This window comes from Aeromonas sp. QDB30 (assembly GCF_027707645.1).
Classification (GTDB): domain Bacteria; phylum Pseudomonadota; class Gammaproteobacteria; order Enterobacterales; family Aeromonadaceae; genus Aeromonas; species Aeromonas caviae.
In genome coordinates this window covers 1-52,938 of the sequence record NZ_JAPCIY010000024.1, presented here as the reverse complement: position 1 = coordinate 52,938, position 52,938 = coordinate 1, and the positions used below count along the sequence as shown (strand labels likewise).

The window sequence follows — 52,938 nt, the reverse complement described above, 5'->3', positions numbered from 1 at the left end:
GGATAACGTTCCCGCCCCCACACATCGGCGCACTGTTTGAACAGCCACTCGAGCGGCTGTTTGCCGAGTCGCTGACGGGCCTGAGACAGGGCACTGTCCGCGAGCAAGGCATCATTGGCCAACCCTTCTGCACAGATGTTGAGGCGCCGAGCGACCTCGGAGATGGGCTCATTGCGGAAAAAGGCCATCCCCACGACGAGCCACAAGACCATATCAGAAGGTAAGCGGCGTCGGCGGATAGTGGCCTTTTCAGACAAGGCGGCAGCGGCAGTAATCCATTCGTCGGGAATATGGTCGGCAAAAATGGCCAGCCGAGCCAGCATGTCGCCAGATGCCTCAACAACATCGTTCAGATCGTTTGCAATAGACATAAAAAAATCCGGAACCAGTGATTGGTTCCGGATTGTCCTACAGCAGAAGGATCGGTCAATGGATCCTTAACTGATCAGCATTGCCGCATGGCGGGGCTTTTTGTTGCTATGTCAGGCTGACAAAACCCGGGACTACTCGTCCAGGAAGCTGCGCAGCACTTCCGAGCGGCTCGGATGGCGCAGTTTGCGCAAGGCCTTGGCTTCGATCTGACGGATACGCTCACGGGTGACGTCGAACTGCTTGCCCACTTCCTCGAGGGTGTGGTCGGTGTTCATGTCGATACCGAAGCGCATGCGCAGTACCTTGGCTTCCCGTGCGGTCAGCCCGGCCAGCACTTCGCGGGTCGCGTTGCGCAGGCTCTCGCTGGTGGCCGCATCCGCTGGCAGAGCCAGGGTGGTATCTTCGATGAAGTCGCCCAAGTGGGAGTCTTCGTCATCACCGATGGGCGTCTCCATGGAGATGGGCTCCTTGGCGATTTTCAGTACCTTGCGGATCTTGTCTTCCGGCATGCCCATGCGCATGGCCAGCTCTTCCGGGTTCGGTTCACGACCCATCTCCTGCAGCATCTGGCGGGAGATACGGTTGAGCTTGTTGATGGTCTCGATCATGTGCACCGGGATACGGATGGTACGGGCCTGATCCGCGATGGAGCGGGTAATGGCCTGACGGATCCACCAGGTGGCATAGGTCGAGAACTTGTAGCCGCGACGATATTCGAACTTGTCGACCGCCTTCATCAGACCGATGTTGCCCTCCTGGATCAGATCCAGGAACTGCAGACCGCGGTTGGTGTACTTCTTGGCGATGGAGATAACCAGACGCAAGTTGGCCTCGACCATCTCTTTCTTCGCACGGCGGGCTTTGGCCTCACCAATGCTCATGCGGCGGTTGATGTCCTTGATCTGGGCGATGGACAGACCGGTCTCTTCTTCGATCTGCTGCAGCTTGCCGATGGAACGCAGTACTTCTTCGTCCATCTCGAGCAGACGGGGAGACCACGCCTTGCCGGCCTGCTTCTGGTATTCGAACCAGGCAGTTTCGCACTCGTTGTTGGTGAAGGCCGCGACGAAGGTCTTCTTCGGCATCTTGGCCTGCTCAACGCAGAGCTTCATGATGATGCGTTCCTGCACGCGGACACGCTCCATCATCTCCCGCATGTTGTTGACCAGGCGATCGAACTGCTTGGGCATCAGGCGGAATTGACGGAAGACATCGGCCAGCTGGGCGATGGCATTCTGGGTGTCGTCGTGGGCGCGGCCATTCTGCTGAATGGAGAGACGAGTCACCTCGTACTGGGCACGCAGTTCGCCGAATTTCTCGCGAGCGACTTCCGGATCCGGGCCACCGTCGCCATCATCGTCGGAGTTGTCACCGTCTTCGTCTTCGTCCTCATCTTCGTCTTCGTCTTCGTCGGCGAGGTCGTCCTCGCTGAGCTCGGAGCCGATATGAGTGGCGGTCGGCGCCACGTCATCCACTTCGTTCGGATCGATGAAGCCGGAGATGATGTCGGACAGGCGAAGCTGCTCGGCTTCGTACTTGTCGTACTGTTCGAGCAGATAGGTGATGGCTTCAGGGTACTCGGCGACGGAGCTTTGTACCTGGTTGATACCGTCTTCGATCCGCTTGGCGATGTCGATCTCGCCTTCGCGGGTCAGCAGTTCGACGGTACCCATTTCCCGCATGTACATGCGGACGGGATCGGTCGTGCGACCAATCTCAGATTCAACAGATGCCAGAGCCTGGGCCGCTGCTTCGGCAGCGTCCTCATCGGCGGTACCACCTTCAGCCATGATAAGGTCATCGGCATCCGGAGCGTTTTCAACCACTTGAATGCCCATATCGTTGATCATCTGGATGATGTCTTCGATCTGGTCTGAATCGACAATGTCTTGCGGGAGGTGATCGTTCACCTCGGCATAGGTCAGGTAGCCCTGTTCTTTACCTTTGGCAACGAGGAGTTTAAGCTGAGACTGCGGGGTTTGCTCCATAGAACTCATCCGGTTGGTGTTGCTAGGTTGCGCGTACAGTGCGCTGCTGCGCAAATAGCCAATTCTAATAGAAAACCGCCAGACATGCTATGTCTGGTTGCGGCGTCGGTCATGAGAAACCCCTGCCCGCAGTGTTGTCGGGGCCAGGTGGTTATAAAGTGTTTGCTTTCAATCCCGTCGATTCGGGCAACGCTATTCATATTGGGACTGCTCACTCAAATATCAAGCCCCACTCTCATTTCTTTTCTCAATCTGCACCTCTCTGATCAGCATCATCAGCTCCTGAGTTTCCTCAGAGCTTAGCCCTTCCTGCGCCACCTTGGCCTGCAATTCTTCGATCCGTTGCTTCAGGAAAAGGTTGATGAAACCGACAAAGGTATCCTGTAATTCTCCCAGAATATCGGGCTCCTGGTCGAGCTTTACCTCTTCAAACAAATCGTGCATCGCCAGCTGGGCCAGGATTTCTCCCTCTTTGGTACCGCGCCAATGCTCCAGCAGGATACCCGTTGTCACTCCCGGCTGGATCAGGATCTGCTGGTGCAGTTGCAGCAGGAAAGGGATCCCCTGCAGGCGCAGCCCGGCCAACTCGGGCATGGCCGGCAGCTCGGCGGTGATCGCCGGATACTGCACCATCAGGGCCAGAGCCCTGCGGATCGGCGTCAGCTTGGTCGCCTTGGGTTTGTTGACTTCCACCTTGGGCTGGCTGTTGCGGGCAAACAGCTCGGTAATCCGCTGCTTGTTTTCTCCCCAGCGCATCATGCTGGAGAGTCGGGTAATCAACCCCTCACGCGTGAAACCTTCCGGTACCCGACGAATCAGCTCAGCGGCCTTGTTTGCCACTTCAAACTTGCCTGCCTCACCGGAAAGAGCCGCATCGCGCCCGAGGCGTTCGAACATGAAATCCGCAAACGACTGGGCCTTGTCGAGCAGCGCTTCGAACCCCTCCTTGCCGATCTGGCGTACCAGCGAGTCGGGATCCTCGCCATCCGGCAAAAAGACGAACTTGAGTTCACGGCCGTCCTGCAGGTGGGAGAGCGCGTTATCCAGCGCCCGCCAGGCCGCTTCCCGACCGGCGTTGTCGCCGTCGTAGCAACAGACCACCTCTGCCGTGGTACGGAACAGGGTGTGGATGTGATCGCTGGTGGTCGCAGTCCCCAGTGCCGCCACCGCATAGTCGATGTCGTACTGGCCGAGCGCCACCACATCCATGTAGCCTTCCACCACCAGGATCCGGCGCGGATCCTTGTGTGCCTGCTTGACCTCATAAAGGCCGAACAGCTCTCGCCCCTTGTGGAAGATGGGGGTTTCGGGGGAGTTCAGGTACTTGGGCGTGCCATCCCCCAACACTCGGCCACCGAAGCCGATGACCCGGCCGCGTTTGTCCCGGATCGGAAACATGATGCGATCGCGGAAACGATCGTAGCTGCCCGGGCCGCTGTCACGGGGGATCAGCATACCGCCCGAAATCAGCAGTTGTTCGTGATCCCTACTGGCGCCAAAGCGGCGACGCACCTGATCCCAGTCCCCAGGGGCATAACCGATGTTGAAGCGCTTGACCACCTCGCCAGTCAGGCCCCGGCCTTTCAGATACTCCACCGCCTGAGGCGCGTTCTTGAGATTGCTCTCGTAGAAGCGCGCAATCTGGTTCATCAGCTCGAACAGATCCTTGCTGACGGCTGGTTGGCTATGGCTTGATCCACCCGCCGTTTGCTCACGGGGAACCTGCATACCGTGCAGGCTTGCCAGCTCTTCGATGGCATCGGGGAATTCCAGGCCGTCGTACTCCATGACAAAGCCGATGGCATTGCCGTGGGCACCACAACCGAAACAGTGATAGAACTGCTTCTCCTGGCTGACGGTAAAGGAGGGGCTTTTTTCGTTATGAAAAGGGCAGCAAGCCTGGTAGTTCTTACCGGCTTTCTTCAACCGCACACGGGAGTCGATCAACTCGACTATGTCCGTGCGTACGAGCAGATCATCGATAAAGGATTGCGGGATCCTGCCAGCCATAACCGTCCTGTTTCATTGCATAGGAAATAAAAAAGCCGCGCATTCCAATGGGAAGCACGGCTTCTTCGACCAAACAAGAGAGTTGCCTGTTACGCCAAGCGGGTTTTCACCTGGGCACTGACGGCGCCGACATCGGCACGCCCCTGAATTTTTGGCTTCAAGACAGCCATGACTTTACCCATGTCAGCCATGACGGCAGCACCACTTTCAGTGATGGCTTGCTCGATCAGGGCGGCAATTTCGTCTGCGGTCAGCTGTTGTGGCAGGAACTCCTGCAGCACAACGATCTCGGCGGACTCTTTGTCGGCGAGATCCTGGCGACCGGCAGCTTCAAACTGGCTGATGGAATCGCGACGCTGTTTGACCATTTTGGTCACGACGGCGAGGATCTCTTCATCATTGAGCTCGACACGGGTATCGACTTCACGCTGCTTGATTTCTGCCATCAACAAGCGGATAGCACCCAACCGAGGCTTGTCTTTGGCAAGCATGGCGAGCTTTTGCTGATCCTTGAGTTGATCCTTCAGAGACACGGCATGATCCCTTGATTAGTACAGGCGGATACGACGTGCGTTTTCGCGGGACAGCTTCTTGGCGTGACGCTTGACAGCGGACGCTTTGGCGCGCTTGCGAATGGTAGTCGGCTTCTCGTAGAACTCACGGCTACGAACTTCGGACAGGATACCGGCCTTTTCGCAAGAACGCTTGAAGCGACGCAGAGCAACGTCAAACGGCTCATTTTCACGGACTTTGATTACTGGCATGTGCCTTTCACCTCAGTGATAAATTGTTAGCTGACCTTCAATCGATCAGCATGTCTTAAAATGGTGCGAAATTATACTCTGGACAGGGAATGAAAGTAAACCCGCAGAGATCGCTCTGGTTTAAAAAACCCGCGAAGGTTACCATAGCCGTCTCATTTTAGCAGTGAAATTTTTTAGCAATGCGTGTATTGGGCATAGAGACATCCTGTGACGAAACCGGGATCGCGATCTTCGATGATCAAAAAGGGATCCTTTCCCACCAGTTGTACAGCCAGGTCAAGCTGCATGCGGACTACGGCGGCGTCGTTCCCGAGCTCGCCAGCCGGGACCATGTACGCAAGACGATCCCCTTGATCCAGGCCGCCTTGAAAGAGGCCGGACTTGGCAAGGATGACATCGATGGCATCGCCTATACCGCGGGGCCAGGTCTGGTTGGCGCCATCCTGGTCGGGGCGACCATAGGCCGCTCGCTGGCCATGGCCTGGGACAAGCCGGCCATCGCCGTACACCACATGGAAGGTCACCTGCTGGCCCCCATGCTGGAAGAGAAGGCCCCCGAGTTCCCCTTCGTGGCGCTCTTGGTTTCCGGCGGGCACTCCATGCTGGTTCGGGTCGATGGCATCGGCAGCTACCAGTTGCTGGGCGAATCGATCGACGATGCCGCCGGTGAGGCGTTCGACAAGACCGCCAAGCTGATGGGTCTGGACTACCCCGGTGGTCCGCTGCTCTCCCGGCTGGCAGAAAAGGGCACCACTGGACGCTTTACCTTCCCGCGTCCCATGACCGACCGTCCCGGGCTCGACATGAGCTTCTCCGGTCTCAAGACCTTCGCCGCCAACACCATCACCGCCAACGGCGATGATGAGCAGACCCGTGCCGACATCGCCCGGGCGTTTGAGGATGCGGTGGTCGACACCCTGGCCATCAAGTGCCGTCGCGCCCTGAAAGAGACCGGTCTCAATCGTCTGGTCGTGGCAGGCGGCGTCAGCGCCAACCGTCATCTGCGCGCCCAGCTGGCCGAGCTGATGGAGAGCCTCAAAGGTGAAGTCTTCTACCCGCGCACCGAATACTGCACCGACAACGGCGCCATGATCGCCTATGCCGGCATGCAACGCCTGAAGGCGGGAGTCTTCGAACCCCTCGTCGTCAAGGCCGTGCCGCGCTGGCCGCTGGACACTCTGGATCCGGTGTGATCCGGAAGATCCACGACAAAAAGAAAGGGGCCTTCGGCCCCTTTTTCATCTTGATGACGGTATTCATACCCGTTTAATTGGTGCGGAACAGCGCCTCAATGGAGAGCCCCTGCCCCAGCAGGATTTCCCGCAGACGGCGCAACCCTTCCACCTGGATCTGGCGCACCCGCTCGCGGGTCAAACCAATCTCGGCGCCCACGTCTTCCAGGGTGGCCGGTTCATAGCCGAGCAGACCGAAACGGCGGGCCAGCACTTCGCGCTGCTTGGGATTCAGCTCCTCCAGCCAATGCACTATGCTGCTGCGCATGTCATCTTCCTGGGATTCCAGCTCGGGCCCCATGCCGCGCTCGTCGGAAAGTACATCCAGCAGCGCCTTGTCGCGATCGCCACCAATGGGAGTATCCACCGAGGTGATCTTCTCGTTGAGCTTGAGCATGCGATTCACATCGTCCACAGAGCGATCCAGTGCAGAGGCGATATCCTCGGCGGTCGGCTCATGGTCGAGACGATGAGAAAGCTCGCGCGCAGTGCGCAGATAGACGTTCAGCTCCTTGACCACATGGATGGGCAGACGAATGGTGCGGGTCTGGTTCATGATGGCCCGCTCTATGGTCTGGCGGATCCACCAGGTGGCATAGGTAGAGAAACGGAAGCCTCGCTCGGGGTCGAACTTCTCGACGGCGCGGATAAGGCCGAGGTTGCCCTCTTCGATGAGATCCAGCAGCACCAGGCCGCGGTTGTTGTAGCGCCGGGCAATCTTGACCACCAGGCGCAGGTTGGATTCGATCATGCGCTTGCGCGCCGCTTTGTCGCCACGCAGGGCACGGCGGGCGTAATAGACTTCCTCTTCAGCCGTGAGCAAGGGGGAGAAGCCTATCTCCCCCAGATAGAGCTGGGTGGCGTCCATTACCTTGTTCAGCTCGGGCGCCATCAGTTCATCGGAAATGGTTTCTTCGGCTTCGGCCGCCACTTCCTGAACCTCTTCTTCCTCCTGAACCTCCAGCTCCTCGTCGAACTCTAACTCTGCATCCTGCATTACCAGTTGTTCTTGGCTCATGATATCTCTCCCTGACCTACACCAGAGTAAGACTCAGCTCTCTGAGTTAACGCTTTGGCAAATAGCCCATCGGGTTGATCGACTTGCCTTTGTACCGGATTTCAAAGTGCAAGCGCACATCCGGCGCATCCGTGCTACCCATATTGGCGATAACCGCTCCGCCCTTCACGGTGTCTCCCTCCTTGACCCTCAACTCATCGTTGTGAGCGTAGGCGGAGAGGTAGTCATCGTTGTGCTTGAGAATTATCAGCTTGCCATAACCTCGCAGTGCACTGCCCGCATAGACCACTTTGCCGCTGCTCGCAGCGTAAATGGGTTGGCCCTTCTGGCCGGAAATGTCGATGCCCTTGTTGCCTTGTTCCGCAACGGAGAAGCCTTCAACGATCCGCCCTTTGGTCGGCCAATGCCAGGAGAGTGTTGACGAGGAACTGACGGTTTTTTGTTCTTTCGCCTGAGCGTATGCTGTTGACGAGGCAGGAGCAATCGTTTTCTGAGCAATAAATGGTGTGGTCGTACCTGCCGGAGCCGTGGCCAGGGGTTTGGGCCCCGTGCTGGTCACAACCGGTGTGGTTGCTGCCACCATCTGACCACCCGAGGAACCCGCGCCCCCCACATTGAGCACCTGACCCACGTGCAATGCATAAGGAGCCTGGAGGTTGTTGCGCTGGGCCAAGGCCTGGTTGGAAAGACCGAACTGGCGACCGATGCTGCTCAATGTATCGCCACGGCGCACTTCGTAACTGCCAGACCCCGTCACGCTGCCACGACTGACAGGGCTGCCGACGGTTGCCACCGCCATGGGGGCGGAAGCGCCATCGAGCCTGAGCTGCTGGCCGGGATAAATGTTATAGGGGGGAGTGATGCCATTGATGCTGATAAGCGAAGCCACATCCATGCCAGAACGAAATGCAATGGAGTAGAGAGTGTCTCCTTTGACCACGGTGTACCCGTTGCCTGCAATGCCGGGCTTGGTCATACCTTGACGCACGGGGATGGTCGAAGCGACCTGATCATTGCCCAGGCTGTGCACCGGAGCCGCAGTCTTGCTGGAGGAACAGGCAAGCAGCAGCCATGACAACACGACGACACCGCTACCTTGCCAAACACGCGAACACATAGTGGATCCTTAACGACTAAACCAGAAATAGGCCGCAACGGCCAAACCAATACAGAGCCAGCCCAGCACATCCACATAGTGCATCAGCTTGCGCTCCATCTTCTCGCCGCCCCAGCGCATCAGACCTGCAACCAGGAAGAAGCGCATGCCACGACCGATCAGAGAGGTCAGGATGAAAGGCAACAGTGCCATGTGGAGCAAGCCAGCCGTGACGGTAAACACCTTGTAGGGGATCGGCGTGAAGCTGGCAATAAAAATAACCCAGATGCCCCACTGCGCGAACCACTGCTCGGCCAGGGCAATCTTGTCCTCATAGCCAACCGAGGTCACCAGCGGCTGCACCACTGGCTCCCACAGGGCATAGCCGAGCAGATAACCAAACAGGGCGCCCAGCACCGAAAAGAGAGTGGCCAGCGCGGCATAGTGCCAGGCGCGATGAGGTTTGCCGAGCGCCATGGGCGCCAGCATCACATCCACCGGGATGGGCCAGAAGATGGATTCAATAAAGGCGGTGATGGCCAGATACCAGGGGGCATACTTGTGGCGTGCCCACTGCATCACCAGAACATAAAGGCGGGAAAACAACTTCACTCGACATCTCCGTCAATCAGGGGAACGAAACGTACCGGCTCCAGGATCCGGCTGGTGAGCTGGGAACCCGATCGCTCGATGAGCTGCAGGGTCTGCTGACCATCACCCACCGGCAACACCAGACGACCACCGTCAGCCAGCTGATCGGTCAGGGCCTTGGGGACCTCACTGGCCGCCGCCGTCACCAGAATGGCGTCGAAAGGGCCCTTGTTGGGCCAACCTAGCCACCCATTGCCGTGCTTGGCCGACACATTGTGCAGATCGAGCTGGCGCAATCTGCGCCGGGCCTGAAACTGCAGCGACTTGATCCGCTCCATGGTGTAGACATGCTCCACCAGGTGGGCCAGTACCGCCGTCTGGTAGCCCGATCCCGTCCCGATCTCCAGCACATGGGCCGGATCGTTCTGGATCAGCAGCTCGGTCATGCGCGCCACGATGTAAGGCTGGGAGATGGTCTGCCCATGGCCGATGGGCAGGGCCGTATTGTCCCAGGCCTTGTGGGCCATGGCCTCATCCACGAACAGCTGGCGCGGCACCTTCGCAATCGCCGCCAATACGCGGAAATCGCGGACATCCTGGGCAATCAGTTGATTCAACAGGCGCTGTACTATCACAACGTCATCCCTGCAGATCCAGCCACGCGCCCAGGGTCGACAGACTGCCGTAGGCCGTCATGTCGATGGTCAGGGGAGTGATGGAGACATAACCCTGCTCGATGGCGGCAAAGTCCGTTCCCTCTCCCGCATCCTGCTGGTTGCCGGGGGGCCCAATCCAGTAAACGGGCTGACCACGGGGATCCTCGGTGCGGATCACCGACTCCGCCCGGTGGCGATTGCCAAGACGCGTCACCCTGATCCCCTTGATCTGCTCGAGCGGCAGATCCGGCACATTCACGTTGAGGATCTGATCCGCAGGCAACGGATGCACCATCAGCCCCCGCACCAGCTGGGCGGCGTAGTGGGCCGCACTGGCGAAATGAGTCTTGCCCACCAGCGATACGGCGATGGAGGGGAAACCCAGATGACGCCCTTCCGTCGCGGCAGCCACCGTCCCCGAGTAGATGACGTCATCCCCCAGGTTGGCCCCGTGATTGATACCGGCCACCACCATGTCGGGCTCAGGGCGCAGCAGTTCGTTGACCGCCAGATGAACGCAGTCGGTCGGCGTCCCCTTGACCGCATAACTCTTGATGCCGTGAAAACTGGACGCATCGAGGCGGGTGACCCGCAGCGGTACTTCCAGCGTCAGGGAGTGGCTGGCACCGCTGCGGTTGCGATCCGGTGCCACCACCACGACCTCGCCACAGGCACGCAACGCCTCGCTGAGGGCGCGAATGCCCTCGGCGTGTACCCCATCGTCATTACTGACCAGAATTCGCATCGGTTGAGTTCCTGAAACCGTGATCGGCCTCTTCGGCCTGCATTAACTCTCGTACCACGCTGGTGGCAAAGGCGCCGGCAGGCAGGAAGAACGACAGGGTCAGCACCTCGTCCTCCCGTTGCCAGCTCATCTGCTCCGGCTTGAGCAGCAGCGGGCGCCTGTCCTGATCCAGCCCGGCTTTCTCCAGTCCTTCGCACCAGTCACCATAAGGAGCCAGCACTTCTTGCTCGAACTCGGCAGCAGCGCCCTGGCTCGCCAGACGGCCACGGCCCCACTGGGGAGCGGTCAGCTGCACGTCTCCGGAGGCAAGGCGTGCCTCCAGCTCGGGAGTCACGCTCTCTTCGCTGAAGATGGAGTGGCTGCCCTTGAGCATCACGCAGTCCCCGGCCAGCAGCTGATGGGCCAGTCCCTGCTCGATGCGGGCGCTGACGATGGTATTGAACAGCATGCTGCGGGCGGCGGACAGATAGAGGGAGCGCTTGTTGCGATCCTTGATCCGTTTGCCGGCGAACATCGCCTTGGCGGCCTCCAGGTTGTTGCCACCTCGGCCGAAACGCTGCTCGCCGTAGTAGTTGGGCACCCCCTGGGTTGCTATCGCCTGCAAACGGGATTCCAGCCCGTCGGCCTGCTCCAGCCCGGTGAGACGCAGGGTGAAGTGGTTGCCCTTGAGATAGCCGACCCGCAGCTTCTTGTTGTGGCGCTTCACCTCAAGGATCCGGATGTTGTCGTTCTCGATGACCGAGAGATCCGGCTCGCCCTTGCCCGGCAGATGGATGCCGAACCACTGTTCGGTCACCGCATGGCGATCTTTCAGACCAGCCCAGGTCACTGCATTGCGGGCAACCCCGGCCGCATCGGCCAGCAGGCCAGCCACCCAGGCAGTATTCTCGCCGGTTTTGCGTACCCGGACGAAGATGTGTTCACCCTCGCCGCAAGGTTCGAACCCGAGATCTTCATTGACCACGAAGTCGGCGGCCTCGGCCTTGAGGATGCCGCGAGCAGTGGGCGTCCCGTGCAGATAGGCAAGTTGTTCAAGCATCATTGTTCACCAGCAAGACGACGGCTTCGGTGGCGATCCCTTCCTTGCGCCCCGTGAATCCGAGTTGTTCGGTAGTGGTCGCCTTGACGTTCACCCGGTTCAAATCACATTGCAGATCCGCGGCCAGCACGGCGCACATGGCGTCGATATGGGGGGCCATCTTGGGGGCCTGGGCGATGATGGTCACATCCAGGTTGCCGATGGCATAACCTGCGAGCTGCACGCGGGCAAAGACATCCCGCAGCAGGATGCGGCTGTCGATGCCCTTGAATTCGGCGGCGGTATCGGGGAAGTGGCGGCCGATGTCGCCAGCGCCGATGGCCCCCAGCAGGGCATCGCTCACCGCATGCAGCACCACGTCACCATCGGAGTGGGCCAGCAGGCCCTGTTCATAGGGCACCGCCACCCCGCCCAGCATGCAGGGACCGACCCCGCCAAACTTGTGAACATCAAAACCATGTCCGATCCGCATCATGCCTGCGCCCTCCTCAATACACGGAAATCTGTCTCATCAAAACCATGTCCGGTGCGGATCATGCCTGCTCCTCTGGGGATGAATCGGGTCGTGCCGACCGGCACGCACGTTGTTGCTGTAAATAGAGCCCGGCCAGGGAGAGATCTTCCGGCCGGGTCACCTTGATGTTGTCGGCCCGCCCTTCCACCATGCGCACGGGGAAACCGGCGCGTTCCATGGCGGAGGCTTCATCGGTGATGGCAGCGCCGAGCGCCAGCCCCTCCTCCAGCGCCCGCTTGAGGGGGCGGACCAAAAACATCTGGGGCGTCAGGGCATGCCAGAGCTGCTCGCGATCCACGGTGGCGAGGATATTGCCGGCCGCATCGGTGCGCTTCATGGTATCGCGCACCCGGCTGCCGAGGATGGCACCGCCAGAGGCCATGGCGGCAGCAATGAGCGCATCGAGATCCTCGTGGGTCAGACAGGGCCGGGCGGCGTCATGCACCAGTGCCCACTCCCCTTCTGCCACGTGCAACGCATTGAGCACGGAGAAGGCGCGCTCGCTTCCCCCTTCCACTCGCAGCACCCGCGGATCGGTGGCCACGGTCAAGGTCTCAAACCAGCGGTCGTGGGGCGCCAGCGCCACGATCACACGGGCGATGGCGGGATGGGAGAGCAGACGCTCCAGGGTGTGCTCCAGAATGCATTTCCCTGCCAGGGACAGGTACTGCTTGGGGCAACTGGCCCCCATGCGACTGCCAATACCGGCAGCCGGGACGATGGCGGTCAGGCCGCTCAGGCTATCAGTCATCGTAGGGGGCACCATCAGGCTCCGTCACCTGATCCTTTTCTTTGGGAATGATTCGGTAGAAGGTCTCGCCCTGCTTGATGTAGCCAAGATCGTTGCGCGACAACTCCTCGATGGCCTCAAGGCCAGAGGTAAGATCGTCGATTTCCCGGTAAATCAGGCTGTTGCGGTCCTTGAGTACCAGGTTGTCCTGTTGCTGCCGCTCGATGGCGGTGGAGAGTTCCCGATAGTCGGAGAGGCCGTTTTTCCCCAGCCAGAGGTCATATTGCAGCCCTCCCAACAGGAGGAGCAGGATAAGAGTGAGTAGCCGCATGCACTGAGTCTCCTTCAAGCGGCCTAGTTTCCCATATTCGCAGGCAAGACAAAAGAAAGCCTGTGTGCCGGATGGGTTGGTCGGAATAAAAAATGCAGTTCGCACACGCCCATAAGCGCAGAACGAAAAAGCCCCGCCAGATGGCGGGGCTTTGTGAAGCATGAACGCAGGCGAAAATTAAGCCTGGTTCTTCACTTCTTTCAGACCACGGAACGGAGCCTTGGCACCCAGGGCTTCTTCGATACGGATCAGCTGGTTGTACTTGGCAACACGGTCAGAACGGCTCATGGAGCCGGTCTTGATCTGGCCAGCAGCGGTACCCACAGCTAGGTCGGCGATGGTCGCATCTTCGGTCTCACCGGAGCGGTGGGAGATGACGGCAGTGTAGCCAGCGTCTTTGGCCATCTTGATGGCAGCCAGAGTTTCGGTCAGGGAACCGATCTGGTTGAACTTGATCAGGATGGAGTTGGCGATGCCGTTGTCGATACCGCGCTTCAGGATCTTGGTGTTGGTTACGAACAGGTCGTCACCCACGATCTGGATTTTCTTGCCCAGTTCGGCGGTCTGGTAGGCGAAGCCTTCCCAGTCGGATTCGTCCAGGCCATCTTCGATGGAGACGATCGGGAACTTGGTGGTCAGGTCAGCCAGGAAGTCGGAGAAACCGTTGGAGGTGAAGATACGACCTTCGCCCTTCAGGTTGTACTCTTTCTTCTCTGCGTCGTAGAACTCGGACGCAGCGCAGTCCATGGCCAGGGTGATGTCGGTGCCCAGTTTGTAACCGGCAGCGGCAACGGCTTCAGCGATCACTTCCAGCGCTTCGGCGTTGGATTTCAGGTTCGGAGCGAAACCACCTTCGTCACCGACGGCAGTGTTGTAGCCCTTGGACTTCAGCACTTTGGCCAGGTTGTGGAACACTTCTGCGCCCATGCGAACGGCTTCTTTCAGGGTCTTGGCGCCAACCGGCTGGATCATGAACTCCTGGATGTCGACGTTGTTGTCGGCGTGCTCACCACCGTTGATGATGTTCATCATGGGCAGCGGCATGGAGTAGACACCCGGGGTGCCATTCAGCTCGGCGATGTGGGCGTACAGCGGCATGCCTTTGGCAGCAGCGGCAGCTTTGGCGTTGGCCAGGGAAACAGCCAGGATGGCGTTGGCGCCGAACTTGGATTTGTTCTCGGTACCGTCGAGGTCGATCATGATCTGGTCGACAGTGGCCTGGTCCTTGGCATCTTTACCCAGCAGAGCCTGAGCGATCGGGCCGTTGACAGCTTCGATGGCTTTCAGCACGCCTTTACCCAGGAAACGGCTCTTGTCGCCGTCACGCAGTTCCAGCGCTTCGCGGGAACCGGTGGACGCGCCAGACGGAGCGGCTGCCATACCAACAAAACCACCTTCCAGGTGAACTTCGGCCTCAACGGTCGGGTTACCACGGGAGTCGATGATTTCACGACCGATCACTTTAACGATCTTGGACATGTGTATTTCCTCAGGTTTCGTAAAAAAACAACAAAAATATGCCAAAAAAAGCGGCTGTGGCACAGAGCCCCAACCGCATTTATTTTCAATTACTTCAAATTACGCTTCTGATACTCGCCCGCCGCCTTCACAAAACCGGCGAACAGGGCGTGGCCATCACGGGGAGTCGAGGTGAACTCCGGGTGGAACTGCGCGGCCACGAACCAGGGGTGATCCGGGATCTCGATGATTTCCACCAGCTTCTTGTCGGCGGAGAGACCGGTCACCTTCAGACCTGCCGCTTCAATCTGCGGCAGCAGCTTGTTGTTCACTTCATAACGGTGACGGTGGCGCTCGTAAATGGTCGGGCTGCCGTACATCTGACGCACCTTGGAGTCTTCCACCAGGTGGCAGAGCTGGGAGCCCAGACGCATGGTACCGCCCAGATCGGACTTCTCGGTCCGGGTCTCGACGTTGCCTTCGTCATCCACCCACTCGGTGATGAGACCGACCACGGGGTAAGGGCTGTCTTTCTTGAACTCGGAGGAGTGAGCCCCTTCCATGCCCGCCACGTTGCGGGCGTATTCGATCAAGGCAACCTGCATGCCCAGGCAGATACCGAGGTACGGGATCTTGTTCTCGCGGGCATATTTGGCGGCCAGGATCTTGCCTTCCACACCGCGCTCGCCGAAGCCACCCGGTACCAGGATCGCATCCAGACCTTCCAGCAGCTCGGCGCCACGGGTCTCGATGTCCTGGGAGTCGATGTACTTGATGTTGACGGAGAGACGGGTCTTCAGGCCACCGTGCTTGAGCGCTTCGTTGACGGACTTGTAGGCATCCGGCAGGGAGACATACTTGCCCACCATGCCGATGGTGACTTCGGCAGTCGGGTTGGCCTCTTCATAGATGACCTGTTCCCACTCGGCCAGGTCGGCTTCTTTGCACTCGATGCCGAAGCGCTCGGTGATGTAGCCGTCCAGACCCTGGGATTTCAGCAGCGCCGGGATCTTGTAGATGGAGTCGACATCCTTCATGGAGATGACGGCGCGCTCGGGCACGTTGCAGAACAGGGCGATCTTGGCACGCTCGTTGGCCGGAATGGCGCGGTCGGAGCGGCAGATCAGCACATCAGGCTGGATACCGATGGAGAGCAGCTCCTTCACGGAGTGCTGGGTCGGCTTGGTCTTCACCTCGCCGGCGGCGGCCAGGTAAGGAACCAGGGTCAGGTGCATGAACATGGCATTGTTGCGACCCACGATGGCCGCCAGCTGACGAATGGCTTCAAGGAACGGCAGGGACTCGATGTCGCCCACGGTACCGCCCACTTCGACGATGGCAACCTGATGACCTTCGGCACCGGCAATCACCCGCTCCTTGATGGCGTTGGTGATGTGCGGGATCACCTGGATGGTGGCGCCCAGATAGTCACCACGACGCTCCTTGCGCAGCACGTCTGCATAGATGCGGCCGGTGGTGAAGTTGTTGCGGCGGGTCATCTTGGTGCGGATGAAACGCTCGTAGTGACCCAAATCCAGATCGGTTTCGGCCCCGTCCTCGGTTACGAACACTTCACCATGCTGGGTCGGGCTCATGGTGCCCGGATCCACGTTGATGTACGGGTCCAGTTTCATGATGGTCACATCCAGACCACGGGCTTCCAGAATGGCTGCCAGAGAAGCTGCGGCAATACCTTTGCCGAGGGATGAAACAACGCCACCAGTCACAAAAATATATTTGGTCGTCATGCTGAACCTGAAAGAAGTTTAGGGAATTTTAAGGGGTGCTTCGGGGATGAAGCAGGACGGGGAAACAGTATACCAAAACCCCCACTCCCAAACAATGAACAAAAATCTATCAGGCTCCCCGCCGCCCCGTCTTGCGCCAAATCAACTTTGCTCGGTTTCCTTGGCCTTGTTCCAGGCCTCGTCCAGCTTCTCCAGGGAGCAATCCGTCATTTTCAGACCTTCTGCGGCAATAAAGTGTTCAACCTGACGAAAACGACGCTCAAACTTGGTGTTGGCAGCCCGCAGCACCTGCTCGGGATCCTTGCCCAGATGGCGCACCAGGTTGACGGTGGCAAACAACAGATCGCCGAGCTCGTCGCTCACCCGAGCCTCGTCCACGTCGACCATCAGCGCCTCTTCCATCACCTCGTCGATCTCCTCGTGGATCTTGTCCACCACGGGCCCCAGGGTCTTCCAGTCGAAACCGACGGTGGCGCAGCGCTTCTGGATCTTGGCGGCACGGGTCAGGGCAGGCAGGGAGAGGGGGATATCGTCCAGCACGCTCTCCTTGTCGAGCGCGGCCCGCTCTTTGGCCTTTTCCGCCTCCCAGTTCGCTTTTACCGCCTGCTCGTCACCGAGGTCGGCATCGGAGAAGACATGGGGGTGGCGGCGAATGAGCTTCTCGCTCACGGTATCGACGATGTCGGCAAAATCGAACAATCCCTGCTCCTTGCCGAGCTGGGCATAGAACACGACCTGGAACAGCAGATCACCGAGTTCCCCCTTCAGCCCTTGCCAATCTTCGCTCTCGATGGCATCCGCCACCTCGTAGGCCTCCTCCAGGGTGTGCGGCACTATGGTCTGGAAGCTCTGCTTGAGATCCCAGGGGCAGCCCCCGTTCGGGTCACGCAATCTGGCCATGATGTCGAGCAGTTGGGGAAGGTCGTAGCGTTGGGACATGGGCAACTCACTTTCGATTCGGTAAATGGGGTTCATGAATATCCACTCACGCCATGGCTCCACATGATGTGGAGCCATGGCGGCCGGAGATGGGGCGCATGATATCCGTCTTCAATGCTCTACAAGGAGGGAGAAAATGCAGACCGGCCACTGGGGCCGGTCGGTTGAGCATTACAGCCGCTTGGCGCTGATCACGTCGTTGAGCTGACTGAGCTTGGCCAACGCCCGGTTGAAGGCGTTGATGTTGTAAATCTCCAGCTCCATGTCTATTTCGGCGGTCTGCTCGCGCACGTTGGAGCGCGAACGCACTCCCATCACGTTGATCTTCTCGTTGGCGAGCACGGTGGTGATGTCGCGCAGCAGGCCGGATCTGTCGTTGGAGAGAATGCGGATGGTGAGACCGTAACCGCCGGAGTAGTTCTCCCCCCAGACCGCATCGATCAGGCGCTCCGGGTTGCGACGCGACAGCTCCTTGAGCTGCTCGCAATCCTCCCGGTGGATGGAAACCCCCCGTCCCATGGTGATGAAGCCCTGGATGGCGTCCCCCGGGATGGGCTGGCAGCAGCGGGCGATGTGAGTCATCAGGTTGCCCACCCCTTCCACCACGATGTGATCCTTGGGTTTGGGGCGGAAGGGCACATTGGCCTTCTGCTCCAGCTTCTCCAGCAGACGGCGATCTTCTTCTTCCGCCGTCGGCTTGTTGTAGCGGGTGTCCAGATAATTGAGCAGCTGGTTGATGCGGATGTCGCCGCTGCCAATACCGGCCAGCAAATCTTCCAGCTCCTCCGCATGGAAGCGCTCCAGCACCACCTTGTCCACCTTGGAGAGGGTGAGGTTGTGTCTGTCCAGCTCTTTCTCCAGCAGCTCCTTGCCGGCGGCGATGTTCTTGTCCCGGTCCAGCTTTCTGAACCAGGTGGCCACCTTCGCCCGCGCCCGGCTGGAGCGCAGGAAGCCGGCGTTCGGGTTCATCCAGTCGCGGCTCGGGTTCGGCTCCTTCTGGGTGATCACCTCCACCTGGTCGCCGGTCTGCAGCGTATAGGTGAAGGGCACGATACGACCGTCGATCTTGGTGCCGATGCAGCGGTGACCGATCATGCTGTGCACGTGATAGGCGAAGTCGAGCGGCGTCGCCCCTGCCGGCAGGTCGATGACATCGCCCTTGGGAGTGAAGACATAAACCCTGTCCTCGAACACCTGACTGCGCAGATCGTCCAGCAAGGAGCCGCTCTCCGAGAGATCCTCCTGCCAGGCGAGGAGTTTGCGCAGCCATTCGATCTTGTCTTCGAAGGTGCTGGTCTTCGCAGCGGCCTGGGCCCCTTCCTTGTAGCGCCAGTGCGCGGCCACACCGAGCTCCGCATCCTGATGCATCTGCTCGGTACGGATCTGGATCTCCACCGTCTTGCCCTCCTCCCCCACCACCACGGTGTGGATGGACTGGTAGCCATTGGGCTTGGGGTTGGCGACATAGTCGTCAAATTCGCGGGGAATATGGTGGAAATGGGTGTGAACGATACCGAGCGCCGCGTAGCAATCCTGCAGCCGCTTGGTGATCACCCGCACCGCGCGCACATCGAACAGCTCGTTGAATTCGAGGTGCTTCTTCTGCATCTTGCGCCAGATGCTGTAGATGTGTTTCGGTCGGCCATAGACCTCGGCCTCGACGCCGGCCTCGGCCAGGGCATCGCGCAGAGACTGCACGAATTCACGGATGTAGCGCTCGCGGTCGAGCCGTTTCTCGTCCAGTTGCTTGGCGATCTGCTTGTAGGTGTCCGGGTGCAGGTAGCGGAAGGCGAGATCCTCGAGCTCCCACTTGAGCTGACCGATACCGAGGCGGTTCGCAAGGGGGGCATAGATGTTGGTGATCTCCTGGGCCATCAGCACCCGGGTCTCCTCATCCGCCTTCTTCGCCTCACGCAGGCAGGCGATGCGCTCCGCCAGCTTGATGACCACGGCGCGCACGTCCTCGACCATGGCGAGCAGCATGCGGCGCACGTTGTCCACCTGCTCCGGCGAGGTTTCGCTGCGGTGAAGGGTTTGCAGGGAGCGGATGGCCTCCATCTCCAGCACCCCTTCCACCAGCTTGGCGATCTTGGGGCCGAAGTCCTCGTTCACCTTTTCCTGGCTGATGAGACCGGCTTCGACGAAGGGATAGAGAATGGCGGCCTTGAGGGTGGCGAGATCCATGCTGAGCATCAGCAGGATGCCCACCATCTCGACCCCGCGCACCAGCAGGCGGTTGGTGAGCGCTTCGTCACCCAGGGTCAGGCAATACTGGTAGACGGTTCGCAGCTGATTCTTGTCACTTTCACTCAGGGTAAGGGAACTGACCCACTCATCCAGAGTGAAATTGTCTTTCAAATGAATATCGCGCACCGCAACCATGGTATCAATCCTTAAAAGTGTGGGGTCGAAAGCCGATGCTCTCCTCATCCCCTCATCAACTGATGACTGCCTCAAATGGGGATGCATGAAAGAGTTTTCAAGGCATGTCACCGCGCAAGGTGACAGGGCTCTTCCCCGCATCCGATCCACTATCGACGACCTAGATTACCCTAATCACTCCCGCTCAAACAGCGCTGCCGCCGCTGGAAAACCAAGATAACCGCATGCTGCCCTGCCCGTTGAAGGCAGCGAGAAACACCTGTTTTACCTCACTCTGGCAGCATCATGCACATCGAAAAATCATCACGACCGCATCTTGATTCATCCAGAATAATGCGGTCGCCTCGACTCAGCCCCGTTCGAACAGCGCCATGGACTCCAGATGACCAGTGTGGGGGAACATGTCCAGCATCCCCAGACGGGTCAGCTTGTAGCCCCCCTGCACCAGCACCTGACTGTCACGGGCCAGGGTGACCGGGTTACAGGAAACATAGACCACCCGTTTGGGGGAAAGTGCCACCACGTGGCTCATCACCTCCAGCGCCCCGGGTCTGGCCGGATCCAGCAGCACCAGATCGAACCCTTCCCGGGCCCAGGACATGCCCACGATGTCGCCGCTCAAGTCCGCCTTGTAGAAGCGGGCGTTGTCGATGCCGTTGCGGCGAGCATTCTCCTGTGCACGCGTCACCATGGCGAGCTCCCCTTCCACCCCCACCACTTCGCGGGCCTGACGGGCCAGCGGCAGGGTGAAGTTGCCGATGCCGCAGAAGAGGTCCAGCACCTTGTCATCCTTACCTGCGTCGAGCCAGCTCAATGCCTGCTCCACCATGCGCTGGTTGACGGGCCCGTTGACCTGGATGAAGTCGCCGGGAGCGAATGCAAGAGACAGGCCATCCAGCGTGTAACTTGGCTGAGACTGTTGACGCAGAGGTTCGATCTGCTCGTCCGCCGCCTGCAGATAGAGGTCTATCCCCTGGGCGGTGGCAAACTCGGTCAAGTGCGCCCGATCCGCCTCGGTGGGGCGACCGGTGTGGCGCAGCAGCATCAGAATGCCCTGCTCCCCCTGAATGAGTTCCGCATGGCCCAGTTCGCGCTGGCTCTTCAGCCGGTTGAGGCATTCGCGCAGAGGGGCGATAAGGGCGGAGAGGGGCTCGGCCAGCACAGGGCAGCCGGCAATCTCTACCAGATCGTTCGACTGGCGACGACGAAAGCCAACCCGGGTGCAGCGACCGTTCTTGTCAAACTTGATGGCCAGACGGCAGACCCGGCGGTAGGCGCGGGACTCTCCCGTCAGCGCAGGTGCCAGCGTAGGCGCCTGGATGTTGCCAAGGCGCTCGAACAGGCTGACCAGTCCCGCCTCCTTGGCCGCCAGTTGATCTCCCTCTCCCAGGTGCTGGGCACTGCAACCGCCACACTCGCGATAGTGGTCGCAGAAGGGGGCGACCCGGTTGGCCGCCGGGGTCACCACCTGTTGCAGGGCGGCGTGGGCATAGTGCTTCTTGTCGTCGATGATGCGGGCCTTGATGGCCTCGCCGGGCAGCGCCCCTTCGACGAAGATGGCCTTGCCCTGATGACGGCCGACGCCGACACAGTGGTGATCCAGACTGTCTACCGTAAATTCAATACGTTGGGGCTGGGTGGATTTCTTTTGGGGCTTGAAAAACTGGGCCATAAAACTTGGTGCCTATAGGTGGCTATGTCATGATTGTGGAATCTGCGGCAGACCATTGTCCCACAAGAATAATCGTATGACCAAATACGGCCTGAGGGCCCCAGCCGCGGCATCCGCCCCATCGTCCATTCTGACCAAAAGTGGCCCATTGATATGACCGGATACGGCCTGAGACCCCGTACAGCGACAGTGACTGTATTGCCTGCCCGACCCCGGTGCCTGCATGCGCCCCGGGTCATGGCTTCTCTTGCGAAAGGCGGGTCGGCGGCATGACCAAGTACGGTCTCAGGGCCCGGGTGCTGGCCTTCACCATCTTGCCGACCCTCATCATCGGCGGCCTCATCGCCGGCTATTTCACTTTCCACCGCTATCAGCAGCTGGAAAACAACCTCATCGATCAGGGCATCAACATCATCGAGCCCCTGGCCATCGCCAGCGAATACGGCATGACACAGCACAGCCGCGAATCCCTCAAGCGGCTGATCGGGCTCACCCATCGCAAGAACTCGCCCTTCATCAAGTCCATCGCCGTCTTCACCCAGGAGAACCAGCTGTTCGTGACGTCCAACTACCACAGGGACTTCAGCCAGCTTCGTCTGCCGGACGGCAGCGTCATCCCGGCCCTGACCAGCGTCTCCGTCAACGGCGATGACATCATACTGCGCACCCCCATCCAGGCAGAGACCAGCCTGGACGGCTTCCCGCTGCCAAGCGATCTGGAGCCGCCGGTCATTGGCTACATCTCCATGCAACTCGCCACGGACAGGGCCATCGTCCTGCAGTACCGCGACGCCTTCTTCGCGGTCATCATCGTGCTCATCGGGCTGGCCATCAGCGCCCTGTTCGGCTTCCGTCTGGTCAAGAGCGTGACCCAGCCCATCACCGACATGGTGCAGGCGGTGCACCGGATCAGGGAGGGGCGACTCGATACCCGGGTCAGCGGCCAGCTCACTGGCGAGCTGGACATGCTCAAGAACGGCATCAACGCCATGGCCAAGGCGCTCTCCGAATATCACGAGGAGATGCAGCAGAACATCGATCAGGCGACGTCGGATCTGCGGGAGACCCTCGAGCAGATCGAGATCCAGAACGTCGAGCTCGACATGGCGAAGAAGCGCGCCCAGGAGGCGGCCAGGGTCAAGTCCGAGTTCCTCGCCAACATGTCCCACGAGCTGCGCACCCCTCTCAACGGGGTCATCGGCTTCACCCGCCAACTGCTCAAGACCAGCCTGACCCCGAGCCAGACCGACTACATGCAGACCATCGAGAAGTCGGCGCGCAACCTCCTTGGGATCATCAACGACATCCTCGACTTCTCCAAGCTGGAGGCGGGCAAGCTGCAGCTCGAGCACATCCCCTTCAGCCTGCGGGACACCCTCAACGAGACCATGCACCTGCTGGGGCCGAGCGCCCACGACAAGCAGCTCGAACTCTCCCTCCAGGTGGATGCCGCCGTGCCGGACTACCTCACCGGCGACCCCATGCGTCTGCAGCAGGTGCTCACCAACCTCACCGGCAACGCCATCAAGTTCACCGAGCGCGGCAACGTGGACGTGCGTGTCGAGCAGACCGGGGAATCGAACGGCAACAAGGTGCGCCTGCGGGTGCTGATTCGCGATACCGGCATCGGCATCTCGGAAGAGCAGCAACGCCAGTTGTTCCAGGCCTTCAACCAGGCAGACTCCTCCATCTCCCGCCGCTATGGGGGCACCGGGCTCGGGCTCGTCATCACCCAGAAGCTGGTGCAGCAGATGGGGGGCCAGATCCGCTTCGAATCCGAACTCGGCAAGGGGTCGGTCTTCTCGTTCCACCTCGATCTGGATGTCTCGCCCCTGCCCCAGAGCGAGCGGCTTCCGCTGGATCGCATCCAGGGCAAGCGGGTCTGGCTGCTGGAGCCGGATCCCTTCACTCACGCCTCCCTGCTTGCCCTGCTGGGAGAGTGGCACCTGGATGTGCACTCCCTGACGGTGGACGAGGAGTGGCCCCCGATGAGCAGCCAGGACATGGTGCTCATCGGCAGCAGCACCCTGCACAGCCCGCAGCAGGTGATTGCCCGTCTCGACGGACTGGACGGCCAGCAGAACACCATAGTGCTGCTCAGCAGCCACGAGCCGGCCCTCTACGACGCCATGCTGGCCCACGGCGCCGTCCACTGCCTCTCCAAGCCCATCAACCATCGCAAGTTGCTGCACGCTCTGCTCTCCCCCGAGGCGGTACGCCGTGCCCCCCTGCCCGCGCCGACGCCGCGCAGCGTGCAGGCGGTCAAGGTGCTGGCGGTGGATGACAACGCCGCCAACCTCAAGCTCATCGCCGCCATGCTCAAGGAGATGGTGACCGAGGTGGTGGTGTGCAAGAACGGCAAGGAGGCGGTCAACCTGGCCCAGAGCCAGCCGTTCGACATCATCTTCATGGATATCCAGATGCCCGTCATGGACGGCATCAGCGCCACCCAGGCGATCCGCCACCACTCCCTCAACACCGAGACCCCCATCGTCGCGGTCACCGCCCATGCCATTCCCGGTGAGCGGGAGCGCCTCATTCGCCAGGGCATGGACGACTACCTGGCCAAACCCATCGACGAGGGGATGCTGGCGCAGCTCATCACCGACTTCGCCCACCGGCGGCACCAGAATCACGGGGATCAGCAGATAGACTGGCCCCTCGCCGTGCGTCAGGCCGCCGGCAAGCCAGCCCTCGCCCGGGAGATGCTGACCATGCTGCTGGCCAGCTTCGACGAGGTGGAGCCCATCCTGGCGGCGGCGCTGGAAGGGAGTGCCGACGATGCAGACGTGCTGGCCCAGCTCCACCGCCTCAACGGTGGCTGCGCCTACTCCGGGGTGCCGGGTCTGCAACGCCTGCTCTCCCAGCTCGAGCAGCAGCTGCGCGACGGGGTCGCCGTGAGCGATCTGGAACCCGAATTGCTGGAGCTGCAGGATGCCCTGGAGCAGGTGAGGCAGGAGGCCCCCCGCTACCTGGCCCTGACCGACTGAGGCGCTTTTTCTGACTGGACAGGCGGCAGGTGGTAACATCTGCGCCGTTTCCACAGGAGTCAACATGACCAACAACGATATTCTGCGCCGCCTGCGCTATGCCCTCAGCATCAGCAACGACCAGATGGTCGAGATCTTTGCCAAGGGCAACCTGACCATCACCCATGCCCAGTTGCACGGCTGGCTGATGAAAGAGGCCGAAGAGGGCGAGGCACAGGAAGCGGGCTTCGCCGCCTGCCCGGACTCGGCACTGAGCCAGTTCCTCGACGGCTTCATCGCCCTGCGCCGCGGTGTGCGGGAAGATGCCCCGCCCCAGGTGATCCCGAACCGGATCAACAACAACCTGATCCTGCGCAAGCTGCGCATCGGCCTCAACTACAAGGAAGAGGAGATGCTGGGCACCCTCAAGCTCGCGAACTTCAACCTCTCCAAGTCCGAGCTGAGCGCCCTGTTCCGCGCCAGGGATCACAAGCACTATCAGGATTGCGGGGATCAGATCCTGCGCAACTTCCTGATTGGCCTCACCACCAAATACAGGCCCGGGCCCTGATGACCGCCTCCGGCCAGGTGCGAGGCTAGACCATGGGCTGGCGCCGCCTGCTGGATCCACGCCCGTCGGCGAGCGGCGGCGCGTGCCGGTTCGCGGTGCGCTGGCGCTGGTCACTGCCCCTCATCCTGCTGCTCGGCGCCTGCCAGCCTGCGCCCTATCGTCTCAATCAGGATCATCAGAGCGCCAGCCAGAACGAGCGCATCGCCTTTCTCATCCTGCACTACACGGATGAAGAGGATGCCCGCTCCCTGCGCCTGCTGACCGAGCCGGAGCACAAGGTGAGCGCCCACTACCTGATCCCCCGCGACACCGACGAGCAACCGTTCCCGGTCTACCAGCTGGTGCCCGACAGCCAGCGGGCCTGGCACGCCGGACGCAGTCGCTGGCATCACTACGCCGGGCTCAACGCCAGTTCGCTCGGCATCGAGATAGTGAATCTCGGGTATGACGAGAAAGACGCGGCCCTGCCAGCCCATCTGAGACACTGGCAACCCTATCCTCCTGCCCAGATCGCCGCCCTCGGCGCCCTCGCCCGGGATCTGGTCAAACGCTACCAGATCCCCCCCACCCAGGTGCTGGCCCACAGCGATGTCGCCCCCGAGCGCAAGCAGGATCCCGGCCCCCGGTTTCCCTGGCGCGAGCTCGCCCTGCGCTACGGTGTCGGCGCCTGGCCCGACGAGGCCCGGGTGGCCGAGCTGCGCCAGACGCAGCTCATCCCCTGGGATGCGCTGCAATGGCAGCAGCAGCTTGCCCGTTACGGCTACGGCCTACCCCAGCACGACGCCTGGGATGAGCAGAGCCGCGCCGCCCTGCGCGCCTTCCAGCTTCACTTTCGCCCTGCCCTGGTCACCGGCGAGCCGGATGCCGAGTGCCAGGCCATCCTCACCGCCCTGCTGGAGCGCTACTTCCCGGAACCAGGCTGAGACGCCCCTTCCCTTTCGCCCTCTGCACACGGATGCCCGGCCCCATGCCAGATGAGCACGGGGTTCACCCCGCCTTCCACTCCTGAAAACCACAAGGGACGCCGAAGCGTCCCTTGTGGTTTTCATACCTGCGAAGCGGCATCAGATCCCCTGACGGGCTTCCTGCATCAGCGCACGCATGTCGCTGACCGCCTTGGCCAGACCGTCGAAGGCGGCGCGACCGATGATGGCGTGACCGATGTTGAGCTCATAGAGCTCGGGGATGGCGGCGATAGCCTTAACGTTGTGGTAGTGCAGACCGTGGCCCGCATTGACCTTCAAGCCCTTGCCAGCGGCGTAGGAAGCACCTGCGGCGATGCGCTTGAACTCGGCGTTGCGCTCGGCATCCGTGGTGGCATCGGCGTAGCGGCCGGTGTGGATCTCGATGAAGGGAGCACCGCTCGCGGCGGCCGCATCGATCTGCAACGGATCCGCATCGATGAAGAGGGATACCTGAGCACCGACGGCCGCAAGACGGGTCACCGCATCGGTCACCTTGTCCAGCTGGCCCGCCACGTCCAGACCACCCTCGGTGGTCACCTCGGTGCGCTTCTCCGGCACCAGGCAGACGAAGTGGGGCTTGATGCGGCAGGCGATGCCGATCATCTCCTCGGTCACCGCCATCTCCAGGTTCATCCTGGTCTGGATCGTCTGGCGCAGGATCTCCACGTCCCGGTCGGTGATGTGGCGGCGATCTTCCCGCAGGTGGACCGTGATGCCATCGGCACCGGCCTGCTCGGCCACGAAGGCGGCCTGTACCGGATCCGGATACTGGGTGCCGCGGGCGTTGCGCAGGGTGGCGATATGGTCGATGTTCACACCCAGGTAGATCTCGCTCATTGCTTACTCCTTGATACAGGTCATCTGTGAATGCCGGAGCGGGTGGAGCCCGCTCCTCTGTCCATGTGCCGCCGCAGGCCGGTTCTGGTCGCGGCGACAGCATTATTGTTCATGAAAGGCGATGTCATAAACACAAAACATCACCAGATAATAAAAATCAGCTTGAAACACTGCCTTTTCGCTTCAAAAAGAGCTCCCTGCTCTTCAGTTGACGCTTGCCGAGATAGGGCTGCAGCGCCAGTCGGCTGAAACGCTTGGCCGCCTGCAGCAAGGGAGGCGTGTCGAAACGCCCCTCGGCGAAGGCCAGCAGGTGGGCGCCGAGGAACAGGGTACGGGGATCCGGCGCCCGCTCGCAAGCGACAAAGCCGAGCTCCCGCTCGAAGCCGTAGAGCAGGGTGGGGTCGATGGGGGAGTCGTCGTCCGCGGCATATTCGAAGTCCACCGCGTAGCCCAGGGCCTGCAGCAGCAGGAACTCGAAGCGGCGCAGGGGCAGCTCCGGGGTCTCGCCGTCCGCCAGGGCCATGATGGCACGGGCATAGGCGTCGAACACCTCGGGGAAGGGGGTGTGCGCTTCCAGCAGGTAGTAGACCAGCTCGTTGAGATAGAGGCCGTAGAAGAGACGATCCCCGCCGAGGCGCAACGAGTGATCCGGGCACTCCACCTGGGTGAGGTTCTTGAGATCCCCCTTGCCGCGCCAGGCAATGGTGAGCAGGGTGAAGGGCTGAAGCAGCCCCTTCAGAGAGGAGCGTGGCCCGCGGGAACCGCGAGCCACCAGGGTGAATCGACCGCTATCCTGGGTGAAGACCTCGACCAGCTGGCTGGTCTCCCGATAGGGCCGACTGTGGATGACGAAAGCCGGGGTCAGCAATCAGTCGTCGCCATACCCGAGGCTGCGCAGGGCCCGCTCGTCGTCGGCCCAGCCGGACTTGACCTTGACCCACAGCTCGAGATGCACCTTGTTCTGGAACAGCCGTTCCATGTCGATGCGCGCCTCTGTGCCGATGGTCTTGATCTTCTCGCCCTTGTTGCCGATGACCATCTTTTTCTGGCCTTCGCGCTCCACCAGGATGAGCCCGTGGATGTGGTAGAGACCGGTCTCCTCCACCTTGAAGCGCTCGATCTCCACCGTCACCGAATAGGGCAGCTCCTCGCCGGTGAAGCGCATCAGCTTCTCGCGGATGATCTCGGAGGCCATGAAGCGGGAAGAGCGGTCGGTCACGTAATCTTCCGGGAAGAAGTGGACGTTCTCCGGCAGCAGATCCTTGGCCCACTCGCGGATCTTCTCCACGTTGGTGCCCTTCTCGGCGCTGATGGGCAGGATGTGGGCAAAGTTCATCTGCTGACCCAGCCACTCGAGGTGCGGCAGCAGATCCTCTTTCTCCTTGACGTTGTCGATCTTGTTGACCGCCAGCACCACGGGGCACTTGAGGTGGCGCAGCTTGCCCAGCACCATCTCGTCATCCTTGGTCCAGTGGGTGCCGTCCACCACGAACACCACCATGGCCACGTCCCCCAGGGAACTGGTGGCGGCGCGGTTCATCAGGCGGTTGATGGCCCGCTTCTCCTCGATGTGCAGACCCGGGGTATCCACATAGATGGTCTGATGGTTCTCCTCGGTGTCGATCCCCAGGATCCGGTGACGGGTAGTCTGGGGCTTCTTCGAGGTGATGCTGACCTTCTGGCCGAGCAACTTGTTGAGCAGGGTGGACTTGCCCACGTTGGGGCGGCCCACGATGGCGACAAAGCCGCAATAAGTGGTATCTGTCATGACCGCGTTCCCAATGCTGATGGAGTGAAAAGAGCGCACAGTGCCGGATCCGTCATGGTGCTCATGACAGCCGTTCCAGTGCTTGCTGCGCCGCGGCCTGTTCGGCCTTGCGGCGGCTGGAGCCGATCCCGACCAGGGGGCCATCCAGCCCATCCACTTCGCACTGGACGGTGAACTCCTGGTTGTGGGCCTCGCCCTTGACGTTGGTCACCGTGTAGGTCGGCAGGGATTTGCGGCTTCCCTGCAGGATCTCTTGCAGACGGGTCTTGGGATCCTTCTGTTCGATCCCGGGCTTGATCTCGCCAAGGCGGCTGGCATACCAGCCGAGCAGGAGGCTGCGCACCCGCTCCAGATCCGTGTCCAGATAGATGGCGCCGATCACCGCCTCGACGGTGTCGGCCAGGATGGACTCGCGGCGAAAACCGCCGCTTTTCAGCTCCCCCGGCCCCAGGATCAGGTGATCCCCGAGGTCGAATTCCCGGCCCAGCTCGGCCAGCGTCTTCTCGCGCACCAGGGTGGCGCGCATCCGGCTGAGATCCCCTTCCGCCGCCTGCGGGAAGCGGTGGAAGAGGTCATCGGCAATCACCAGACTCAGGATGGAGTCCCCCAGAAATTCCAGGCGCTCGTTGTGACGGGACCCTGCGCTGCGATGGGTCAGTGCTCGGGTCAGCAGCTCAGGATCCTGAAAGACATGCCCGAGACGGGACTGCAGTCTGTTCATCTTGATATTCATTTACTTGATTCCGCCAATGCGGTTGAAGCGCACACCGGTCGGCACCCAGCTCGGCAAGCTGGACCCTTCCTCGCGCTCGAATTCGAAACTGATCCAGATGGCGACCGCCTTGCCCACCAGGTTCTGCTCGGGCACGAAACCCCAGAAACGGCTGTCGGTGCTGTTGTCGCGGTTGTCACCCATCACGAAATAGTGGCCTTCCGGCACCACCCACTCGTCGGGGTAGGTGCCGGGCTGGCGATAGTAGCGGTCCACCAGGTCCGGCATCAGCGGGTTGCGCAAGGTCTCGTGGGAGACATCGCCCAGCTGTTCGGTGTAGCGATCCAGCGGGATCCCCATCTGGCTGAACTCGCCGCGCTGCTCGAACTTGACGTCCAGCTTCTGGAAGCCAGGGCACGTTTTCCCTTCCTGCTCATCGCACTTGGGCCGGATCATCAGCTCCTTGTTGCGATAGATGACCCGATCGCCGGGCATGCCGACCACCCGCTTGATGTAGTCCACCCGGGTATCCAGCGGATACTTGAAGACCACCACATCACCGCGCTTCGGCTCACCGGTCTCGAGGAACTTGGTGTTGGTCACCGGGTCCTTGAGGCCGTAGGCAAACTTCTCCACCAGGATGAAGTCGCCCACCAGCAGGGTCGGCATCATGGAGCCGGACGGGATCTGGAACGGCTCGAAGATGAAGGAGCGCAGGATCAGCACCAGCGCGATCACCGGGAAAACCCCGCCGGTCTGTTCGATCCAGACCGGCATGGGGGCCACCTTGGCCAGTGTCTTCTCGTCCACATCCGGACCGGCATTGGCACGGGCGGCGGCAATCTTGGCCGCCCGCTGCTTGGCCCAGACCAGCTTGTCGAGCGTCCAGATGATGCCGGTCAGCAGGGTGACGACGACGAGGATCAGGGAAAAGGTGCTTGCCATCGATTAATCCTTTCCGACGTGGAGAATGGCGAGGAAGGCCTCTTGCGGCACGTCCACACGGCCCAGGGACTTCATCCGCTTTTTGCCTTCTTTCTGCTTGTTCAGCAGTTTCTTCTTCCGGCTCACGTCACCACCGTAGCACTTGGCGGTGACGTCTTTACGCAATGCCTTGACAGTGCTGCGGGCGATGATCTGGTTGCCGATGGCGGCCTGAATGGCGATGTCGAACATCTGGCGCGGGATCAGCTCGCGCATCTTCTCCACCACCTGGCGACCACGATACTGGGCGTTCTCCTTGTGGGTGATGATGGCCAGGGCGTCGACCCGCTCGCCGTTGATCATGATGTCCAGACGGACCATGTCGGAGGTTTCGAAGCGCTTGAAGCCGTAGTCCAGGGAGGCGTAGCCGCGACTGGTGGACTTCAGACGGTCGAAGAAGTCGAGCACCACTTCCGCCATCGGGATCTCGTAGGTCAGCGCCACCTGCTTACCGTGGTAGACCATGTTGGTCTGTACGCCGCGCTTCTCGATGCAGAGGGTGATGACGTTGCCCATGTACTCCTGCGGCAGCAGGATGTGACACTCGGCGATGGGCTCGCGCATCTCCTTGATGTTGTTGATGGCGGGCATCTGGGCCGGGCTGTCGATGTGGATGGTGGAGCCATCGTTCAGCTCGATCTCGTAGACCACGGTCGGCGCTGTGGTGATGAGATCCAGATCGTATTCACGCTCCAGACGCTCCTGGATGATCTCCATGTGCAGCATCCCGAGGAAGCCGCAGCGGAAGCCGAAGCCCAGCGCCGTGGAGCTCTCCGGTTCGTAGAACAGGGAGGCATCGTTGAGGGAGAGCTTCTCCAGCGCATCACGGAAGGACTCGTAGTCATCGCTGGAGATGGGGAACAGGCCCGCATAGACCTGGGGCTTCACCTTCTTGAAGCCGGCCAGCGCCTTCTCGGCACCGTGCTTGGCCAGGGTCAGGGTATCCCCCACCGGCGCACCGTGGATGTCCTTGATGCCGCAGACGACCCAACCTACCTCGCCACAACCCAGGCCGTCGGTGTCCACCTGCTTCGGCGTGAAGATACCGATGCGATCCACACCCCATACCTGACCGGTGCTCATCACCTTGATCTTGTCGTTCTTTTTCAGGGAACCGTTCTTGATCCGCACGAGCGACACGACCCCGAGGTAGGAGTCGAACCAGGAGTCGATGATCAGCGCCTGCAGCGGCGCCTCCGGATCCCCTTCCGGGGACGGGATCTTGGCGACGATCTCTTCCAGCACCAGATCGACACCGAGGCCGGTCTTGGCGGAGCAGCGCACCGCGTCCACCGCATCGATGCCGACGATGTCCTCGATCTCCTCGGCAACCCGCTCGGGCTCTGCGGCCGGCAGGTCAATCTTGTTCAGCACCGGCACCACTTCCAGATCCATTTCCATGGCGGTGTAGCAGTTGGCCAGAGTCTGTGCCTCAACCCCCTGACCGGCATCCACCACCAGCAGTGCCCCTTCACAGGCAGCCAGGGAGCGAGAAACCTCGTAGGAGAAATCCACGTGGCCCGGGGTGTCGATAAAGTTCAGCTGATAGGTGTTACCGTCTTGTGCCTGGTAGTTCAGGGTCACACTCTGTGCCTTGATGGTAATGCCGCGCTCCCGCTCCAGATCCATGGAGTCCAGCACCTGGGCCTGCATCTCGCGATCGGACAGGCCGCCGCAAGTCTGGATCAGACGGTCCGACAGGGTCGACTTACCGTGGTCGATGTGCGCAATAATCGAAAAGTTACGAATGTGTTTCATCGAGCAAGAATCACTCAAAATTAAGTTAGGGTCGGATATGAGGGCAGGATTTTACTGGATAACCCGGTCGACGGCCAATCTTTAGTCGGCGGGCCCCACAAATAGCGCCTTGTCTGGCGGGCGTTGGGCACCTGGATGCCCTCCGCCAGACCCGGCCCCTCAAGAGAGATGACGGGTATTGAGCACCACCCCGAGCATGCGGGGACCGTATTCCCCCTGCTCGAGCCGGTCAGAAAAGTAACGAACCAGTAAAAATCCGATGGCGCCGCCCAGCAGACAGCAGAGGATGGTCACCCCCTCTCCCGCCGACAAGAGCGGCACCAGCCAGAGCTGGCCGAGCAGGGCGCCCAGCAGCAGACAGAAGAGCGGCAGCACGTACACCAGAGCCGCACCGCGCAGGATGCTGGCCTGAGGGATGCCCAGGCGGATCTGCTGGCCCACCGCCACATCGCCGGTGAGGGCGACCCGCAGCCGCTGCGCCTTCATGGGAAAGGCCTTGGCGACGGTGCCGGTCCCGCAGCTGGATTGTTGGTGGCAACCGCTGCAGGCGGATCGCCGCTCACACTCCACCCAGGCGTGATTGCCGTCGATGGCCACTACTGTGGCCAGCTCTTCACTCATGTTACTCACCTGATGACTCCTCACAGGGGGCGGTGGATGCTCCGGATCTCAGCACGGCGGCACCCTCAGGGCAAGTCTCACGGCAAAGACTCACTGCACCGCCTCGTTGCGGGCCAATGGCTGCACTGCCTCGGCGATGCGCTTGGCGGTTTCGGCGGGCACCTCGCCCACCACGGTGATCTCCACCCCGACCTCGTTGACGAAGCTCACCAGCGAGGTGGCCCCCTGGCGAATCAACTGCTGGCGCACCGCCTGCTTGGGATCGACCCGTGAGACGTAGACGGAGAGATCCACCAGCCCATCGGAGAGCATCATGTAATCCACCGGCAGACTGGTGCTGACCAGCTGATGCCGATCCTGAGAGAGCACCTTGAAGCCATCGGGCAACCAGGTCAGGTGCCAGTTGAGGGTCTGCTGGGGAGCGGGATAGGCATCTTCCAGCGCCAGCGCATCCGGCAGCTTGCTGCGTGCCAGGGTGACCAGCCAGGGGGCCGGCGCAGATTGCCTGTCCAGATCCACCCCCAGCACCTGCTCCACCAGATTGCCTTCCCGATCCACCATGTCCACCCGCAGCAGCAGATGGCTCTGTTCATCAATCCAGAGCACGAAGCCGTACTTGTCCGCCTCCTTGGGCACCAGCCGCACCACTTGTGCCACCAGGCCGGCCACCCGGCTGCGGCCCGCCAGCACGGGGTCATAACTCTCCATCACCCGGGGCAGCGGCATCCTCACCAGGCTCGACCAGACCCCGGGGAAACGCGCCCCCTTGAGGGTGTAGGGTTCATGGGTGTTTTCGAAGAAGGTGTATTCGTTCTGGCGTTGCAGGAACTCCACGGCCTTGCCGTCGAGATAGCTCAGGTGAGCCACCTCCTTGCCATCGATGATCCCGTGGCTGAAACGGATAGGCTCGAGGCGCCCCTGGCGGGCCTTGACCATGGACAATTCGAAGTTCTGTTGCGAAACGGCACTCTGCATCTGCTGCAACAAGGCCTCGGCCGACAGATCGTCGGCCGAGGCCTTGGCACAAATCAACAGGAGAGAGGCCAGCAGGATACGGCTGGACTGGCGCACGATCTGATCCCTAAAAATGCGTTATTCCTGAATCTGCTTGTCTTGCAGCAGACGCTGTTGCAGTTGATGGTCGCGCAGGAAGGCATTGATGCGCTCGCGCTGCTCCTGCATCTGCTGCTCGCTCAGACCTTGCTGACGCACACCGGTCCGGCTGCCATCCTGGGGATAGTGCACGCTCACCGGCGCAGCACTGCCACCCACGGGTATGGTATTGAGCACCGGGCTGGTCGGCACACCATCCTTGCCCTGGTACTGCTGCACGCCGAAGATGACGGCGGCAGCCACGGAGGCGGCAATGGCATACTGCCCCACTTGCTGGCCAAAGCGGCGAACGAAGGGGATCACCTTGCCGGCGGGCTGCACCTGGGGCGCAGCAGGCTGTGCCGGCTTGGGCGCCAGTATGGTGGGTTCATCCTCCAGCGCCAGCATGATGCTGTCGCTGAGATCCAGTTGCAGATTGACCGGCAGGTCACCCCGCATGGCATCACCGATCAGATGGTAACGCGACCAGGTATCCTGCAGAGCGGGATCCGTTCCCAGCTCGTTCAGTACCTCGATTTCGCTAAGGTCGCCATCCATCAGGGCTGAAAGTTGCTCTTTATTTGCCATAAGTTTGCCTGTCTTTCCCCAGTTAATGCTCGATCAGAGGTTGCAGCTTTTTATCGATTGCTTCCCTCGCCCGGAAGATGCGGGATCTCACCGTACCCACCGGACAATCCATGATCTCCGCAATCTCCTCGTAGCTCAGCCCTTCCATTTCACGAAGGGTGATCGCCGTTCTCAAATCTTCTGGCAAGGCTTCTATGGCGGTAAACACGGTACGCTTGATCTCGTCGGTCAGCGCCAGGTTTTCCGGGGTGGCCACCTCTTGCAGGGCTTCACCACCACCATAATATTCAGCCTCGTCCGCTTCGACATCACTGCTGGGCGGTCTGCGCCCCTGTGACGTCAGGTAGTTTTTGGCCGTGTTGACGGAAATCCGGTACAACCAGGTGTAAAACGCGCTCTCGCCACGGAATGTCGGTAACGCACGGTAGGCCTTGATGAATGCCTCCTGCGCCACATCCGGTACATCGCCCGGATTGTTGACATACCTGGCCACCAGGTTGACCACCTTGTACTGGTACTTGCGTACCAACAGGTTGAATGCATTTTTATCGCCACGCTGGACCCGTTCAACCAGCTGTTCGTCCAGTAGATTCTGGTCGCTCATCAGAGCCGTAAAACCCCCATCAGGTTATCGTTTTTCTTTTCCGGCCCCTTCTAAGCGCACAAGTTCAGACAGGAGGAATCAGGGAAAGTTCGCTTGCATTGAAAAAAATGTGATGCGGGCTGCATCACAACCCCCCTTGGGCTACCATGGGGCCAGTTCTTAATCCAGGCCAATGATACTTATGAAAGCAAGTGTTGAATACCTTTGCGACGTACTCATCATTGGCAGCGGTGCCGCCGGTCTGTCCCTCGCGTTGCGATTGGCAGACCAGGCCAAAGTCCTGGTTCTGAGCAAGGGGCCCATCAGTGAGGGGGCCACTCTCTATGCGCAAGGAGGCATCGCTGCCGTGTTCGACGAGACCGACAGCATCGAATCCCACGTGAGCGACACGCTCAACGCCGGCGCCGGGTTGTGCGACCCGGCAGTGGTGGAGTTCACCGCCCGCAACGCCCGCGACTCCATCCAGTGGCTCATTCAGCAGGGAGTCCCCTTCGATCAGGAAGAGGATGCCGAGGGGGAATCCCACTATCACCTGACCCGGGAAGGGGGCCACAGCCATCGCCGCATCTTCCACGCGGCCGACGCCACCGGCAAGGCGGTGCAGCTCACCCTGATCGACCAGGTGCGCGCCCACCCCAACATCCAGCTGATGGAGCGCTTCAACGCGGTCGATCTCATCACCACCCGCAAGCTGGGTCTGCCGGGCAACAAGGTACTGGGAGCCTATGTCTGGAATCGCAACGCCGAGCAGGTCGAGGTGATCCGCGCCCGCTTCGTGGCGCTGGCCACCGGTGGTGCCTCCAAGGTGTACCAGTACACCTCCAACCCCGATGTAAGCTCTGGCGACGGCATCGCCATGGCATGGCGCGCCGGCTGCCGGGTGGCGAACCTGGAGTTCAACCAGTTCCACCCCACCAGCCTGTTCCACCCGGACGACCCCAACTTCCTGCTGACCGAGGCCCTGCGTGGCGAGGGGGCCTATCTGCGCCGCCCGGACGGCAGCCGCTTCATGCCGGAGTTTGACGAGCGGGCCGAGCTGGCCCCGCGGGACATCGTCGCCCGCGCCATCGACCACGAGATGAAGCGCCTCGGGGCGGATTGCATGTATCTGGACATCAGCCACAAGCCGGCGGATTTCATCATCAAGCACTTCCCGACCATTTATGAGCGCTGCCTCGCGGTCGGTATCGACATCACCAAGGAGGCGATGCCCATCGTCCCGGCGGCCCACTACACCTGTGGCGGCGTGATGATCGACAACAACGGCCAGACCGACATCCCCGGCCTCTATGCCATCGGCGAGGTGACCTATACCGGGTTGCACGGCGCCAATCGCATGGCCTCCAACTCCCTGCTCGAATGCGTGGTCTATGCCCATCAGGCGGGAGCCGACATCCTGGCCAAGCTGCCCACCAGCGTGGCGCCCCCCAGCCTGCCGGCCTGGGACGAGAGCCAGGTGGATGACTCGGACGAGCAGGTGGTGATCCAGCACAACTGGCACGAACTGCGGCTGATGATGTGGGACTACGTGGGCATAGTGCGCACCAACAAGCGCCTGGCCCGGGCCAAGCGTCGCATCGATCTGCTCAAGCAGGAGGTGCAGGAGTACTACGCCAACTTCCGGGTCTCCAACAACCTGCTGGAGCTGCGCAACCTGTTGCAGGTGGCCGAGCTCATCGTCAACTGCGCCCTGGAGCGCAAGGAGTCTCGCGGTTTGCACTACAACCTGGATTATCCGGACATGCAGCCGGACTCCAAGCCGACCGTGCTGACCCCGGATCGGGAATAAGGCCGTTGCGTTCGATTCGGGCGTATGCCCTCCCCCAGATGACCCCGCCCAGGCGGGGTCATCTGCTATGAGCGGCAGATGTAGCAGGTAGAGAGAGACGCCCCTAGCGGACAGCGAGGTGGATGGCGCGGGCCAGGGCGCGGTAGTGTGCAGGGGCCAGGGCATCGGAGAAGAGCCAGAGCTGCCCCTCGGAGCCCTCCACCGTCTTCAGCCGCAACCAGAGCACCCCGGGCAGGATGCGGCTGCGGGGATCCAGCCGATGGCGCGCCCCTTGCCACTCGAGCCACTCCCCATCCCAGACGAGCACGCCGCTCGCCGCCGGATGGCGGCGCAACGCGCGCCACAGACTCAGCCCCCAGACAGGGAGGAACAGCCCCCATTGCCAGCCCTGGATCAGGCTAGCGACGGGCAAGAGCAGCAACAGAAACAGGATGCACAGCAGCAGACGCTGCTGGCGGGAGGCGATCACGGGCATCACTGCCCGCTGGGGAGACGCGAGGCTGGCCATGAGGGGTGGCGGTCGCGAGTCGGGCTCAGCGCAGGCTGTCGTGACGGGCCTGGTTGCGCTCGAGGATCAGGGGGATCATGGCGGCAAAATCGGGATCCTCGGGCACGCCGTGACCCATGCACCAGCGGAACAGCTCCGGATCCTCGCACTCCAGCAGGCGAATGAAGGTGCGCTGTTCGGCCTCGCCGAGGCCATCGAACTCGTGCTCAAAGAAGGGCATAAAGATCACATCCAGCTCGAGCATGCCGCGACGGCAGGCCCACTTCAGGCGGGACTTCTCACTTGGGTTCAACATGGAACTCTCCTTACAAAGACCGGGGAATGGTAGCAGCAGGATTTTCCGGCTGACAAACATTCCTTACGTCTTTACCATGCAGGTCACATACTTTCTGTCTCTGGAATCCCATCGTGAGCCTGCCGACCCCTCTTCTTCCTGCCGAGCCGACCCTGTTTTCCCTGACCAATCTGGCCATCACCCGCCTCGGCGGCCCGGATCGCGCCAAGTATCTGCAAGGTCAGGTCACCTGCGACGTCAACGCCCTGCAACCGGGCCAGAGCACCCTCGGCGGCCACTGCGATCCCAAGGGCAAGCTGTGGAGCGATTTTCGCCTGCTCTGCCTGGAAGACAGCCTGCTGATGCTGACCAAGCCCTCGGTGCTGGCCCGCCAGCTGCCGGAGCTCAAGAAGTTTGCGATCTTTGCCAAGGTCGAGATCGGCGAGTTTCAGGGCAGCCTGACCGGACTGGCCGGTCAGGGGACGGACGACTGGATGGCACAGCACTTCGCGCTGACCGGCACCGGTCTGGTGGAGGGCGGCATGGCAGTCAGGGTGGAGGCGGACCGCTGGCTGCTGGCGAGCACATCCCCGCTGGCCCTGAACCTGCCGGTGGGCGACGAAGGACTCTGGTGGGGGCTGGAAATCAAAGCCGGTCTCCCCCATCTGGAAGCGGTCCATCAGGGGGAATACATCCCCCAGATGCTGAACCTGCAAGCCCTTGATGGCATCAGCTTCAACAAGGGCTGCTACATGGGGCAGGAGACGGTGGCGCGCGCCAAGTATCGCGGCGCCAACAACCGCGCCCTCTTCGTGCTGAGCGGCACGGCCGCAACGCAGGTGGCCAGCGGTGACACCCTGGAGATCCAGCTCGGTGACAACTGGCGCCGCAGCGGTCTGGTGCTCAACGCCTGGCAGCAGCAGGGTCAGGTGTGGCTCACCGCCGTGCTGCCCAAGGACACCGAGGCCGACGCCCGCTTCCGCCTCAAGCTGGAAGAGGGCTCCAGCCTCAGTTTGCAACCCCTGCCCTACGCGTTGATCGACTGAATCCCCCCTAGCGAGGCACCCGCGCCAGCAGTGCCTCCTGCAACCAGCGCCCCGCCTGCCCGAGCGGGCGGGCGCGATACCACTGCAACTCCAGCGCCAGTTCCGCCTCGGCGATGAAGTCCGGCTTGAGCACCACCAGCTCCCCCCGCGCCAGGGGCCGGTGCAGCAGAAACTCGGGCACCGCCGCCCATCCCAGCCCCAGTTTCACCAGCTCCAGGATCCCGAGATCCCCCTCCACCCACCACACTTGCGCCGAGAGGCGGAAGCGATGGCGCTCCGTCCCCTCCCGCCGTCCGGTCACCATCAACTGGCGAGCCCCTTGCAGGTCGCTCTCCTTCAACGGCGTCTTGTGGGCCAGGGGGTGATCCGGAGAGACCACCAGGGGCATGGTGACCGTCCCCAGGGAGCGGGAGACCAGCTCCCGCTCGGGGTGCGCCTTTTGATAGCTGATGCCGAGCTGGGCACGGCCGCTCTTGAGCAGCTCGGTCACGTCCTCCATCAGCGGGAACAGCAGCTCCAGCTCCACCGCCGGGTAACGGCTGGCGAACTCCTCCAGCAGGGAACCAAGCCAGGGCAGGTGGGAGTCATCGTCGATGGCCAGGGTGAGGCGCGACTCGACGCCGTTGGCCAGTTCTCCTGCGATGGCCTGCAGTCGCTCGCTCTGGGCCAGCAGCACCCCCGCCTCCTGACAGATGCGGGCCCCCGCCTCGGTCAGCACGGGATAGCGGCCGCTGCGATCGAACAGCGCAAGGCCGAGATCGATCTCCAGGTTGGCGATGGCGGCACTCACCACCGACTGAGCCTTGCCCAGCCTGCGCGCCGCCGCCGAGAACGACCCGGTCTCGGCCGTCGCCAGCAATGCCTTGAAGTGTTCCAGTGAAGGGGTCATGAGCCTGCTCCGCCGTGCTGTTGTGTCGTCACATCTATCTATTTTAGCGATAGATACCAACGTGAATCTATCCGGTTTTGGCGATACATTGCCGCCATTCCCTGACCAAAGAGAGAGACAGACCATGCGTACGACCCGTGACCGCCTGCGCCACGCCATCGGCTTCGAATTGATTGGCCTGCTGATCGCCGCCCCGCTGGCCAGCTGGGTGACCGGCGTCGGGCTCAACCACATGGGCCCCCTGGCCCTGTTCTTCTCGGTGGTCGCCACCGTCTGGAACTATGTCTACAACATCGGGGTGGACAAGCTGCTGCTGCGCTATCAGGGCCACACCCACAAGGCGCTGTGGCAGCGTGTGCTGCATACCCTGGGGTTCGAGGGGGGCCTGCTGATCGTGGCCCTGCCGGTGATGTCCTGGTGGCTCGACATCGGCCTGCTGGAGGCGCTGGTGCTGGATATGGGCTTCGTGCTCTTCTACCTGGTCTATGCCTTCGTCTACAACTGGAGTTACGACAAGGTGTTCCCCATTCCCATGGGACAGGTGCAGAAGGCACTGGGATAAGCGATTCGAGGGGTAAGGGCGAGGCACCATCATGCGATGGCATGATGGTGCTGAAGAGGGCCTCGCGGGGTCAGGCCTGGGCCTTGACCTCTTCCGGCGGGGTATCGTCCTGCCTGGTTTCCTGGCGCATCATGGCTTCGAGGTCGCTCTGGTACTGGTTCAGCATGCGCTGGGCCGCCACCATGTCCCCCTTGTGCAGGCGCTCGAACAGATGATGCTGCACCACGCCGTTGAGGTACTCCACCGTGATGGGTTGCTCCAACGCCGACAACAGCTCCTCTTTTTCCAGCTCCGCATTGATCTCGTCGACACTGGTACGCAGCAGACCGGCCAGTTGCACCAGCATGCGGCGCTCCCCTTCACGCAACAGGCTCAACATGCGGTTTCTCTGCTGCTCATTCTGTTGGGTCATACATTTCCTTACGTAGAATTGGAACAAGCCCGCTCATTCTGCCCTGTCCTTTTCACAGCGTCCATCTCGGGCGCATGACTTATTCCGGGTGCGGGGGGCCGGGTGCTATTTGCCCCCCGGCCCGGTATAGTAACGGCTGATCCAGGGGGCCCGTGCGCCCCGTTGCCGAGACCGTCCATCCCTATGACCGACGCCATTCTGGTGCTCTGCACCTGCCCCGACGAGACCAGTGCAGACCGCCTCTGCGAGCAGCTGCTCGACCAGCGCCTCGCCGCCTGCATCAACCAGCTGCCCGGGGTCACCTCCGTCTATCGCTGGCAGGGCAAGACGGAGCGAACCCGGGAGATCCAGCTCGTCATCAAGAGTCGGGCCGCTCTGTTCGAACCCCTGCGCCAGTGCATTCTCGCCCACCATCCCTACGAGGTACCGGAGATCCTGGCGCTTCCGGCAAGCCAGGGCCACCCTGCCTATCTCGACTGGTTGACACAGGAGACCTCATGACCGCCTCTCGCCCCCTCTCCTTCCTGCTGATGCTGCTGGGCCTGCTCTGCGTCCTGACGACGGCCCCCGCCCGGGCCAGCAGCCAGGATCTGCTCGGCAGCCTCGGCATCGAGACCCAGCCCAGATTCCTCAAGGTGGATCAGGCCTTCGCCCTCGAGAGCGAACAACAGGGTGATCGGCTGCTGCTCCGGATACGCATCGCCGACGGCTATTACCTCTATCGCCACAGTATCCGTGTGAAGGGAGAGAACCTCGCCTTCGACGAGCCCGTCCTGCCCCCCGGCACCGAGCACGAGGATGACTTCTTCGGCAAGAGCCGGGTCTATTACCAGGAGGTGCAGATCCCCGTGGCACTGACCCGGGTCGGGGACGCGGCCAGCCTCACCCTGAGTTACCAGGGCTGCACCGAGGGACTCTGCTACCCACCGACCGACAAGCGGATCGCCGTCGAGCCCCTCGCAGCCCCCGCCCGGGCGGAAGCGGTGGCCAGCCTTCAAGGCACCGACGTGCCGGGCAGCCAGCAGGACAGGCTGGCGGCCGCCCTCGGCAGCCAGGGGTTCTGGATCAGCGTCGCCGCCTTCTTCGCCCTGGGTCTCGGCCTCGCCTTCACCCCCTGCGTCTTCCCCATGTATCCCATCCTGACCGGGATCATCGCCGGGGCCGGGCATCGCCTCTCCACCCGTCGCGCCTTCCTGCTCTCCTTCGTCTATGTGCAGGGGATGGCGGTCACCTATACCCTGCTCGGGCTCGTCGTCGCCTCGGCGGGCCTGCAATTCCAGGCGGCACTGCAGCATCCCTATGTGCTCATCGGCCTCTCGGTGATGTTCGTGCTGCTCGCCCTCTCCATGTTCGGGCTCTACACCCTGCAACTGCCGAGCAGCCTGCAAACCCGTCTCTCGGGCTTCTCCAACCGCCAGCAGGGCGGATCCGTGGCCGGCGTTGCCATCATGGGCATGATCTCGGGACTGGTCTGCTCCCCCTGCACCACGGCGCCGCTCTCCGGGGCCCTTATCTACGTGGCCCAGAGTGGCGACCTCTGGCTCGGCGGTGCGGCCCTCTATGCCCTCTCCCTGGGCATGGGGCTGCCGCTGCTCTTGCTCGGCACCTCTGGCGGCAAGCTGCTGCCCAGGGCCGGCGCCTGGATGGATGTGATCAAGCAACTCTTCGGTTTTGCGCTGCTGGCGGTACCCATCCTGCTGCTCTCAAGGCTCCTGAGCGATCAGGTGGCCACCCTGCTCTGGCTCGGCTGGGGGCTGGTGCTGTGCGGTTATCTCTATCACCACAACCAGCATCGCGCCCATTCGGTGGGCAAGAGCCTCGGCGGCTTCGTCCTGCTGCTGGCGATGATGGGCCTTGTGGTGGTGGGCAAGGATCTGCTGCTGCCACCCGAGGGGGCCAATGCCGCCGCCCAGACCCAGGCCCCCCGATTCATCCGCATCAAGACCCTGGACGATCTCAAGGTGCAGCTTGCCGCCGCCCGCGGCAAGCCGGTGCTGCTGGATCTCTACGCCGACTGGTGCGTGGCCTGCAAGGAGTTCGAGCACAAGACCTTCAGCAACCCCGATGTGCAGGCGCGCTTCAGCGAGATGGTGCTGCTGCAGGCGGACGTCACCGCCAACGACGACGCCGACGTGGATCTGCTCAACGGCCTCAACGTGCTGGGATTGCCGACCCTCCTCTTCTTCGATCGCGATGGCAACGAGGTGAACGGCCAGCGGGTGACCGGCTTCATGGGGCCTGTCGAATTTCTCGGCCAGCTGGACAAGCTGCGCTGATACCGGGTGGCCCGTGCAACCGTGTGGGCCCCCGGTTTGACCGCCATTTTTCCGGCAATCCCTTGTATATGACCGACGCCGTGGCAGAATTTGCCCTTTCCCGTCTCGTTCGTCCGGAGTTTTGATGAAAAAGTGGTTCATCCCCCTGCTGGCCCTCTGGCTTTATGGCTGCAACGCAGGTCCCGGTGAAGAGACCATCCAGAGCCAGGTCACCGCCAGGTTGCAGGCGGGCACGGATGCTGACCTGTTCGACATCCGCGACTTCGCCGTGCTCGGCAAGGAGGAGCGGATGGAGGGGGTCTATCTGGTCAAGGTGAGCTACCAGCTCCACTTCAAGCAGGGACTGGATCAGTTGCAGGTGCTGCACGACGAGGATCTCGTCTATGACAGGGTCGGCCCCTTCCAGCAGGAGATGGGGCTGATGGAGCTCGAGCGCAAATATGGCGACTTCGAGGCAGGCCAGGCCCTGGCGCAGGAGACCCAGGTCTGGATGATGAAGACGGAGCAGGGCTGGCGCCTGGCCGAGCCAGACGCGACGCAGCAGGGATAATCCCGAGCCCCCCTCCCCCTAGAGCAGATCCTTCAGCCGATACCAGAGCATCCCGAGCGCCAGCAGCGGAGAGCGCAGCGCCGGGCCACCCGGGAAGGTCATGTGGGGGACGCGGCTGAAGAGATCGAAGCCCCGGCTCTCCCCCTTGATCGCCTCCGCCACCAGCTTGCCCGCCATGTGGGTGGCATTGAGGCCATGGCCCGAATAGGCCTGGGCATAGAAGACGTTGGGATGCTGCTCGAGGCGGCCTATCTGGGGCAGCCGGTTGGCGCCTATGCCTATCATGCCCCCCCACTGGAACTCGATGGCGGTACCCGCGAGCTCGGGGAAGACCCGCAGCAGCTTGGGCAGCATGAAGGCCTTGATATCACGGGGGTCACGGCCCGAGTAGTTGCAGGCACCGCCAAACAGCAGGCGACCGTCCGCCGACAGCCGATAGTAGTCGAGCGCCACATTCTGATCGCACACCGCCATGTTCTGTGGCAGCAAGCGCTGGCGCAGGCGCTTCTCCAGCACCTGGGTGGCGAGAATGTAGGAGCCTGCTGGCAGCACCTTGCCCCCGAGATCGGGCTGGAGGTCGCCCAGGTAAGCGTTGCAGCCGATCACCAGGTAGTCCGCGCTGACCCGGCCGTGGGCCGTGGTCACCTCGACCCGCTCGCCGTAGTCGATGTGGGTCACCCTTGAGTGTTCGAACAAGGAGACCCCGAGACTGGCTGCCGCACGCGCTTCGCCGAGGGCCAGGTTGAGAGGATGCAGGTGACCGGAGCCCATGTCGATCATCCCGCCGATATAGCGATCCGATCCGACCACGGTGTGCATCTCCTCCCGTGCCACCATTTTCAGTGCGTGCCGGTAACCCAGGCTCGCCAGGTGCTCGGCATCCTCCTCGAACCCCCTCAGGTGGCGCGCCTTGGTGGCGAGATCGCAATAGCCCCAGGTGAGATCGCACTCGATGTTGAAACGCTCGACCCGCTCGCGCACCAGCTGCACCGCTTCGATCCCCATGAGATCCAGCTCCCGCACGCCCGCCTCGCCAATCCAGCGGGCGAACTGGCTGGTATCGTGGCCGATGCCGCGGATCAGCTGGCCGCCGTTGCGCCCCGACGCCCCCCAGCCGATGCGGTTGGCCTCCAGCAGCACCACCTTGTAACCGGCATCGGCCAGGTTGATGGCGGTGTTGAGGCCGGTGAAACCGCCACCGATGACGCAGACGTCCGCATCCAGCTCACCACTGAGCTCGGGCCACTGCCGATGGTCGTTGCGAGTGGCCGCGTAATAGGAGGCCGTGTGTTCCTGATGTCCCTGTCTTCCTGTCTGCATGCTCAGCATCCTGCCTGGTTGCATTCGTTTACTAAATTAAACGGGTGTCATCGATAATACCCAGCCCCCCATCCCCAATCCAGCCCGTCAGGATCACAGAAATGCAAAAGGCGCCCCGAAGGGCGCCTTTTCATGCAATCAAGGTGCTGCGAATTACAGTACGTCGATGGCGTTCAGGTCGGAGAAGGCCTTCTCCAGACGCGCGATCATGGAAGTCTGACCGGCACGCAGCCATACGCGCGGATCGTAGAACTTCTTGTTCGGCTTGTCGGCACCTTCCGGGTTGCCCAGCTGGCCTTGCAGGTAGGCTTCGTTGGACTTGTAGAAGTTCAGCACGCCTTCCCAGGTCGCCCACTGGGTGTCGGTGTCGATGTTCATCTTCACCACGCCGTAGGAGATGGATTCGCGGATCTCTTCCAGGGTAGAGCCGGAGCCACCGTGGAACACGAAGTCCAGGGACTTGGCAGGCAGACCGAACTTCTCGGAGACGTACTTCTGGGAGTTGTCCAGGATCTTCGGAGTCAGCTTGACGTTACCCGGCTTGTACACACCGTGCACGTTGCCGAAGGAGGCAGCGATGGTGAAGCGCGGGCTGATCTTGGACAGACGCTCGTAGGCGTAGGCCACGTCTTCCGGCTGGGTGTACAGGGAGGATTGGTCCAGGTGGCTGTTGTCCACGCCGTCTTCTTCACCGCCGGTGCAGCCCAGTTCCAGCTCCAGAGTCATGTTCATCTTGGCCATGCGGGTCAGGTACTCGCAGCAGATGTCGATGTTCTCTTCCAGAGACTCTTCGGACAGATCCAGCATGTGGGAGGAGAACAGCGGCTTGCCGGTTTCGGCAAAGTGCTTCTCGCCCGCGTCCAGCAGACCGTCGATCCACGGCAGCAGCTTCTTGGCGGCGTGGTCGGTGTGCAGGATCACCGGCACACCGTAGGCTTCGGCAACGGAGTGCACGTGCTTGGCACCGGAGATGGCACCCAGGATGGCAGCTTGCTGGCCTTCCAGCTTCAGACCCTTGCCGGCGGTGAACACGGCACCACCGTTGGAGAACTGTACGATAACCGGGGCTTTGACCTTGGCAGCAGCTTCCAGCACGGCGTTCACGGAGTCGGTACCGACGCAGTTGACGGCCGGCAGAGCGAAGCCGTTTTCCTTGGCGATGGCGAACACTTTCTGAACGTCATCACCAGTGATCACGCCGGGTTTTACGAAGTCGAAAATTTTCTTAGACATGTTTAATCGTCCTGTCTCGTATGCCGTTAATAAAAAGTGGGGGGTTCATCATGAACCGGCACAGCGGCCACATGATAAACGAAACGGGAGGCTTTTGCCCCCCGTCCCGGGTCAATTAGGCTTTGGCGCGCTCTTCGAGAATCGCGACAGCCGGCAGTACCTTGCCTTCTACGAACTCCAGGAAGGCGCCGCCGCCGGTGGAGATGTAGGAGACCTTGTCGGCGATGCCGAACTTGTCGATGGCAGCCAGGGTGTCACCACCGCCAGCGATGGAGAAGGCCGGGGAAGCGGCGATGGCTTCGGCGATCACCTTGGTGCCTTCAGCGAACTGGTCGAACTCGAACACGCCGACCGGGCCGTTCCACAGGATGGTCTTGGCGTTCATGATGATGTCGGCCAGGGCCTTGGCGGAATCCGGACCGATGTCGAAGATCATGTCGCCGTCAGTCACGTCGGACACGGACTTGATGGTGGCCGGGGTGGATTCGGAGAATTCGCTACCCACAACCACGTCGGTGGTCACCGGAATGTTGGTTTCGGCAGCCAGTTTCTTGGCGGTGTCGATCAGATCGTGCTCGCACAGGGACTTGCCGACGTTGTGACCGGCAGCAGCGATGAAGGTGTTGGCGATGCCACCACCGACCACCAGCTGGTCAGCGATCTTGGAGAGGGATTCCAGCACGGTCAGCTTGGTGGAGACCTTGGAGCCGCCCACGATGGCAACCATGGGGCGCTCGGGCTTCAGCATGGCTTTGCCCAGGGCTTCCAGTTCACCGGCCAGCAGGGGGCCTGCACAGGCAACCGGCGCGAACTGGGCCACACCGTAGGTAGAGCCTTCGGCGCGGTGAGCAGTACCGAATGCATCCATTACAAAGACGTCACACAGGGCGGCGTATTTTTTGGCCAGATCGATGGTGTTCTTCTTCTCGCCTTTGTTGAAGCGGCAGTTTTCCAGCACAACCAGCTCACCGGCGGCGACGTCTACGCCATCCAGGTAGTCTTTGGCCAGACGAACCGGGCAGGACAGTGCGTCTTTCAGATAGTTGACAACCGGAGCCAGGGAGAATTCTTCGTTGTATTCACCCTCGGTCGGACGACCCAGGTGGGAGGTGATCATCAGCTTGGCGCCCTTTTCCAGAGCCAGCTTGATGGTCGGCAGAGTCGCAACGATACGTGCATCGGAAGTGACCTTGCCGTCTTTTACCGGCACGTTCAGGTCAGCACGGATCAGAACGCGTTTGCCCGCCAGATCCAGGTCGGTCATCTTGATAACAGACATATTCAGTCCTCTATATATTTTCAGGTAATGTTAAAAAAACAGTAACCTTGCGCCCGGTGCAGACTCTCAGCCTGCGGCCATCATGGCCCGGGTGGTATCCAGCATGCGGTTGGCGAAGCCCCATTCGTTATCGCACCACATCAACATCTTGACGAGGTTGGCATCGCTGACCCGGGTCTGGGTACCATCAATGATGCAGGAGTGTGCATCATGATTAAAGTCTACGGAGACCAGTGGCTCTTCCGTGTAGTCCAGAATACCGTGTAATGTACCTCTGGATGCCCGTTGCAGGGCTTGATTTACGTCACTAACTGTCACTTTTTTACGAACAGTAATGCTCAGATCCATGGCGGTTACATTGATGGTCGGTACCCGTACCGCGATCGCCTCGAACTTGCCGGCAAAGTGGGGAAGGATACGTTCCAACCCCTTTGCCAGCTTGGTGTCCACCGGGATGATGGACTGGCTGGCTGCCCGGGTTCTGCGCAAGTCGCCGTGATAGGCATCGATGACTTGCTGATCGTGCATGGCCGAATGAATTGTCGTAATAGTACCACAATTTATCTCGAATTCTCGATGCAATGTTTCGATGACGGGGACCACGCAGTTGGTGGTACAGGAGGCGTTGGAGACGATCCGCTCCCGCCCGGTCAGCACCTGGTGGTTGACCCCGTAGACGATGGTGGCGTCCACGTCCGCGTCCGCCGGATGGGAGAAGAGCACCTTGCCCGCTCCCGCCCCCAGATGCAGCTCGGCATCGGCCCGGGAGCCGAACACCCCGGTGCAGTCCAGCACCACGTCCACCCCCAGCGCCCGCCACGGCAAGTTCGACGGATCCCGCTCGGCAAACAGGGCGATGAGATCCTCCCCCACCTGCATGCTGTTGCCCGCCAGTTGTACCGGATAGCGGAACCGGCCGTGGCTGGTGTCAAAGCGGGTCAGGTGCACCATGGCCTCGGGGGCCGCCAGCTCGTTGATGGCCACTATCTTGATGGTCTTGTCGCGGCCGCTCTCGTAGAGGGCCCGCAGCACGTTGCGGCCGATGCGGCCATAGCCGTTGATGGCAATCTTGATCATGGAAACGTTGTGTCCTTAGCTGCGACAAAGGGATGGGAGGAAGGGGCGACTCACGAGAGCAGTGCCTCGCGAAAGACGCCGCGGGCCAGCAGTGCGGCACCGAATACCCCGGCGCTGTCCCCCAGAGCCGGCGCTACCATGGGGGTGGCGAAGCGGGGGTTGAACAGGAAGGGCAATACCGTTTCGCGCCCGGCGCGATAGAGGCTCTGCACATTGCCCACGCCGCCACCGATGACGATGACGTCCGGATCGAGAATATTGATCACGTTGGCGAGGGCCTGGCCGAACAGCAGGTGCAACCTGTCCATGGTGAGCCTGGCGACATGATCATGGGCACTGGCCGCAGCAATCTGGGCGAGCGAGAGACGGCGTTTGGTCCTGGCCTCGTACCAGGCCTCCAGCGCCGGGCCGCTGATGAGGGTTTCGACGCAGCCGCGCTTGCCGCAGTAGCACTCTGGCCCCTCCGGCAACAGGACGTTGTGCCCCCACTCCCCGGCGATGCCGTGGTGACCGTTGAGGATCTGGCCGTTGATGACGATGCCGGCCCCGACTCCGGTGCCCATGATGATGCCGAACACCACGCGTGCAGAGGAATGATGCTGGCGCACCGCCCCCAGATGGGTTTCCGCCAGGGCGAAACAGTTGGCGTCGTTGGCGATGAGCACGGGGACGCCCAGCCTGCGCTCCAGATCTTCCTTGAGCGGCTTGCCGTTGAACTCGGTGGTGTTGCTGTTTTTCAGCAGCCCGGTCTGGGGGTCCCGGGCCCCCGGCGTCCCCATGCCGATGAGTGCAGGACGCTGACCGAGTTTGGCGGCACACTCGTCCACCAGTTTGGCGATCTGGCCCAGCATGTGCTGGTAGCCGCCGTGCCGTTCAGTAGGAATGCGGTGGCGCAGCAACACCTCGTCGCCATCGAGCACCACGCACTCGCACTTGGTCCCGCCAAGGTCGATGCCCCAATCCCATGCCCGCTTCTCCATCCAGCCTCCTGCCCCTCAACGACCCCATCCCGGCCACGACGGCCAACATGGGGGTGCAGTGTAACCCGAGCCGCGACCAGGATGCAGCCCCCTGTGTCACGGACAGCAAAACGGGGCCCGCAGGCCCCGTTCATCACGCTGTTTGCCGCCCTCAGCGACCGTGGTATCGGGCGGAGAGCTCATGCACCGCGTTGACGAACACGCCGGCATGTTCCGGGTCCACATCCTGATGGATGCCGTGCCCCAGGTTGAAGACATGACCGTTGCCATGACCGAAACCGGCCAGAATGGTGGCGACCTCTTCGCGGATCCGCTCCGGGGTGGCGTAGAGCATGGAGGGGTCCATGTTGCCCTGCAGCGCCACCTTGTCGCCGACCCGGCGTTTGGCGTCCGCGATGTCGGTGGTCCAGTCCAGCCCTAGGGCATCACAGCCGGTGGCGGCGATCTGCTCCAGCCACTGGCCGCCGTTCTTGGTGAACAGGGTGACCGGCACACGGCGGCCCTCATGTTCACGGATCAGGCCATCGACGATCTTGTGCATGTACTGCAGGGAGAAGTCGCGGTAATCCCGCGGGGTGAGCACGCCGCCCCAGGTATCGAACACCATGACCGCCTGGGCACCCGCCCTGATCTGGGCGTTGAGATAGCTAATCACGCTGTCCGCCAGCTTGTCGAGCAGCAGATGCAGGGTCTGCGGCTCTGCATACATCATCTGCTTGATCTTGGTGAACGCCTTGGAGCTGCCCCCCTCCACCATGTAGGTGGCCAGGGTCCAGGGGCTGCCGGAGAAGCCGATGAGCGGCACGTCGCCCTTGAGCTCGCGGCGGATGGTGCGCACCGCATTCATCACGTAGCCGAGCTCGTCTTCCGGATCCGGGATGGGCAGGGCCTGCACGTCGGCCATGGAGGTGATCGGGCGCTCGAAGCGCGGGCCTTCCCCGTGTTCGAAGTAGAGGCCCAGCCCCATGGCATCGGGCACGGTCAGGATGTCGGAGAAGAGGATGGCGGCATCGAGTGGATAGCGGCGCAGGGGCTGCAAGGTGACTTCACAGGCCAGCTCGGCGTTGCGACACAGGGACATGAAATCCCCCGCAACGGCGCGGGTCGCCTTGTATTCCGGCAGATAACGGCCAGCCTGACGCATCATCCATACCGGGGTCATGTCCACTTCCTGGCGCAGCAGGGCACGCAGGTATCGATCGTTTTTCAGCTCTTTCATCCCAGTTCCTGAGTCATGTCACGCATAAAATGGCGGACATGATACCACTTTGTGCAAGGCTGAGGGCGACACTGATGCCGCACAGCACCGCAGGAGTGCAAAGATGTGAGGGGACGCATACAAGCGCCCCCGTTTTCCCTCAACGCGCCTCGGCGAGGCACTGTTCGATAAGCCGGCGCGCTATGGTGCCATGAGGGGGCAAGCGCGGCAGCCGGTCAGCCTCAAAGAAGCCTGCCGCCACCAGTTCGTCATCCTGCACCCGGATCTCGCCGCTCTCGTAGTCGGCGGTGAAGCCCATCATCAGGCTGTGGGGGAAGGGCCAGGGCTGGCTCGCCACGTAACGCACATTGGTCACCCGGATGCCGCTCTCCTCGAACACCTCCCGCGCCACGCACTGCTCCAGATTCTCCCCAGCCTCCACGAAGCCGGCCAGCACGGTATACATGGGATCATCCGCCTGATAGTGACGGCGGTGGGCTGCCAGCAAGATGGCCGGCCCCTTGCGCACCGCGACGATGATGCAGGGGGAGATGCGCGGATAGACGACATGGCCGTGATGACACCCCTGGGCCCACTCCCCTTCCCTCGGGGTCATGGGGGCGCCACACTCACCGCAGAAGCGATGGGTACGGCGAAAAGTGGCGAGCTGCCAGGCCCGCCCTGCGAGGCGAAAGCCCTCTTCGTCCCCCGCCACCATAAGCTGGCGCAGCGGGGCCATGGCCTCGGTCTCCGCCTCCGCCCCCAGATCCAGCAGATGGCAAGGCAGGCCGTCCCACTCGTCGAAGCGCTCGAAGGAGGCGGTGTGCAGATGGGGGGGCAAAACGGCGCGGGGCCCTTGTGGAATGCGCCCCTGTTCATCCAGCAGGACGAGGTGATCGCCCCCCAGCACGAACCAGAAGGCCTGTTCAGTTGATGACATATGATGAAGGCTCTTGTTGAGAATGCGCGCGGCACAGGATCGTTTGCCTCATATTACGAGCGGGAAGGGCCGATGGCGACCCCCGACATGGCCCTCTTCTCGCCAGACACACCATGAAAAAAGGCCGCCTCTGGCGACCTTTCATCCTGTTGACCGCCCGGACGATCAGTTCATCCAGCGCTCGCTGCTCTTGCGACGGCGCGGGAGCATGGGCAGGAGGATCCCGAGCAGGATGCCCCCCCCCACCATGGCACCACCGCGGATGAACCAGTCCATCTGCATGTCGTGCTCACGGTTGTCATAGCTCTGGGTCAGGGCGTCGTTCTGTTCCTTGAGGCTGCTCATCTCGGCGCTCTGGCTGTCCAGACGGGCTTTGAGGCTGGCGATCTCCTTGCTCTGCTCGGCGATCTTGCCATCCTTCTCGGCGAAGCGTTTCTCGTTGTCGCCATTGAGGTTCAGCAGGCGGGCCTTGGCTTCGTCCAGCTCTTTCTGAACCTGGGGAAGGCGTTCACGCAGGCTGATCTCCCCCTGCAGCTCGCTGTTCTTGATCCAGCCCTCGCGGCCACGACCGTCCACCACCTGGGTGAATCCGGCCTCCTGGTTTACCGCCTTGACCTCCAGCGGCTCACCGGCCTTGACGCTGCCGAGGATCCGGTACTGGGTACCCGGACCGTTGTGGATATAGGTAAAGATGTTGTCTGAAACATAGCGGGTATCGGCCAGTGCCTGTTGGGCACACAAGCAGATCAGGATCCCGAGAAGGGCGCGCATGGTCGATCGATTCTCTTCGTTGGATTAGGTTGCAGGCCGAATGTTAAGCCGCCTGCGGGTCAAAGGACAAGCAAAGAAAAGCGCCATCTCCCCGAGTGAGAGCTGTCTCGCAGCGCCGCCGGTTTGCCACGCGACCATTCCAGACGTCGTACCTACTTCTGTTTCAGCGCCTGCACCTCGGCGCGCAGGGCCTTGAGCTCTTTGAGCAGTTGCGCCTGCTGCTCGCTCTGCTGGCGTCGCCACACCGCGGTGTCATCGTTGGTCTTGCCGGGATGGACGAACAGGCTGGCCATGAAGCCGCTGAGGGCGCCAAACAACCCCACTCCAAAGAGGATCAGCAGGCTGGCGACGAAGCGCCCCTCCTCCGTCTTGGGCACCAGATCCCCGTACCCCACGGTAGAGAGGGTCACCAGCGTCCACCAGAAGGCATCGTAAGGAGTCTGGATCTGGCTGCCGGGTTGCCCCGTTTCCAGCCAGTACATGACGCCGGAGCCGACCCCCAGCAACAGGAAGAAGAGGAAGAGAATGCCGGAGAGGGTGGTTTCGTTGCGTTCACGACGGAACATGGCCAGCAGATCCGGTCTGTCCCGGAGCAACTGGTAGACCCGCCACAGCTGGATGAGCCGCGCCCAACGTAGTTGTTCCACCATGGGCAGGCTGCCGGGCAGATAGAACCAGTTGCTCTTGAAGAAGGCCATCCTGTCGGAGGCGCGCGCCCAGCCATAGGCGAAGTGAGCGAGGAAGAAGTAGCAGATCAGACTGTCGACATCATAAAAGAGCTGCAAAGTCTGGGGGCTCAGTTCACCGTGCCCCAGCCAGCGAGCAGCCACCAGGCAAACCGAAATCACGGAGAGAAACCCCATCAGCAGATCCATGGTACGCAAATGAGTTAAGTGATGTCGCATACATTTTCCAACTTTAAGCACGGTGCAAATTAATAAAAAGGAAGATAATGCCGATAGCTATGACGGCAAAGGAATAATGGACGTTGAAAGGAGAAAAATTAGGTTCATCGCGGCTTTCCGGGGAAGGCCGCCTTGATTTTCAGAAAAAAGTATTCTGAGTCCCTAAATCCATATG

52 protein-coding genes are annotated in these 52,938 nt (G+C 61.6%); 10 read left to right on the top strand and 42 right to left on the bottom strand.

Annotation, left to right across the window (positions count from 1 at the left end):
• From PG896_RS09765 to rpsU, 5 genes are all read right to left on the bottom strand, one after another.
• Nucleotides 1-371: transposase domain-containing protein (locus PG896_RS09765; protein WP_270835634.1), on the bottom strand; the 371-nt coding region annotated here is incomplete at its 3' end.
• A 132-nt stretch (nucleotides 372-503) separates the two neighbouring features.
• On the bottom strand, nucleotides 504-2,399 hold the full coding sequence (rpoD, locus tag PG896_RS09760; protein ID WP_263639565.1) for an RNA polymerase sigma factor RpoD: 1,896 nt from the start codon (nucleotides 2,397-2,399) through the stop codon (nucleotides 504-506).
• Nucleotides 2,400-2,582: 183 nt separating this feature from the next.
• On the bottom strand, nucleotides 2,583-4,370 hold the full coding sequence (dnaG, locus tag PG896_RS09755) for a DNA primase (protein WP_113068962.1): 1,788 nt from the start codon (nucleotides 4,368-4,370) through the stop codon (nucleotides 2,583-2,585).
• An 89-nt stretch (nucleotides 4,371-4,459) separates the two neighbouring features.
• The gene (locus PG896_RS09750; RefSeq protein ID WP_010675618.1) at nucleotides 4,460-4,903 is read right to left on the bottom strand and encodes a GatB/YqeY domain-containing protein; all 444 of its coding nucleotides are present in this window, start codon (nucleotides 4,901-4,903) and stop codon (nucleotides 4,460-4,462) included.
• Nucleotides 4,904-4,918: 15 nt separating this feature from the next.
• Nucleotides 4,919-5,134: a 30S ribosomal protein S21 gene (gene rpsU, locus PG896_RS09745; RefSeq protein ID WP_005309452.1), complete on the bottom strand. Its 216-nt coding sequence runs from the start codon at nucleotides 5,132-5,134 to the stop codon at nucleotides 4,919-4,921.
• Nucleotides 5,135-5,313: 179 nt separating this feature from the next.
• Here rpsU and tsaD point away from each other — a divergent pair, with 179 nt between their 5' ends.
• Entirely contained in the window at nucleotides 5,314-6,327 is a 1,014-nt protein-coding gene (gene tsaD, locus PG896_RS09740; protein WP_103243708.1) for a tRNA (adenosine(37)-N6)-threonylcarbamoyltransferase complex transferase subunit TsaD, read from the top strand.
• 73 nt (nucleotides 6,328-6,400) lie between these two features.
• Here tsaD and rpoS read toward each other — a convergent pair whose 3' ends face one another.
• From rpoS to rlmD, 14 genes are all read right to left on the bottom strand, one after another.
• Nucleotides 6,401-7,384, bottom strand: coding sequence for an RNA polymerase sigma factor RpoS (gene rpoS / locus PG896_RS09735; protein WP_010675620.1), 984 nt, complete (start codon nucleotides 7,382-7,384; stop codon nucleotides 6,401-6,403).
• A gap of 46 nt (nucleotides 7,385-7,430) precedes the next feature.
• Nucleotides 7,431-8,501, bottom strand: a complete 1,071-nt coding sequence (locus tag PG896_RS09730) for a LysM peptidoglycan-binding domain-containing protein (protein ID WP_010675621.1) — start codon at nucleotides 8,499-8,501, stop codon at nucleotides 7,431-7,433.
• Nucleotides 8,502-8,510: 9 nt separating this feature from the next.
• Nucleotides 8,511-9,092: a YqaA family protein gene (locus PG896_RS09725; protein ID WP_010675622.1), complete on the bottom strand. Its 582-nt coding sequence runs from the start codon at nucleotides 9,090-9,092 to the stop codon at nucleotides 8,511-8,513.
• Nucleotides 9,089-9,706 carry a protein-L-isoaspartate(D-aspartate) O-methyltransferase gene (locus PG896_RS09720; RefSeq protein WP_010675623.1) on the bottom strand — a complete coding sequence of 206 codons (618 nt, stop codon included), beginning with the start codon at nucleotides 9,704-9,706 and terminating at the stop codon, nucleotides 9,089-9,091. The genes PG896_RS09725 and PG896_RS09720 overlap by 4 nt, the downstream gene beginning before the upstream one ends.
• 4 nt (nucleotides 9,707-9,710) lie before the next feature.
• Entirely contained in the window at nucleotides 9,711-10,472 is a 762-nt protein-coding gene (gene surE / locus PG896_RS09715; RefSeq protein WP_041211067.1) for a 5'/3'-nucleotidase SurE, read from the bottom strand.
• Complete coding sequence (gene truD, locus PG896_RS09710; RefSeq protein WP_182721883.1) at nucleotides 10,453-11,511, bottom strand: tRNA pseudouridine(13) synthase TruD; 1,059 nt, start codon at nucleotides 11,509-11,511, stop codon at nucleotides 10,453-10,455. The genes surE and truD overlap by 20 nt, the downstream gene beginning before the upstream one ends.
• On the bottom strand, nucleotides 11,504-11,986 hold the full coding sequence (gene ispF / locus PG896_RS09705) for a 2-C-methyl-D-erythritol 2,4-cyclodiphosphate synthase (RefSeq protein WP_143237093.1): 483 nt from the start codon (nucleotides 11,984-11,986) through the stop codon (nucleotides 11,504-11,506). Before ispF ends, truD begins: the two co-directional genes overlap by 8 nt.
• 58 nt (nucleotides 11,987-12,044) lie before the next feature.
• Nucleotides 12,045-12,776 (bottom strand): 2-C-methyl-D-erythritol 4-phosphate cytidylyltransferase, encoded by a 732-nt coding sequence (gene ispD, locus PG896_RS09700; RefSeq protein ID WP_048208397.1) that lies wholly within the window; start codon nucleotides 12,774-12,776, stop codon nucleotides 12,045-12,047.
• Nucleotides 12,769-13,086: a cell division protein FtsB gene (gene ftsB / locus PG896_RS09695; RefSeq protein WP_010675628.1), complete on the bottom strand. Its 318-nt coding sequence runs from the start codon at nucleotides 13,084-13,086 to the stop codon at nucleotides 12,769-12,771. The genes ispD and ftsB overlap by 8 nt, the downstream gene beginning before the upstream one ends.
• A 177-nt stretch (nucleotides 13,087-13,263) precedes the next feature.
• Nucleotides 13,264-14,565: a phosphopyruvate hydratase gene (gene eno, locus PG896_RS09690; protein WP_043154803.1), complete on the bottom strand. Its 1,302-nt coding sequence runs from the start codon at nucleotides 14,563-14,565 to the stop codon at nucleotides 13,264-13,266.
• A gap of 89 nt (nucleotides 14,566-14,654) precedes the next feature.
• The gene (gene pyrG, locus PG896_RS09685; protein ID WP_039041042.1) at nucleotides 14,655-16,292 is read right to left on the bottom strand and encodes a glutamine hydrolyzing CTP synthase; all 1,638 of its coding nucleotides are present in this window, start codon (nucleotides 16,290-16,292) and stop codon (nucleotides 14,655-14,657) included.
• Nucleotides 16,293-16,433: 141 nt separating this feature from the next.
• Nucleotides 16,434-17,231 (bottom strand): nucleoside triphosphate pyrophosphohydrolase, encoded by a 798-nt coding sequence (gene mazG, locus PG896_RS09680; protein WP_103858331.1) that lies wholly within the window; start codon nucleotides 17,229-17,231, stop codon nucleotides 16,434-16,436.
• A gap of 171 nt (nucleotides 17,232-17,402) precedes the next feature.
• Nucleotides 17,403-19,613 carry a GTP diphosphokinase gene (gene relA, locus PG896_RS09675; RefSeq protein ID WP_010675631.1) on the bottom strand — a complete coding sequence of 737 codons (2,211 nt, stop codon included), beginning with the start codon at nucleotides 19,611-19,613 and terminating at the stop codon, nucleotides 17,403-17,405.
• Nucleotides 19,614-19,962: 349 nt separating this feature from the next.
• Nucleotides 19,963-21,285, bottom strand: coding sequence for a 23S rRNA (uracil(1939)-C(5))-methyltransferase RlmD (gene rlmD, locus PG896_RS09670; protein ID WP_134996888.1), 1,323 nt, complete (start codon nucleotides 21,283-21,285; stop codon nucleotides 19,963-19,965).
• Between the two features lie 269 nt (nucleotides 21,286-21,554).
• Here rlmD and barA point away from each other — a divergent pair, with 269 nt between their 5' ends.
• The 3 genes from barA to PG896_RS09655 all read left to right on the top strand — a co-directional run bounded on the left by barA (nucleotide 21,555) and on the right by PG896_RS09655 (nucleotide 25,748).
• Nucleotides 21,555-24,275, top strand: coding sequence for a two-component sensor histidine kinase BarA (gene barA, locus PG896_RS09665; protein ID WP_045521991.1), 2,721 nt, complete (start codon nucleotides 21,555-21,557; stop codon nucleotides 24,273-24,275).
• A gap of 64 nt (nucleotides 24,276-24,339) precedes the next feature.
• On the top strand, nucleotides 24,340-24,825 hold the full coding sequence (locus PG896_RS09660) for a DUF1456 family protein (RefSeq protein WP_109421794.1): 486 nt from the start codon (nucleotides 24,340-24,342) through the stop codon (nucleotides 24,823-24,825).
• A 32-nt stretch (nucleotides 24,826-24,857) separates the two neighbouring features.
• Complete coding sequence (locus PG896_RS09655) at nucleotides 24,858-25,748, top strand: N-acetylmuramoyl-L-alanine amidase (protein WP_234924962.1); 891 nt, start codon at nucleotides 24,858-24,860, stop codon at nucleotides 25,746-25,748.
• A gap of 141 nt (nucleotides 25,749-25,889) precedes the next feature.
• On the opposite strand, the gene pdxJ is transcribed toward PG896_RS09655, so the two are convergent.
• From pdxJ to rpoE, 10 genes are all read right to left on the bottom strand, one after another.
• Nucleotides 25,890-26,627, bottom strand: coding sequence for a pyridoxine 5'-phosphate synthase (gene pdxJ / locus PG896_RS09650; RefSeq protein ID WP_010675636.1), 738 nt, complete (start codon nucleotides 26,625-26,627; stop codon nucleotides 25,890-25,892).
• 157 nt (nucleotides 26,628-26,784) lie between these two features.
• Nucleotides 26,785-27,495, bottom strand: coding sequence for a DNA repair protein RecO (gene recO, locus PG896_RS09645; protein WP_039040537.1), 711 nt, complete (start codon nucleotides 27,493-27,495; stop codon nucleotides 26,785-26,787).
• A complete protein-coding gene (gene era / locus PG896_RS09640; protein WP_041211854.1) occupies nucleotides 27,496-28,395 on the bottom strand; it encodes a GTPase Era in 900 nt (299 codons plus the stop codon). It abuts the gene before it with no gap.
• A gap of 61 nt (nucleotides 28,396-28,456) precedes the next feature.
• On the bottom strand, nucleotides 28,457-29,128 hold the full coding sequence (rnc, locus tag PG896_RS09635) for a ribonuclease III (protein WP_010675639.1): 672 nt from the start codon (nucleotides 29,126-29,128) through the stop codon (nucleotides 28,457-28,459).
• Nucleotides 29,129-30,052 carry a signal peptidase I gene (gene lepB / locus PG896_RS09630; protein ID WP_010675640.1) on the bottom strand — a complete coding sequence of 308 codons (924 nt, stop codon included), beginning with the start codon at nucleotides 30,050-30,052 and terminating at the stop codon, nucleotides 29,129-29,131. It abuts the gene before it with no gap.
• A 3-nt stretch (nucleotides 30,053-30,055) separates the two neighbouring features.
• Nucleotides 30,056-31,849, bottom strand: a complete 1,794-nt coding sequence (gene lepA, locus PG896_RS09625) for a translation elongation factor 4 (protein WP_010675641.1) — start codon at nucleotides 31,847-31,849, stop codon at nucleotides 30,056-30,058.
• A 159-nt stretch (nucleotides 31,850-32,008) separates the two neighbouring features.
• A complete protein-coding gene (locus PG896_RS09620; protein ID WP_039040538.1) occupies nucleotides 32,009-32,470 on the bottom strand; it encodes a SoxR reducing system RseC family protein in 462 nt (153 codons plus the stop codon).
• 90 nt (nucleotides 32,471-32,560) lie between these two features.
• Nucleotides 32,561-33,541: a MucB/RseB C-terminal domain-containing protein gene (locus PG896_RS09615; RefSeq protein WP_010675643.1), complete on the bottom strand. Its 981-nt coding sequence runs from the start codon at nucleotides 33,539-33,541 to the stop codon at nucleotides 32,561-32,563.
• Nucleotides 33,542-33,562: 21 nt separating this feature from the next.
• Nucleotides 33,563-34,150: a sigma-E factor negative regulatory protein gene (locus PG896_RS09610; protein WP_161470275.1), complete on the bottom strand. Its 588-nt coding sequence runs from the start codon at nucleotides 34,148-34,150 to the stop codon at nucleotides 33,563-33,565.
• A 22-nt stretch (nucleotides 34,151-34,172) separates the two neighbouring features.
• Nucleotides 34,173-34,754, bottom strand: a complete 582-nt coding sequence (gene rpoE, locus PG896_RS09605; RefSeq protein WP_161470276.1) for an RNA polymerase sigma factor RpoE — start codon at nucleotides 34,752-34,754, stop codon at nucleotides 34,173-34,175.
• 181 nt (nucleotides 34,755-34,935) lie between these two features.
• Between rpoE and nadB the strand changes: the two genes are divergently transcribed.
• Nucleotides 34,936-36,543: an L-aspartate oxidase gene (nadB, locus tag PG896_RS09600; protein WP_048208412.1), complete on the top strand. Its 1,608-nt coding sequence runs from the start codon at nucleotides 34,936-34,938 to the stop codon at nucleotides 36,541-36,543.
• A gap of 103 nt (nucleotides 36,544-36,646) precedes the next feature.
• Here the strand turns inward: nadB and PG896_RS09595 are convergent, their stop codons facing one another.
• A complete protein-coding gene (locus PG896_RS09595; protein ID WP_043154867.1) occupies nucleotides 36,647-37,018 on the bottom strand; it encodes a protein YgfX in 372 nt (123 codons plus the stop codon).
• 58 nt (nucleotides 37,019-37,076) lie between these two features.
• Nucleotides 37,077-37,346, bottom strand: a complete 270-nt coding sequence (locus PG896_RS09590; protein ID WP_041213909.1) for an FAD assembly factor SdhE — start codon at nucleotides 37,344-37,346, stop codon at nucleotides 37,077-37,079.
• A gap of 113 nt (nucleotides 37,347-37,459) precedes the next feature.
• Here PG896_RS09590 and ygfZ point away from each other — a divergent pair, with 113 nt between their 5' ends.
• Nucleotides 37,460-38,371 carry a tRNA-modifying protein YgfZ gene (gene ygfZ, locus PG896_RS09585; RefSeq protein WP_182951366.1) on the top strand — a complete coding sequence of 304 codons (912 nt, stop codon included), beginning with the start codon at nucleotides 37,460-37,462 and terminating at the stop codon, nucleotides 38,369-38,371.
• 7 nt (nucleotides 38,372-38,378) lie between these two features.
• On the opposite strand, the gene PG896_RS09580 is transcribed toward ygfZ, so the two are convergent.
• Complete coding sequence (locus tag PG896_RS09580; RefSeq protein WP_010675650.1) at nucleotides 38,379-39,260, bottom strand: LysR family transcriptional regulator; 882 nt, start codon at nucleotides 39,258-39,260, stop codon at nucleotides 38,379-38,381.
• A gap of 124 nt (nucleotides 39,261-39,384) precedes the next feature.
• On the opposite strand from PG896_RS09580, the gene PG896_RS09575 reads away from it, so the two are divergent.
• Nucleotides 39,385-39,822, top strand: a complete 438-nt coding sequence (locus tag PG896_RS09575; RefSeq protein WP_039040541.1) for a PACE efflux transporter — start codon at nucleotides 39,385-39,387, stop codon at nucleotides 39,820-39,822.
• A 70-nt stretch (nucleotides 39,823-39,892) separates the two neighbouring features.
• Here the strand turns inward: PG896_RS09575 and PG896_RS09570 are convergent, their stop codons facing one another.
• Nucleotides 39,893-40,234 (bottom strand): hypothetical protein, encoded by a 342-nt coding sequence (locus tag PG896_RS09570; protein WP_010675652.1) that lies wholly within the window; start codon nucleotides 40,232-40,234, stop codon nucleotides 39,893-39,895.
• 183 nt (nucleotides 40,235-40,417) lie between these two features.
• Between PG896_RS09570 and cutA the strand changes: the two genes are divergently transcribed.
• The 3 genes from cutA to PG896_RS09555 all read left to right on the top strand — a co-directional run bounded on the left by cutA (nucleotide 40,418) and on the right by PG896_RS09555 (nucleotide 43,060).
• A complete protein-coding gene (cutA, locus tag PG896_RS09565; RefSeq protein WP_010675653.1) occupies nucleotides 40,418-40,735 on the top strand; it encodes a divalent-cation tolerance protein CutA in 318 nt (105 codons plus the stop codon).
• Nucleotides 40,732-42,510, top strand: a complete 1,779-nt coding sequence (locus PG896_RS09560; protein WP_201872319.1) for a protein-disulfide reductase DsbD — start codon at nucleotides 40,732-40,734, stop codon at nucleotides 42,508-42,510. The genes cutA and PG896_RS09560 overlap by 4 nt, the downstream gene beginning before the upstream one ends.
• A 124-nt stretch (nucleotides 42,511-42,634) precedes the next feature.
• Nucleotides 42,635-43,060 (top strand): hypothetical protein, encoded by a 426-nt coding sequence (locus tag PG896_RS09555; RefSeq protein WP_039040544.1) that lies wholly within the window; start codon nucleotides 42,635-42,637, stop codon nucleotides 43,058-43,060.
• An 18-nt stretch (nucleotides 43,061-43,078) separates the two neighbouring features.
• On the opposite strand, the gene PG896_RS09550 is transcribed toward PG896_RS09555, so the two are convergent.
• The 9 genes from PG896_RS09550 to PG896_RS09510 form a co-directional block, all read right to left on the bottom strand.
• A complete protein-coding gene (locus PG896_RS09550; RefSeq protein ID WP_010675657.1) occupies nucleotides 43,079-44,380 on the bottom strand; it encodes an NAD(P)/FAD-dependent oxidoreductase in 1,302 nt (433 codons plus the stop codon).
• Nucleotides 44,381-44,533: 153 nt separating this feature from the next.
• Nucleotides 44,534-45,613, bottom strand: coding sequence for a class II fructose-bisphosphate aldolase (gene fbaA, locus PG896_RS09545; RefSeq protein ID WP_161470279.1), 1,080 nt, complete (start codon nucleotides 45,611-45,613; stop codon nucleotides 44,534-44,536).
• Nucleotides 45,614-45,728: 115 nt separating this feature from the next.
• The gene (locus PG896_RS09540) at nucleotides 45,729-46,892 is read right to left on the bottom strand and encodes a phosphoglycerate kinase (RefSeq protein WP_010675659.1); all 1,164 of its coding nucleotides are present in this window, start codon (nucleotides 46,890-46,892) and stop codon (nucleotides 45,729-45,731) included.
• Nucleotides 46,893-46,958: 66 nt separating this feature from the next.
• Nucleotides 46,959-47,969 (bottom strand): erythrose-4-phosphate dehydrogenase, encoded by a 1,011-nt coding sequence (gene epd, locus PG896_RS09535; RefSeq protein ID WP_041211676.1) that lies wholly within the window; start codon nucleotides 47,967-47,969, stop codon nucleotides 46,959-46,961.
• Nucleotides 47,970-48,019: 50 nt separating this feature from the next.
• Complete coding sequence (locus tag PG896_RS09530; protein ID WP_161470280.1) at nucleotides 48,020-48,949, bottom strand: ROK family protein; 930 nt, start codon at nucleotides 48,947-48,949, stop codon at nucleotides 48,020-48,022.
• 151 nt (nucleotides 48,950-49,100) lie between these two features.
• Nucleotides 49,101-50,168 (bottom strand): uroporphyrinogen decarboxylase, encoded by a 1,068-nt coding sequence (gene hemE / locus PG896_RS09525; RefSeq protein ID WP_010675662.1) that lies wholly within the window; start codon nucleotides 50,166-50,168, stop codon nucleotides 49,101-49,103.
• Between the two features lie 139 nt (nucleotides 50,169-50,307).
• Nucleotides 50,308-51,087, bottom strand: coding sequence for an NAD(+) diphosphatase (nudC, locus tag PG896_RS09520; RefSeq protein WP_270835633.1), 780 nt, complete (start codon nucleotides 51,085-51,087; stop codon nucleotides 50,308-50,310).
• 165 nt (nucleotides 51,088-51,252) lie between these two features.
• A complete protein-coding gene (locus PG896_RS09515) occupies nucleotides 51,253-51,858 on the bottom strand; it encodes a TIGR04211 family SH3 domain-containing protein (RefSeq protein ID WP_010675664.1) in 606 nt (201 codons plus the stop codon).
• Nucleotides 51,859-52,010: 152 nt separating this feature from the next.
• Nucleotides 52,011-52,763: a potassium channel family protein gene (locus tag PG896_RS09510; protein WP_029314808.1), complete on the bottom strand. Its 753-nt coding sequence runs from the start codon at nucleotides 52,761-52,763 to the stop codon at nucleotides 52,011-52,013.
• Nucleotides 52,764-52,938: the final 175 nt, after the last annotated feature.

Bases quoted from the DNA above. Each gene is read 5' to 3' on its own strand.
- era (WP_041211854.1), bottom strand. From the start codon at position 28,395: ATGACAGATACCACTTATTGCGGCTTTGTCGCCATCGTGGGCCGCCCC.
- ispF (WP_143237093.1), bottom strand. From the start codon at position 11,986: ATGATGCGGATCGGACATGGTTTTGATGTTCACAAGTTTGGCGGGGTC.
- PG896_RS09660 (WP_109421794.1), top strand. From the start codon at position 24,340: ATGACCAACAACGATATTCTGCGCCGCCTGCGCTATGCCCTCAGCATC.
- PG896_RS09540 (WP_010675659.1), bottom strand. From the start codon at position 46,892: ATGTCTGTTATCAAGATGACCGACCTGGATCTGGCGGGCAAACGCGTT.
- PG896_RS09530 (WP_161470280.1), bottom strand. From the start codon at position 48,949: ATGGAGAAGCGGGCATGGGATTGGGGCATCGACCTTGGCGGGACCAAG.
- surE (WP_041211067.1), bottom strand. From the start codon at position 10,472: ATGCGAATTCTGGTCAGTAATGACGATGGGGTACACGCCGAGGGCATT.
- cutA (WP_010675653.1), top strand. From the start codon at position 40,418: ATGACCGACGCCATTCTGGTGCTCTGCACCTGCCCCGACGAGACCAGT.
- rlmD (WP_134996888.1), bottom strand. From the start codon at position 21,285: ATGGCCCAGTTTTTCAAGCCCCAAAAGAAATCCACCCAGCCCCAACGT.
- rpoS (WP_010675620.1), bottom strand. From the start codon at position 7,384: ATGAGCCAAGAACAACTGGTAATGCAGGATGCAGAGTTAGAGTTCGAC.
- rpoE (WP_161470276.1), bottom strand. From the start codon at position 34,754: ATGAGCGACCAGAATCTACTGGACGAACAGCTGGTTGAACGGGTCCAG.
- relA (WP_010675631.1), bottom strand. From the start codon at position 19,613: ATGGTTGCGGTGCGCGATATTCATTTGAAAGACAATTTCACTCTGGAT.
- PG896_RS09610 (WP_161470275.1), bottom strand. From the start codon at position 34,150: ATGGCAAATAAAGAGCAACTTTCAGCCCTGATGGATGGCGACCTTAGC.
- PG896_RS09515 (WP_010675664.1), bottom strand. From the start codon at position 51,858: ATGCGCGCCCTTCTCGGGATCCTGATCTGCTTGTGTGCCCAACAGGCA.
- ispD (WP_048208397.1), bottom strand. From the start codon at position 12,776: ATGACTGATAGCCTGAGCGGCCTGACCGCCATCGTCCCGGCTGCCGGT.
- lepA (WP_010675641.1), bottom strand. From the start codon at position 31,849: ATGAAACACATTCGTAACTTTTCGATTATTGCGCACATCGACCACGGT.
- PG896_RS09580 (WP_010675650.1), bottom strand. From the start codon at position 39,260: ATGACCCCTTCACTGGAACACTTCAAGGCATTGCTGGCGACGGCCGAG.
- lepB (WP_010675640.1), bottom strand. From the start codon at position 30,052: ATGGCAAGCACCTTTTCCCTGATCCTCGTCGTCGTCACCCTGCTGACC.
- pyrG (WP_039041042.1), bottom strand. From the start codon at position 16,292: ATGACGACCAAATATATTTTTGTGACTGGTGGCGTTGTTTCATCCCTC.
- PG896_RS09620 (WP_039040538.1), bottom strand. From the start codon at position 32,470: ATGAGTGAAGAGCTGGCCACAGTAGTGGCCATCGACGGCAATCACGCC.
- epd (WP_041211676.1), bottom strand. From the start codon at position 47,969: ATGATCAAGATTGCCATCAACGGCTATGGCCGCATCGGCCGCAACGTG.
- rnc (WP_010675639.1), bottom strand. From the start codon at position 29,128: ATGAATATCAAGATGAACAGACTGCAGTCCCGTCTCGGGCATGTCTTT.
- nadB (WP_048208412.1), top strand. From the start codon at position 34,936: ATGAAAGCAAGTGTTGAATACCTTTGCGACGTACTCATCATTGGCAGC.
- pdxJ (WP_010675636.1), bottom strand. From the start codon at position 26,627: ATGAGCGAGATCTACCTGGGTGTGAACATCGACCATATCGCCACCCTG.
- barA (WP_045521991.1), top strand. From the start codon at position 21,555: ATGACCAAGTACGGTCTCAGGGCCCGGGTGCTGGCCTTCACCATCTTG.
- mazG (WP_103858331.1), bottom strand. From the start codon at position 17,231: ATGTCCCAACGCTACGACCTTCCCCAACTGCTCGACATCATGGCCAGA.
- PG896_RS09575 (WP_039040541.1), top strand. From the start codon at position 39,385: ATGCGTACGACCCGTGACCGCCTGCGCCACGCCATCGGCTTCGAATTG.
- fbaA (WP_161470279.1), bottom strand. From the start codon at position 45,613: ATGTCTAAGAAAATTTTCGACTTCGTAAAACCCGGCGTGATCACTGGT.
- PG896_RS09730 (WP_010675621.1), bottom strand. From the start codon at position 8,501: ATGTGTTCGCGTGTTTGGCAAGGTAGCGGTGTCGTCGTGTTGTCATGG.
- dnaG (WP_113068962.1), bottom strand. From the start codon at position 4,370: ATGGCTGGCAGGATCCCGCAATCCTTTATCGATGATCTGCTCGTACGC.
- nudC (WP_270835633.1), bottom strand. From the start codon at position 51,087: ATGTCATCAACTGAACAGGCCTTCTGGTTCGTGCTGGGGGGCGATCAC.
- eno (WP_043154803.1), bottom strand. From the start codon at position 14,565: ATGTCCAAGATCGTTAAAGTGATCGGTCGTGAAATCATCGACTCCCGT.
- PG896_RS09560 (WP_201872319.1), top strand. From the start codon at position 40,732: ATGACCGCCTCTCGCCCCCTCTCCTTCCTGCTGATGCTGCTGGGCCTG.
- PG896_RS09555 (WP_039040544.1), top strand. From the start codon at position 42,635: ATGAAAAAGTGGTTCATCCCCCTGCTGGCCCTCTGGCTTTATGGCTGC.
- PG896_RS09655 (WP_234924962.1), top strand. From the start codon at position 24,858: ATGGGCTGGCGCCGCCTGCTGGATCCACGCCCGTCGGCGAGCGGCGGC.
- tsaD (WP_103243708.1), top strand. From the start codon at position 5,314: ATGCGTGTATTGGGCATAGAGACATCCTGTGACGAAACCGGGATCGCG.
- ftsB (WP_010675628.1), bottom strand. From the start codon at position 13,086: ATGCGGCTACTCACTCTTATCCTGCTCCTCCTGTTGGGAGGGCTGCAA.
- PG896_RS09590 (WP_041213909.1), bottom strand. From the start codon at position 37,346: ATGTTGAACCCAAGTGAGAAGTCCCGCCTGAAGTGGGCCTGCCGTCGC.
- hemE (WP_010675662.1), bottom strand. From the start codon at position 50,168: ATGAAAGAGCTGAAAAACGATCGATACCTGCGTGCCCTGCTGCGCCAG.
- PG896_RS09595 (WP_043154867.1), bottom strand. From the start codon at position 37,018: ATGCCCGTGATCGCCTCCCGCCAGCAGCGTCTGCTGCTGTGCATCCTG.
- PG896_RS09510 (WP_029314808.1), bottom strand. From the start codon at position 52,763: ATGCGACATCACTTAACTCATTTGCGTACCATGGATCTGCTGATGGGG.
- PG896_RS09570 (WP_010675652.1), bottom strand. From the start codon at position 40,234: ATGACCCAACAGAATGAGCAGCAGAGAAACCGCATGTTGAGCCTGTTG.
- PG896_RS09550 (WP_010675657.1), bottom strand. From the start codon at position 44,380: ATGCAGACAGGAAGACAGGGACATCAGGAACACACGGCCTCCTATTAC.
- truD (WP_182721883.1), bottom strand. From the start codon at position 11,511: ATGCTTGAACAACTTGCCTATCTGCACGGGACGCCCACTGCTCGCGGC.
- rpsU (WP_005309452.1), bottom strand. From the start codon at position 5,134: ATGCCAGTAATCAAAGTCCGTGAAAATGAGCCGTTTGACGTTGCTCTG.